The organism is Methylotenera mobilis 13 (assembly GCF_000384255.1).
Taxonomy (GTDB): Bacteria; Pseudomonadota; Gammaproteobacteria; order Burkholderiales; family Methylophilaceae; genus Methylotenera; species Methylotenera mobilis_B.
Genome location: NZ_KB913035.1, coordinates 589,563 through 647,233 on the forward strand (window position 1 = coordinate 589,563; position 57,671 = coordinate 647,233).

At 42.0% G+C, this 57,671-nt stretch carries 55 protein-coding genes, 1 tRNA gene and 1 other RNA gene (2 of these 57 cut by a window edge); 33 read left to right on the forward strand and 24 right to left on the reverse strand.

Annotated features, from left to right (window positions below; genetic code table 11):
• Positions 1-911: the 5' portion of a putative phage abortive infection protein gene (locus A391_RS14105; RefSeq protein ID WP_019897194.1), read on the reverse strand. 148 nt of this gene lie to the left of the window's left edge; 911 of the gene's 1,059 nt are visible here — the first part of the coding sequence; the start codon lies at positions 909-911; its stop codon lies beyond the left edge, outside the window.
• Entirely contained in the window at positions 908-1,261 is a 354-nt protein-coding gene (gene folB, locus A391_RS0102870; protein ID WP_019897196.1) for a dihydroneopterin aldolase, read from the reverse strand. Before folB ends, A391_RS14105 begins: the two co-directional genes overlap by 4 nt.
• Positions 1,262-1,400: 139 nt before the next feature.
• Between folB and plsY the strand changes: the two genes are divergently transcribed.
• Positions 1,401-2,042: a glycerol-3-phosphate 1-O-acyltransferase PlsY gene (gene plsY / locus A391_RS0102875; protein ID WP_019897197.1), complete on the forward strand. Its 642-nt coding sequence runs from the start codon at positions 1,401-1,403 to the stop codon at positions 2,040-2,042.
• Between the two features lie 74 nt (positions 2,043-2,116).
• Here the strand turns inward: plsY and tsaD are convergent, their stop codons facing one another.
• Positions 2,117-3,148, reverse strand: a complete 1,032-nt coding sequence (gene tsaD, locus A391_RS0102880) for a tRNA (adenosine(37)-N6)-threonylcarbamoyltransferase complex transferase subunit TsaD (RefSeq protein ID WP_019897199.1) — start codon at positions 3,146-3,148, stop codon at positions 2,117-2,119.
• A gap of 172 nt (positions 3,149-3,320) precedes the next feature.
• Between tsaD and rpsU the strand changes: the two genes are divergently transcribed.
• From rpsU to A391_RS0102935, 11 genes are all read left to right on the forward strand, one after another.
• Positions 3,321-3,533 (forward strand): 30S ribosomal protein S21, encoded by a 213-nt coding sequence (gene rpsU / locus A391_RS0102885; RefSeq protein ID WP_015833002.1) that lies wholly within the window; start codon positions 3,321-3,323, stop codon positions 3,531-3,533.
• Positions 3,534-3,542: 9 nt separating this feature from the next.
• Positions 3,543-3,986, forward strand: a complete 444-nt coding sequence (locus A391_RS0102890; RefSeq protein WP_019897203.1) for a GatB/YqeY domain-containing protein — start codon at positions 3,543-3,545, stop codon at positions 3,984-3,986.
• 124 nt (positions 3,987-4,110) lie between these two features.
• Positions 4,111-5,850 carry a DNA primase gene (dnaG, locus tag A391_RS0102895; RefSeq protein WP_019897205.1) on the forward strand — a complete coding sequence of 580 codons (1,740 nt, stop codon included), beginning with the start codon at positions 4,111-4,113 and terminating at the stop codon, positions 5,848-5,850.
• 93 nt (positions 5,851-5,943) lie between these two features.
• Positions 5,944-7,881, forward strand: coding sequence for an RNA polymerase sigma factor RpoD (gene rpoD / locus A391_RS0102900; RefSeq protein ID WP_019897207.1), 1,938 nt, complete (start codon positions 5,944-5,946; stop codon positions 7,879-7,881).
• A gap of 26 nt (positions 7,882-7,907) precedes the next feature.
• Positions 7,908-7,986 (forward strand) — tRNA-Ile (locus tag A391_RS0102905).
• Positions 7,987-8,156: 170 nt separating this feature from the next.
• Positions 8,157-9,740, forward strand: coding sequence for a cryptochrome/deoxyribodipyrimidine photo-lyase family protein (locus tag A391_RS0102910; protein ID WP_019897209.1), 1,584 nt, complete (start codon positions 8,157-8,159; stop codon positions 9,738-9,740).
• A 250-nt stretch (positions 9,741-9,990) separates the two neighbouring features.
• Positions 9,991-10,545 (forward strand): formaldehyde-activating enzyme, encoded by a 555-nt coding sequence (fae, locus tag A391_RS0102915; RefSeq protein WP_019897210.1) that lies wholly within the window; start codon positions 9,991-9,993, stop codon positions 10,543-10,545.
• A 454-nt stretch (positions 10,546-10,999) separates the two neighbouring features.
• Positions 11,000-11,245 (forward strand): hypothetical protein, encoded by a 246-nt coding sequence (locus tag A391_RS0102920; RefSeq protein WP_019897212.1) that lies wholly within the window; start codon positions 11,000-11,002, stop codon positions 11,243-11,245.
• A 22-nt stretch (positions 11,246-11,267) separates the two neighbouring features.
• Positions 11,268-11,477, forward strand: coding sequence for a hypothetical protein (locus tag A391_RS0102925; protein WP_019897213.1), 210 nt, complete (start codon positions 11,268-11,270; stop codon positions 11,475-11,477).
• A gap of 178 nt (positions 11,478-11,655) precedes the next feature.
• On the forward strand, positions 11,656-13,188 hold the full coding sequence (locus A391_RS0102930) for a sensor domain-containing diguanylate cyclase (protein ID WP_019897214.1): 1,533 nt from the start codon (positions 11,656-11,658) through the stop codon (positions 13,186-13,188).
• A 203-nt stretch (positions 13,189-13,391) separates the two neighbouring features.
• A complete protein-coding gene (locus tag A391_RS0102935) occupies positions 13,392-14,516 on the forward strand; it encodes a sugar phosphate nucleotidyltransferase (RefSeq protein WP_019897216.1) in 1,125 nt (374 codons plus the stop codon).
• A 97-nt stretch (positions 14,517-14,613) separates the two neighbouring features.
• Here A391_RS0102935 and A391_RS0102940 read toward each other — a convergent pair whose 3' ends face one another.
• The 3 genes from A391_RS0102940 to pip form a co-directional block, all read right to left on the reverse strand.
• A complete protein-coding gene (locus A391_RS0102940) occupies positions 14,614-16,143 on the reverse strand; it encodes a tetratricopeptide repeat protein (RefSeq protein WP_019897217.1) in 1,530 nt (509 codons plus the stop codon).
• A 47-nt stretch (positions 16,144-16,190) separates the two neighbouring features.
• Entirely contained in the window at positions 16,191-17,498 is a 1,308-nt protein-coding gene (locus A391_RS0102945) for a YhjD/YihY/BrkB family envelope integrity protein (protein ID WP_019897218.1), read from the reverse strand.
• A 168-nt stretch (positions 17,499-17,666) separates the two neighbouring features.
• Positions 17,667-18,623, reverse strand: a complete 957-nt coding sequence (gene pip, locus A391_RS0102950; RefSeq protein ID WP_019897219.1) for a prolyl aminopeptidase — start codon at positions 18,621-18,623, stop codon at positions 17,667-17,669.
• Positions 18,624-18,922: 299 nt separating this feature from the next.
• Between pip and A391_RS0102955 the strand changes: the two genes are divergently transcribed.
• From A391_RS0102955 to A391_RS0102975, 5 genes are all read left to right on the forward strand, one after another.
• Positions 18,923-20,794 carry a PQQ-binding-like beta-propeller repeat protein gene (locus tag A391_RS0102955; protein ID WP_019897221.1) on the forward strand — a complete coding sequence of 624 codons (1,872 nt, stop codon included), beginning with the start codon at positions 18,923-18,925 and terminating at the stop codon, positions 20,792-20,794.
• Positions 20,795-21,242: 448 nt separating this feature from the next.
• The gene (locus tag A391_RS0102960; protein WP_019897223.1) at positions 21,243-22,160 is read left to right on the forward strand and encodes a quinoprotein dehydrogenase-associated putative ABC transporter substrate-binding protein; all 918 of its coding nucleotides are present in this window, start codon (positions 21,243-21,245) and stop codon (positions 22,158-22,160) included.
• A 131-nt stretch (positions 22,161-22,291) separates the two neighbouring features.
• On the forward strand, positions 22,292-22,795 hold the full coding sequence (locus tag A391_RS0102965; protein ID WP_019897225.1) for a c-type cytochrome: 504 nt from the start codon (positions 22,292-22,294) through the stop codon (positions 22,793-22,795).
• 101 nt (positions 22,796-22,896) lie between these two features.
• Positions 22,897-23,421: a c-type cytochrome gene (locus tag A391_RS0102970; RefSeq protein ID WP_019897227.1), complete on the forward strand. Its 525-nt coding sequence runs from the start codon at positions 22,897-22,899 to the stop codon at positions 23,419-23,421.
• A 90-nt stretch (positions 23,422-23,511) separates the two neighbouring features.
• Positions 23,512-24,849 carry an NAD(P)/FAD-dependent oxidoreductase gene (locus tag A391_RS0102975; protein WP_019897230.1) on the forward strand — a complete coding sequence of 446 codons (1,338 nt, stop codon included), beginning with the start codon at positions 23,512-23,514 and terminating at the stop codon, positions 24,847-24,849.
• 94 nt (positions 24,850-24,943) lie between these two features.
• Here the strand turns inward: A391_RS0102975 and lplT are convergent, their stop codons facing one another.
• The 8 genes from lplT to moaA form a co-directional block, all read right to left on the reverse strand.
• On the reverse strand, positions 24,944-26,104 hold the full coding sequence (gene lplT / locus A391_RS0102980) for a lysophospholipid transporter LplT (RefSeq protein ID WP_029143952.1): 1,161 nt from the start codon (positions 26,102-26,104) through the stop codon (positions 24,944-24,946).
• 72 nt (positions 26,105-26,176) lie between these two features.
• Complete coding sequence (locus tag A391_RS0102985; RefSeq protein ID WP_019897232.1) at positions 26,177-27,574, reverse strand: PhoH family protein; 1,398 nt, start codon at positions 27,572-27,574, stop codon at positions 26,177-26,179.
• A gap of 174 nt (positions 27,575-27,748) precedes the next feature.
• Positions 27,749-28,204 carry a peroxiredoxin gene (locus tag A391_RS0102990; RefSeq protein ID WP_029143953.1) on the reverse strand — a complete coding sequence of 152 codons (456 nt, stop codon included), beginning with the start codon at positions 28,202-28,204 and terminating at the stop codon, positions 27,749-27,751.
• Positions 28,205-28,332: 128 nt separating this feature from the next.
• Positions 28,333-29,817, reverse strand: a complete 1,485-nt coding sequence (locus tag A391_RS0102995; RefSeq protein ID WP_019897233.1) for a sensor histidine kinase — start codon at positions 29,815-29,817, stop codon at positions 28,333-28,335.
• A 20-nt stretch (positions 29,818-29,837) separates the two neighbouring features.
• On the reverse strand, positions 29,838-30,578 hold the full coding sequence (locus tag A391_RS0103000) for an energy transducer TonB (RefSeq protein ID WP_019897234.1): 741 nt from the start codon (positions 30,576-30,578) through the stop codon (positions 29,838-29,840).
• Between the two features lie 160 nt (positions 30,579-30,738).
• On the reverse strand, positions 30,739-32,013 hold the full coding sequence (gene glp, locus A391_RS0103005; RefSeq protein WP_019897235.1) for a gephyrin-like molybdotransferase Glp: 1,275 nt from the start codon (positions 32,011-32,013) through the stop codon (positions 30,739-30,741).
• Between the two features lie 104 nt (positions 32,014-32,117).
• Positions 32,118-32,693, reverse strand: coding sequence for a molybdenum cofactor guanylyltransferase MobA (gene mobA / locus A391_RS0103010; protein WP_019897236.1), 576 nt, complete (start codon positions 32,691-32,693; stop codon positions 32,118-32,120).
• Positions 32,693-33,718: a GTP 3',8-cyclase MoaA gene (moaA, locus tag A391_RS0103015; RefSeq protein ID WP_019897237.1), complete on the reverse strand. Its 1,026-nt coding sequence runs from the start codon at positions 33,716-33,718 to the stop codon at positions 32,693-32,695. The genes mobA and moaA overlap by 1 nt, the downstream gene beginning before the upstream one ends.
• A gap of 114 nt (positions 33,719-33,832) precedes the next feature.
• Here moaA and A391_RS0103020 point away from each other — a divergent pair, with 114 nt between their 5' ends.
• The 5 genes from A391_RS0103020 (at position 33,833) to A391_RS0103040 (ending at position 39,780) form a co-directional block, all read left to right on the forward strand.
• Positions 33,833-34,285, forward strand: coding sequence for a formate dehydrogenase subunit gamma (locus tag A391_RS0103020; RefSeq protein ID WP_036316972.1), 453 nt, complete (start codon positions 33,833-33,835; stop codon positions 34,283-34,285).
• A complete protein-coding gene (locus A391_RS0103025; RefSeq protein ID WP_019897239.1) occupies positions 34,282-35,835 on the forward strand; it encodes a formate dehydrogenase beta subunit in 1,554 nt (517 codons plus the stop codon). The genes A391_RS0103020 and A391_RS0103025 overlap by 4 nt, the downstream gene beginning before the upstream one ends.
• 9 nt (positions 35,836-35,844) lie before the next feature.
• Positions 35,845-38,709 carry a formate dehydrogenase subunit alpha gene (fdhF, locus tag A391_RS0103030; protein WP_019897241.1) on the forward strand — a complete coding sequence of 955 codons (2,865 nt, stop codon included), beginning with the start codon at positions 35,845-35,847 and terminating at the stop codon, positions 38,707-38,709.
• 93 nt (positions 38,710-38,802) lie between these two features.
• Positions 38,803-39,540, forward strand: a complete 738-nt coding sequence (fdhD, locus tag A391_RS0103035) for a formate dehydrogenase accessory sulfurtransferase FdhD (protein WP_019897242.1) — start codon at positions 38,803-38,805, stop codon at positions 39,538-39,540.
• Positions 39,541-39,561: 21 nt separating this feature from the next.
• Positions 39,562-39,780, forward strand: coding sequence for a formate dehydrogenase subunit delta (locus A391_RS0103040; protein ID WP_019897244.1), 219 nt, complete (start codon positions 39,562-39,564; stop codon positions 39,778-39,780).
• Between the two features lie 90 nt (positions 39,781-39,870).
• On the opposite strand, the gene A391_RS0103045 is transcribed toward A391_RS0103040, so the two are convergent.
• The 5 genes from A391_RS0103045 to A391_RS0103065 all read right to left on the reverse strand — a co-directional run bounded on the left by A391_RS0103045 (position 39,871) and on the right by A391_RS0103065 (position 45,580).
• A complete protein-coding gene (locus A391_RS0103045; protein ID WP_019897246.1) occupies positions 39,871-41,547 on the reverse strand; it encodes an ArnT family glycosyltransferase in 1,677 nt (558 codons plus the stop codon).
• Between the two features lie 144 nt (positions 41,548-41,691).
• Entirely contained in the window at positions 41,692-41,934 is a 243-nt protein-coding gene (locus A391_RS0103050; protein ID WP_019897248.1) for a type B 50S ribosomal protein L31, read from the reverse strand.
• Between the two features lie 119 nt (positions 41,935-42,053).
• Positions 42,054-43,313 carry a transcription termination factor Rho gene (gene rho, locus A391_RS0103055; RefSeq protein WP_015832965.1) on the reverse strand — a complete coding sequence of 420 codons (1,260 nt, stop codon included), beginning with the start codon at positions 43,311-43,313 and terminating at the stop codon, positions 42,054-42,056.
• A 155-nt stretch (positions 43,314-43,468) separates the two neighbouring features.
• Positions 43,469-43,795, reverse strand: a complete 327-nt coding sequence (gene trxA, locus A391_RS0103060) for a thioredoxin TrxA (protein WP_015832964.1) — start codon at positions 43,793-43,795, stop codon at positions 43,469-43,471.
• A 213-nt stretch (positions 43,796-44,008) separates the two neighbouring features.
• Positions 44,009-45,580 (reverse strand): hypothetical protein, encoded by a 1,572-nt coding sequence (locus tag A391_RS0103065; protein WP_019897249.1) that lies wholly within the window; start codon positions 45,578-45,580, stop codon positions 44,009-44,011.
• A 167-nt stretch (positions 45,581-45,747) separates the two neighbouring features.
• On the opposite strand from A391_RS0103065, the gene A391_RS0103070 reads away from it, so the two are divergent.
• Positions 45,748-46,224, forward strand: a complete 477-nt coding sequence (locus A391_RS0103070) for a TlpA disulfide reductase family protein (RefSeq protein WP_019897250.1) — start codon at positions 45,748-45,750, stop codon at positions 46,222-46,224.
• 74 nt (positions 46,225-46,298) lie between these two features.
• On the opposite strand, the gene A391_RS0103075 is transcribed toward A391_RS0103070, so the two are convergent.
• From A391_RS0103075 to A391_RS0103090, 4 genes are all read right to left on the reverse strand, one after another.
• On the reverse strand, positions 46,299-46,616 hold the full coding sequence (locus A391_RS0103075; protein WP_019897251.1) for a DUF3579 domain-containing protein: 318 nt from the start codon (positions 46,614-46,616) through the stop codon (positions 46,299-46,301).
• 265 nt (positions 46,617-46,881) lie between these two features.
• Entirely contained in the window at positions 46,882-47,451 is a 570-nt protein-coding gene (locus A391_RS0103080) for a BON domain-containing protein (RefSeq protein ID WP_019897253.1), read from the reverse strand.
• A 51-nt stretch (positions 47,452-47,502) separates the two neighbouring features.
• Entirely contained in the window at positions 47,503-47,862 is a 360-nt protein-coding gene (locus A391_RS0103085) for a YraN family protein (protein WP_019897255.1), read from the reverse strand.
• A 14-nt stretch (positions 47,863-47,876) separates the two neighbouring features.
• Complete coding sequence (locus A391_RS0103090; protein ID WP_019897256.1) at positions 47,877-49,508, reverse strand: penicillin-binding protein activator; 1,632 nt, start codon at positions 49,506-49,508, stop codon at positions 47,877-47,879.
• A gap of 6 nt (positions 49,509-49,514) precedes the next feature.
• On the opposite strand from A391_RS0103090, the gene rsmI reads away from it, so the two are divergent.
• Together rsmI and pyrC are read left to right on the forward strand one after the other, a co-directional pair.
• The gene (gene rsmI, locus A391_RS0103095; RefSeq protein ID WP_019897258.1) at positions 49,515-50,366 is read left to right on the forward strand and encodes a 16S rRNA (cytidine(1402)-2'-O)-methyltransferase; all 852 of its coding nucleotides are present in this window, start codon (positions 49,515-49,517) and stop codon (positions 50,364-50,366) included.
• Positions 50,367-50,398: 32 nt separating this feature from the next.
• Complete coding sequence (pyrC, locus tag A391_RS0103100; RefSeq protein WP_019897260.1) at positions 50,399-51,442, forward strand: dihydroorotase; 1,044 nt, start codon at positions 50,399-50,401, stop codon at positions 51,440-51,442.
• A gap of 26 nt (positions 51,443-51,468) precedes the next feature.
• Here pyrC and A391_RS0103105 read toward each other — a convergent pair whose 3' ends face one another.
• The gene (locus A391_RS0103105; RefSeq protein ID WP_019897261.1) at positions 51,469-51,693 is read right to left on the reverse strand and encodes a VF530 family DNA-binding protein; all 225 of its coding nucleotides are present in this window, start codon (positions 51,691-51,693) and stop codon (positions 51,469-51,471) included.
• A gap of 107 nt (positions 51,694-51,800) precedes the next feature.
• Here A391_RS0103105 and A391_RS13665 point away from each other — a divergent pair, with 107 nt between their 5' ends.
• From A391_RS13665 to A391_RS0103150, 8 genes are all read left to right on the forward strand, one after another.
• Entirely contained in the window at positions 51,801-52,103 is a 303-nt protein-coding gene (locus A391_RS13665; protein WP_232416131.1) for a flagellar basal body protein, read from the forward strand.
• Between the two features lie 40 nt (positions 52,104-52,143).
• Positions 52,144-52,338: a YjfB family protein gene (locus A391_RS0103115; protein ID WP_019897264.1), complete on the forward strand. Its 195-nt coding sequence runs from the start codon at positions 52,144-52,146 to the stop codon at positions 52,336-52,338.
• Between the two features lie 231 nt (positions 52,339-52,569).
• Positions 52,570-52,916: RNase P RNA component class A (gene rnpB, locus A391_RS14220), an RNA gene on the forward strand.
• A gap of 877 nt (positions 52,917-53,793) precedes the next feature.
• Positions 53,794-54,240 carry a division/cell wall cluster transcriptional repressor MraZ gene (gene mraZ / locus A391_RS0103130; protein ID WP_019897269.1) on the forward strand — a complete coding sequence of 149 codons (447 nt, stop codon included), beginning with the start codon at positions 53,794-53,796 and terminating at the stop codon, positions 54,238-54,240.
• Complete coding sequence (rsmH, locus tag A391_RS0103135) at positions 54,237-55,319, forward strand: 16S rRNA (cytosine(1402)-N(4))-methyltransferase RsmH (RefSeq protein WP_019897270.1); 1,083 nt, start codon at positions 54,237-54,239, stop codon at positions 55,317-55,319. The genes mraZ and rsmH overlap by 4 nt, the downstream gene beginning before the upstream one ends.
• Entirely contained in the window at positions 55,316-55,630 is a 315-nt protein-coding gene (gene ftsL / locus A391_RS0103140; RefSeq protein ID WP_019897272.1) for a cell division protein FtsL, read from the forward strand. The genes rsmH and ftsL overlap by 4 nt, the downstream gene beginning before the upstream one ends.
• Positions 55,630-57,354: a peptidoglycan D,D-transpeptidase FtsI family protein gene (locus tag A391_RS0103145; RefSeq protein WP_019897273.1), complete on the forward strand. Its 1,725-nt coding sequence runs from the start codon at positions 55,630-55,632 to the stop codon at positions 57,352-57,354. The genes ftsL and A391_RS0103145 overlap by 1 nt, the downstream gene beginning before the upstream one ends.
• A protein-coding gene (locus A391_RS0103150) for a UDP-N-acetylmuramoyl-L-alanyl-D-glutamate--2,6-diaminopimelate ligase (protein WP_019897274.1) crosses the window boundary here: on the forward strand, positions 57,351-57,671 show its beginning. 1,143 nt of this gene lie beyond the right edge of the window; 321 of the gene's 1,464 nt are visible here — the first part of the coding sequence; it begins with the start codon at positions 57,351-57,353; the stop codon falls past the right edge of the window. Before A391_RS0103145 ends, A391_RS0103150 begins: the two co-directional genes overlap by 4 nt.

Here is a 57,671-nt window from a genome sequence, read left to right on the forward strand (position 1 = left end):
GAGTCAAATGAAAGATTGTCAAAAAGAGCATACTTCTCAATTAAAATTTTAAATTTGCTACCCAAGCCTGTTAGGCCATTGTAGTAAAGATATACCATTTCTATCCATGATAATTGACTTCTTATTATGCTAACGTAAAGCCATTTTTGGGCGCTGTTTAGCCGTTGCGGTTGTTGAGAGTCTATCCAAATTAATAATCTGTAGACTGTTCTAAAAAGGCTATCAATTTGATATTCATTCTCATGGTAGAGTAATGACCATAATTTAAAGAGCTGATCAGTGACGGCTTCAGGTTTGTGTTGGCCAATAATTTCAATTTTTTTGTAATTGGATAGGCTTTCGAAATTTAGCCCGTAATCACCAGAAAATTCATTTTTAAATATCATTGAGCCTGTATTGGGATCGTAATCAGAAATCGAGCTATAAATGGCATGAGATGCTAAGCTGGAATTCCATAAGTTATATAATTGAGTGCGACCTGTAGTATCTTTAATACTTGAACCAGCGTTGCTAGAAATTGAGTTTAGTAAATCTCTATAAGTGTTTATCCAAGAGAAAAACGTCTGCTCAAAACTTTGCAGTTCAATCGCTTTATTTTGAGCCGTCAATGCTGTAGCAGAGTTCCTTAACTCTTTAGTTGAGGCATTTAATTCTTTTGACTGATAAAAAATAGTTGCAAGTAGAGCAATAAAAGAAGCAAAACCAAAAATTGGATTTAAAATCCCTCCAAAAAAGTCACCTAGAGTTCCCCAGTCGTCTCTAACATTGGAAGGGAAAATTTCGCCGCTAAAAGTTAGGAAAAATTTACAAACAAAAAAAGCTGCTGAAGTCAGCAATAAAAATAAGACAATTCCGAAAATTAGTTTCCAATGAAAGGGAATGTTGTTGTCATCTTCTTTGTAAGAATTCATTTGGCAATTCTTTCAATAATAACCCCCAACGCCTTTAATCCCGGCAGTATTGTTGGTTTAGCCACTTTAACTTTTACGCTCAACGCTTTAAATTCTTTCAAAATCAATTGGCATAGGTGTTCTGCAAGTTTTTCTACTAATTGGAAACTATTTTCTTGCAGGGTTTCACGTACACGGTTAACTACAGCGCCATAGTCGATGGTGTCGTTTACATCGTCGCTTTGGCAGGCTTTGCTGAGGTCGTAGCCGATTTCTATGTCTAGGATAATGGTTTGCGGGGTCATGCGCTCCCACTCTGGTACGCCTAATTTGGTTTGTACTTTAACTTCGCTTAAAAAAATGGTGTCCATAAAGCCTTATTTTCTTGTCGTCATTCCCGCGAAGGCGGGAATCCAGTAATATCTTGAATATTAAACCACAATTTATTAGTAATTGTGGGTATCACACATAGATTCGCGCCTAGCGTGGATGATAGTAAAGAGAGTTTAAATGAATGAATTAGGTTTTATTCCTGTCACGTTAGTGCCAGTTGTTTGGATTGTTGCGGCTTATTTGCTTGGCTCAATCGCTTTCGGGATTTTAGTCAGTAAGTTATTTGGTTTGCCAGATCCGCGTACAGTAGGCAGCGGTAATATTGGTGCGACAAATGTAGCGCGTAGCGGTAAGAAGTCAGCAGCCATATTAACTTTATTGGGTGATGTCTTTAAAGGTTGGTTTCCGGTGTGGCTGGCTTTGCAGTCTGGGATGACCATGTGGGTGGTGGGTGCGGTAGGTTTAGCCGTGTTTTTTGGCCACCTATATCCAATTTACCATGGTTTTAAAGGGGGTAAGGGTGTTGCGACGGCATTAGGGGTCATGCTGGCTATCTCCCCCATGCTTGCTTTGGCGGCATTGTTGACATGGGTGCTTGTGTTTGCAATCTCGCGCTACTCATCACTTGCGGCATTGGTTGCTGCTGCACTGGCACCTGTGTATGCGTGGTTTTTATTAGCAAACGCAGATAACGCGATTGGTATTTCCGATTATGTGCTGATGGTATTAGTGATGTCTATTTTCTTGATATGGCGGCACAGAAGCAATATCAAAAAGTTGTTGGATGGTACTGAGTCAGGGTTTGGTAAAAAGAAATAAAATAATCACGCAGAAAAGTCATTATCACTAGTCATTACACTTTTAGTCATCATTCTTGGCTAGTGCCGTGATGACTAAGGTGCTTGTAATTCACTCAAATTCCAACGTGGCTTTACACTAAAACTATAATTTTTATCTGCATTGTTTTGTGTGTCTTGCATTGCTTTTAGTCGCATTGCGCCAGCAAATGCAATCATCGCGCCGTTGTCGGTGCAAAACTCTAAGCGTGGGTAACTTACTTTACATAATTTTCGTTTAGTGGCTGCGTTTAGTTTTTCTCTTAGTTTTGCGTTTGCACCAACGCCCCCAGAAACAATTAAATTATCCAAGCCAGTTTCTCGTAATGCATTCATGCATTTAATTGTTAGCACTTCTGTCACCGCCTCTTGAAACTCGTAAGCGATATCTGCTTTAGTTTCTGCATCTAAGGGTTGATGTTGGTTCACTAGTGTTAATACTGATGTTTTTAAGCCACTAAAGCTAAAGTTTAAATCGCCACTGTTGAGCAGTGGGCGAGGCAACTTAAAGCGAGGTTTTCCCGTTTTTGCTAGATTCGATAGCGCTGGGCCGCCAGGGTAACCAAGCCCTAATAATTTTGCTGTTTTATCAAAGGCTTCACCTGCGGCATCATCCAATGTGTCGCCAAGTAGTTCATATTGGCCGATCCCATCAACACGCATCAGTTGGCTATGCCCACCAGAAACCAATAAGGCAACAAATGGAAACGCAGGCGGGTTGTCTTCTAATAAAGGTGCTAATAAATGGCCCTCTAGATGGTGTACGTTAATGGTAGGAATTTGCAGACTAAACGCAAGTGACTCAGCAAAGCTTGTGCCTACTAATAGTGCGCCAGATAACCCAGGGCCTTGTGTGTAGGCGATGGCGTCAATATCTTGTAATGTTTTCTTGGCCTCTTTAAGCGCAAGTTCACTTAATGGCAAGACGCGACGAATATGATCTCGTGATGCAAGTTCAGGAACTACGCCGCCATATTCAGCATGCATCTCTACTTGTGAGTGTAGTGCGTGCGATAATAAGCCATTGTCCGTGTCGTATAAGGCGATACCTGTTTCGTCACACGATGATTCAATGCCTAAAACTAACATTTATTTTGGTCCATTTTGATCTTAAAGTGCATTTTTATAACACAAAGCTATAAAAGTAATTGAATAAAAGTAATTATACGATTAAAATGGTGGACTTTTCTCAAGTTTATAAGCCTTTGTTTGGCGGACTTGAGCATCACCTAATTAAATTGTTGCAGATAAGAGAGAACGAATGTCTAGTGTACGCGTAAAAGAAAATGAGCCGTTTGACGTTGCTCTACGTCGCTTTAAGCGCCTAATTGAAAAAACTGGTTTATTGAATGATCTTCGCGCTCGCGAATTTTACGAGAAGCCAACTTGGGAACGTAAACGTAAAGCTGCTGCTGCTGTTAAGCGTCAATATCGCCGCTTGATGAAGCAAACTTTACCAGCAAAATTGTACTAAGAAGCTTTCATGTCGTTAAAGGCTCAGATATCTGAGGACATGAAAACCGCGATGCGCGCTAAAGATAGCGTGCGTTTGGGCGCAATACGTTTATTACAAGCGGCTATCAAGCAGCGTGAGGTGGATGAGCGTATTGAGTTAGATGACAGCAATGTAATTGCTGTGATTGAAAAAATGCTCAAACAGCGTCGGGATTCTATTGCAGCGTATGAGTCAGCTAATCGTCATGATTTAGCTGATGTGGAAAAGTTTGAAGTCACCGTGCTGCAAACATATTTACCACAGCAACTGACTGAAGATGAGATTAAAGCCATCTTAGAGAAGATTGTGGTTGATTCAGGCGCTGCTGGTATTAAAGACATGGGCAAGGTAATGGCGGAAATTAAGCCGTTAGTCGCTGGTCGTGCTGATGTGGGTAAAATTTCTGGTTTGATTAAAACTCGTCTAGGATGACCCGTAGCGATAGATGCAAGTAGACATTACAAGGAGCGATAAGCTCCTTTTTTGTTTTTAAAAGATTGCGCTAGAATGGCTAGCAAATTCTATTAACGTAGTTATTTTAGCTAAAGCAGACACTTTGATCCCTGAAAGTTTTATTCAAGAGTTGCTCAATCGCGTTGATATTGTCGACGTGATTGATAAAAGTGTGCCGCTAAAAAAAGCAGGTGCCAATTATTCTGCCTGCTGCCCGTTTCATAACGAAAAATCCCCTAGTTTTACGGTAAGTCCTACCAAGCAGTTTTATCACTGTTTTGGCTGTGGTGCACATGGTACTTCTATTGGGTTTGTGATGGAGTATCAAGGGCTTAGCTTTGTTGATGCGATTCATGATTTAGCTAAAATGGTGGGTATGACCGTGCCGCAAGAGGTGCGCGATAACGACAAGCCTGCGCCTAAAGTGGTCGTTGGCTTGCAAGACGCATTACAAGAAGCGGCCAATTTTTATAAAGCTGAATTAAAAAAATCACCGCGTGCTATTGAGTATTTAAAGGCGCGTGGACTGAGTGGTCAGGTCGCGGCTAAGTTTCAGGTAGGGTATGCGCCCGCTGGTTGGCAGAATCTACAAAGTGTCTTTCCGCATTATGACAATGAGGCATTAACGGTGGCAGGTTTGGTGGTAGAGAACGAGCAAGGCCGTCGTTATGACCGCTTCCGTGACCGCATCATGTTTCCGATTCATGACCAAAAAGGACAGGTCATCGGCTTTGGTGGCCGCGTTATTAATCCAGAAGATACCCCTAAATATTACAACTCACCAGAAACGCCATTGTTTCAAAAAGGGCATGAGTTATATGGCTTATTTTTGGCGCGCAGAGCGATTAGAGATGCGGGTCGTGCCCTAGTGGTAGAGGGTTATATGGATGTGGTGGCGTTGGCGCAATATGGAATCGAATATGCAGTGGCCGCACTTGGTACTGCCACAACCCCTTACCATATTACAAAGTTGATGCGCCAAGCGGATGAGATTGTATTTTGCTTCGATGGTGATAATGCTGGTCGTACTGCGGCATGGCGCGCAGCAATGAACGCGCTACCTGCACTCACTGATGGTTTGAAGCTATCATTTTTATTTCTACCTAAAGAGCATGATCCTGATTCTTACGTACGCGAATTTGGTAAAGAAAAGTTTGAAGCTGAAATTAAATCCGCAATGCCGTTGTCTCAGTATATTCTGCAGCATTTAAGTGAGAATAATGCACTGCAAAGCCAGGAAGATCGCGTGCGTTTCCTGAATGAGGCAGAGCCTATTATGCAGCAGATTAATGCGCCACGTAGTGCAATGTATTTGCGTAAAAAGGTTGCTGAGTTGGCACTGTTGTCGCCTGAGGAAATGCAGGCTTTGTTAAAACTGCCAAATTTAAATAAGGCACCAGTGCAGGCTAAGCCAAAGTTGACACGCACTACAGTATCGCTACAAAAGCGCTTTGGGCTAATGTTGTTGATGCATCCCAGTCTTGCGCTGCAAGAGGATTTGAGGTTATTGGATGAGCGAGATGATGCGGATGTTTTGTTACGGCAAGTGATTGAAATTTGCCTGATGTATCCCCATTCTAAACCTGCGGTGTTGTTACGTGAGTTGGAAAGAAAAATTGACACTAGCATTTTGCAAGAGTTGCAGCGTGAATTAACGTTATTGGACGATACGCTTGATCAAGCACAAGAGGTTGTGGGTGCCCGCCAGCAGTTGCAGGCAGTGCACACGCAGCGCCAAGGCGCGTCATTATTGGCGCGAATCAGTGAAAAACCTTTGAGTGCTTTAACTGCCGATGAAATTGCGCTATTGAAATCTGTTGGTAGTAAACCCCAGCCAAAATAAGGCTATATTCTGTTATAATGCACGGTTACGGTAATCTTATTCGCCATGTGTGATGCATGCATCATGGCAGAGCTAAAATTTTAGAGGTAAGACATGGCAAGACCAAAGAAAAGTGATCAACAAGCTGAAAAAAATGCTGAAGACTATGTTCGCCCAGAGCTACAAGAGGTCAGCGCTGAAGAGCGTCGCATTCGCCTTAAAAGCTTAATCGTATTAGGTAAGGAGCGCGGCTACCTGACTTATGCCGAGATTAACGATCACTTGCCTGATGACGTTCAAGGCTCAGAGCAGATTGACGGCATTATCGGCATGATTAATGACATGGGTATTCAGGTGTATGAAGAGACACCTGATGCCGAGGCGTTGTTAATGTCTGACGCACCTCCAGCAGTGACTGACGATGACGCGGTTGAAGAAGCTGAGCAAGCACTTGCCACAGTAGACTCAGAGTTTGGTCGTACTACTGACCCTGTGCGTATGTATATGCGCGAAATGGGTACAGTTGATTTACTTACACGCGAAAGCGAAATTGAGATTGCACGTCGTATTGAAGATGGCCTCAAACATATGGTGCAAGCGATTGCTGCTTGCCCTACCACGATTGCCGCTTTGTTGGAAATGGTGGATAAAGTTGAGCGTGATGAATTAAGCGTCGACGATTTAGTTGACGGTTTGATTGATGCCGATATTGGTTTAGATGATGCGATGACAGAAGAAACTCCAGAGGAAGAAGAGCCTGAGAGTGATGACGATGAAGATGACGGCGATGAAGATGGTGCGAAAGCTGCTGCTATCTCTGCAGAAGCATTAGCTAAACTTAAAGAAGAGCTACTTAAACGTTTTGAAGTCGTGCGTGCAGCACACCAAAAAATGACAGTGATTTTACCGGTTAAAGGCTCTCAAGATCCTGAGTATTTAGCATTGTTGTCTGAAATTCTTGTTGAGTTAACGGCATTCCGTTTTTCACCAAAACAAGTAGAAAGCCTATGTGATCAAGTACGTGGTTTAGTTGAAACGGTACGTGGTCACGAGCGTAAAGTGCTGGATTTCTGTGTGGAAAAAGCAGGTATGCCACGCCCATACTTTATCAAATCATTCCCAGGCAACGAAAGTAACCTAAGTTGGTTAGAAGAAGAGCTTAAAGCTGATAAGCCATACAATGAAAAGTTAGCGCGCTTTAACCATTCAATTTTAGATCAACAGCAACGTATTATTGATTTAGAAACCAAAGTGGGTATTTCAGCGAAAGAGCTGAAGGAAATCAATAAACAAATGACCACAGGCGAGGCGCGTGCACGTCGTGCTAAGCGTGAAATGATTGAGGCAAACTTACGTTTGGTGATTTCTATCGCTAAGAAATATACAAACCGTGGCTTACAGTTCTTAGACTTGATTCAAGAAGGTAATATTGGCTTGATGAAAGCCGTAGATAAGTTTGAGTACCGTCGTGGTTTTAAATTTTCAACCTATGCAACATGGTGGATCCGTCAGGCAATTACACGCTCTATCGCTGACCAAGCCCGCACTATCCGTATTCCTGTGCATATGATTGAAACGATTAATAAAATGAATCGTATCAGCCGCCAAATCTTGCAAGAGACTGGTATTGAGCCGGATCCTGCATTACTCGCCGAGAAAATGGAAATGCCTGAAGACAAGATTCGTAAGATCTTGAAAATCAGCAAAGAACCAATTTCAATGGAAACGCCAATTGGTGATGATGAAGATTCTCACTTAGGTGACTTTATTGAAGACAGTACGACATTGGCGCCAGTGGATGCCGCTGTTTATGCAAGTTTACGCGATGCGACAAGTGAAGTGCTGGAGTCACTAACACCGCGTGAGGCAAAAGTACTACGTATGCGCTTTGGTATTGAAATGAACACAGACCATACGCTTGAAGAGGTAGGCAAGCAATTTGATGTAACGCGTGAGCGTATTAGACAAATTGAAGCGAAGGCGCTGCGTAAGTTGCGTCATCCAACTCGTTCAGAAAGATTAAGAAGCTTCTTAGAAACTGGACAAGATTAGTTTAAAATAACGACTTCAAAAGTTTAGGCCCCCTAGCTCATGCTTGGTTAGAGCAGCGGACTCATAATCCGTTGGTGCTGTGTTCGACTCACAGGGGGGCCACCAAGAATAAAAGGACTCAGAGAAATCTGGGTCCTTTTTTATTGTTAGAATGCATGCCTAATGTTTTAAATATTTTGAACTCAAACTCTCATCACATGGTTAAGCACGAAATGATTGAACCAAGATTTATTTAAGTTGACTTATCAAAGTTAACTTATAAAACGTGGTGTTAGATGAAGCCTTTGGTTCATGTCGTATGGTTTAAGCGTGACTTGAGAGTACAAGATCATGCGGCTTTATTTGAAGCTTGTCAGCAAGGGTTGGTGATCCCCATTTTCACTTGGGATTCATGTGTTTGGAATAGCGGTGATTATGCAACTCAGCATCAAATGTTTGTTAAGGAGTGTTTGGTTTCACTCCATCATGATTTACAAGCAATTGGATTGTCACTTATACAAATCAATACGGGCATTATTGAGACTCTTAACCATCTCTCAAAGTTTTACTGTATAAATTTACATAGCCATGAGGAGACAGGAAACAATAATAGCTACCAGTTGGATAAAGCTGTTGCGTCCTGGTGCAAAGCTCAACATGTCAATTGGATTGAGCATCCACAAAACGGAGTAGTTAGACGCTTAAAAAATAGAGATACTTGGACTTCTATTTGGGAAAAGCGCATGACTGCCCCAATAATACCCATACCATCACAAGCAAATATGGCCGCTTTGCCATTAGATACCATTGCAAATAGTGATCTTTCCTACATTAGGCATATTCAATCAGATAAACACTCAAGACAAAAAGGTGGTAGAGAAGAAGCCGTTAAATTGTTGCATACCTTTTTAAATGGTCGGGCCAGTCGATATCGCGGTGGGATTTCTAGCCCGATATCTTCAGAAAGCGCTGGTTCTAGAATATCACCCTACTTAACTTGGGGCGTGCTGAGCATGCGCGAAGTGGTGCAGTCTGTGCGCCAACAGAAACTCAATATTGAAGAGAGTTCATCCACTTATCCCAAAGGGTTGTTAGCAGGATTAGTTGGTTTTGAAAGTCGTTTGCATTGGCATTGCCATTTTATGCAAAAGCTAGAGTCGGAGCCTGCGATAGAGTATCAAAACCTCCATGCTGCCTTTAATGACTTTCGAGATGAGAGCTATTCAAGTGTTGAATCACAAGCGAGATTAGTTGCTTGGAAAGCAGGAAAAACAGGATGGCCTTTGGTAGATGCTTGCATGGCAATGTTGAAAGAAACCGGATGGATTAATTTCAGAATGCGTGCGATGTTGATGAGCACTGCTAGTTATTTGTTATGGTTACATTGGCGAGAGACTGGTTTGCACCTAGCGCGTGAGTTTTTGGACTATGAACCAGGCATACACTGGCCTCAAGTGCAGATGCAATCAGGTACTACCGGCATCAATACTTTACGGATTTACAATCCCATCAAGCAAGCAATAGATCAAGACCCAGAGGGAGTGTTTGTTAGAAAGTGGCTGCCAGCGTTAAGGTGCGTGCCTAATAGTTGGATTGTTCAGCCATGGCTGATGCCAGAGTCTCTACAGCTTGAATATGGTTGTCGAATCGGTATTGATTATCCTGCGCCTCTGGTTAGTATTGATCAGGCATTTAAGTTAGCAAAAGCAAACTTTAGCCAGCTTAAATTGACTTCAAAGGACTATCAGCAAACAGCAGTAATTATTAAAAAACATGCGTCTAGAAAAAGATCTTCTCAAACACGCCCAATACAAAATAATAAATTCTCCCGTAAAAGACCAGCGAACAGTTTGGTCCCATTTCAGCAAGATTTGTTTTAATTTTATGATTGGTTGTTCGACCTGATGGCTTTGTATATGAATCCATCAGGCTACTATTGCAATGCATAGCTTTTAGAACTATCTAATTTTAAGACAGTCTTATTCAATAAGGAGATTGCTTAAGGTAAGTGATTGAATTTAATCGATAGCTACCTGAATGCTCCTGACTGTAATGTTAACTGTAGCTAACGATAATTGATGATGAATCTTTCAATGTGCTTGCTGATAGCAGATGAGAGAGAGGTTCATCATGAGCGGGATGAAAATAAACAAGGTATTTGTCGGCGAAGCCTTGTATGGAGAGGGTAACGAGGTTGCCCATGTCGACTTAATTATTGGTCCACGCGGCAGTCCAGCCGAAGTGGCTTTCTGTAATACACTCACTAATCAAAAACGCGGTGTGAATGGCTTATTGGCTGTACTTGCACCTAATATGATGGCGAAACCAGCCACTGTCATGTTTAATAAAGTGGATATCAAGAATGCTAAGCAGGCTGTGCAGATGTTTGGTCCGGCTCAATGTGGAGTCGCACAAGCAGTGGCTGATAGCGTTAAAGAAGGCCTGATTCCACTTGATGAGGCAAATGATGTATTCATCTGCGTTGGAGTTTTTATTCATTGGGATGCTATTGATGATAACAAAATTCAGGATTGGAATTACGAGGCGACTAAACTTGCATTAAAACGAGCCATCAACGAGTTGCCTTTACCTGAAGAGGTAATGATGCAAGATGGAATGGTACATCATCCATTAGCTGCCCACGACTATCAGAGGGTAGCTTATGAGCTCAGAAGACGTGCATGACCTTTACTATAAATGCAGTTCTTATAGGTACTGAAAGTGCCAATTTTGGCTAACTTTCTGGTCATTACTGGGTTGCTTTCTCGTTTGTGTTATATTGCGAGATACTAGCGATTGATGCATTTGGTAAGATGACAATGGTCAATAATCGTTGTTAAGTACGGTGATATTGGCGAGAATGTTCGCCAACTTTTGGCTACTGATAAGTAGCTATTTTTTTATATATAGAACCTATGATTAATGATTCAAACCAGCTAAATAGTAAGTTATGCCTACGTTGTATCCATTATTTCATTACGTATGAGCCAAACTTCCCTTACGGCTGTAGAGCTCTGAGTTTTAAAAGTAAGCGAATTCCATGTAATGAAGTGTTTGAAGCGTCCGGCAGCAATTGCTTGATGTTTATGAAGAGGCCGTTAACACAGTAGTGCTTTGTTGGTAAATAATACTAAAAGATATGATAAGAAATCAAATACTCGATGTAACAAAGCACGGTGATACGTTAAATGAGCGGTTAAGTCATTTGCACGAAAGAATGCTTGAGTCTGTGCCTATCGTGGATCGTATAGGATGTGCAATTTATGATGCAAAAGAAGACATGTTAAAAACTTTTGTGAATAGTACTAGGCAAGGAGTGCCAATTTCAGGTTATGAAATTAAGCTTGGTGACTGTTTTTCTCTGTCGGATATTGCATTAAGATGATGCATTTTATGAGCTAAAGCGTATGGCAGATGCTGGAAAATTAGATGCAGATTGTGTTGATGTTTTGCTTGAGCAACGCTCAGAAATACAAGCGATTGTGAATAACTATCAAGATACACACCACTACAAAGCATCATTTATTCCTAATCTATTAGTTACATATCATACTGATATCGACATAAATGCTTTTTTAATGTTTGTGAAAAGTAAGTCGATGTACACTTTAGGGTGATTGTAAAACTATATTCCCACGTGGATACTAGTTTCGAGGTGTTGTGATTCATTAGTATTAACCAGTTGTATAGCTTTAATATTTTTTTCGATTTGTTTGTAGCCCGCCGTCAATGGCGCCTATAGGTGATGTTTACGAATGAGTTAAACTTGCCTTAATGTTGATTTGTTAGCGGCATATGATAAATGCTAAATTAAACGCTATTAAGCCAATTTCAACCCTAGCTATTTATCTAGCGTTAGTGGTGTGGGTCTCACTTTGTTTGATAGCACTGTGGGCGGTAGTGAATCTCAATCTTCGCGATGCTGAAAGAAGCTTCACTGAGCACGGTGAAGAGTATGTCGATAAACTCAACAGAAGTATGGTGAGCAGCGAAACAGTCTTAAAAGGGTTTTCCGCTCTTTTTGCGGCGATTGGCAACACTAATCCTGAAAAAGTCTCGGTGTACGTTAAAAGTGTGATCGAGACGAATGATCAGATTTTTGCCTTAGAAATCATACAAAAAGTGGGAAAGAAGCAGCTACAAGATTTTATTGTCAGTAAACGACTTGGTGGAAATCCTAGTTTTACTGTTAAATCATTTTCTTTCGGCGACAACAGGGGCTGGGCACCGCCTCAAGATAAGTTGTTTTATTATCCCGTTATTTATATGGAGTCGCTATCATCAGGCTCTCAAGAAATTCTTGGTCTAGATGTATCAAGTTCACCTTTCCTTGAGAGTGCTGTGACTCAAGCGATAACACTCCGCCGCCCTGTCGCTAGCCATCCATTCAGATTAATTCAAGGAAATGTTGCTTATGTAGTGTTCTGTCCAATAAAGTCAGAAGAGAACATGATTGTCGATATGATTATTGACACAACTAAGCTACAGAGACCAAGTGACAATTTAATGCGAGATGGTTTTAGTGCGACTGTGTACCATCGAGATTTTAGTGCACAAGATACTAAAGGTCATTTGTTTTCGGTATCAGGCAGCACAAGAAGTGCGATAGAAACAACCATTTTTCCATTGTTTCAGCATCAAAAATCATTATCAACGATGGGAGAGCCTTTCTCGATTTTAATGACTAGGCAGGCTGGTTGGACTGATTTAAGTCTCAAATTGATAGGGTTGATTGCATTACTGTCGTTTGTATCTTCTGCCATTTTATACATTTATTTACGCTCACTTCAACGAGGGCGACTCGAGCATATTAATCATCAAAATCTTTTATGGAAGCTAGCAAATCAAGATGGCTTAACAGGTATTCCTAATCGGATGTTAATGATAGACCGTTTGGAGCAGGCTATAGCGGCTAGCGACAGAAATGGCCAGTATGGAGCTGTCATTTTCTTAGACATCGATAATTTTAAATCGCTTAATGATACTAAAGGACATGATGCTGGGGATTTACTGTTAATTGAATTTGCTAAGAGAATTAAGGATTGTATTCGAGATGTGGATACGGTGGCTCGTTTAGGCGGGGATGAGTTTATTGTCATTCTAAGTGAGTTAGGCAGTGAGTTAGCTGAATCAAATGCAGCTGCTACACAAGTTGCAGATAAAATTCGTTCGGTGGTAGAGCAGCCTTGTCGATTACAACTATTTGATTATCAAGTAGCAGTTAGCATAGGCATTACATTGTTCAAAGGTAGTGAAAAGACGATCAATCAATTACTGAAGGCTGCTGATGATGCCATGTACCAGCAAAAGGCAATGCACCACCATTGAGTGAAGTAAAGCCGATTTTAAGTTAGCAAGTAATTTCCATTTTTCCATTCCGTTTGTATTGATTCCGACATGCCAATCCGTAATCGTTGAGTGATGAGGTATTGCGTGACATGTGTTGATTGCCGACAGACAAAACATGTCACACTGTGGTATTTTAGGCATAATTACACTTGTTGAATAATCAAAGATAAATTAAGAATAATATGAAAGCAATGATACTAGGCGCTGGTAAGGGAACAAGAGTCCAGCCAATCACACATGAAATTCCTAAGCCAATGATTCCTTTGGTAAGAAAGCCTGTGATGGAATATCTGATTGAATTGCTTAAAAAGCATGGGGTTGATCAGATTATGGTGAACACTAGTCACTTAGCCCCGATTATTGAAAATTACTTTAGAGATGGTGAGCAGTTTGGTGTAAGCATGGCCTACTCTTATGAAGGTTATGTGGAGTCTGGTGTTGCTATAAGCTCGCCAGTAGGTTCTGCTGGGGGTATGAAGAAAATTCAGGACTTCTCAGGTTTCTTTGATGAAACATTTATTGTGCTCTGTGGTGATGCTTGGATTGATTTGGATATTAGTAAAGCACTGGAGATTCATCGCCAGAAAAAGGCGATTGCCAGCATTATTATTCGTGAAGTGCCAAATAATGAGGTGTTTAAATATGGCATCGTTGCGCTGGACGAAGACGATCGCATCTTACAGTTCCAAGAAAAGCCAGATCCAAAAGATGCAATTTCAAATCTAGCTAACACAGGTATTTATATCTTTGAACCAGAGATATTTGACTATATTCCTTCAGGTGTTGCTTACGATATTGGTGGCGAATTATTCCCTAAGCTTGCGCAAGAAAATTTACCTTTTATCGGAATAAACTTACCGTTTCAATGGTTAGATATCGGCAATGTGCAAGATGTTTGGACAGTGACCAGCCAGATATTAAACGGTGAAGTGAAGGGCTTTAAAATGCCTGGGCGAGAAGTGAGGCCGGGCGTGCATGTAGGTATTAATTTAAGTGTTGATTTTGATCAGGTCAACATTACCCCACCAGTTTATATCGGTGGTAGTACCAAAATTGAAGCTGGTGCGACGATTGTGGGCCCTGCAGTATTAGGTGCGAGCTGTGTGGTAGAGGCTGGCGCGGTGATTAAGAACTGTATCGTAGAAGATTACACACGGCTGACTAGTCAAGCTAATTTAGAAGGCAAAATTATCTTTGGTAGCAAGTGTATTGACCCTATTATGGATACACAGGTGGATATTGCAGAAGCGCGCTTAGAGTTTATGATTGAAGATGCTCGCAAGCTTGTTGAGGCTGACGAAGCATAGTTCTAATGGTAAGTGAGCGCATACTTTCGGCAATCATGCGGTATGAATTTACTGGTGATTTCAGTTGTCGAAAGTCTGCGGTCTTCATTAAAGCAAGTTAGTAGTTTGAACGTCTAAAAATCTCGCCTTGTGGTTTTAAATCGAAGGCAATGCAAATCCGTTCTTCATTCGAGTTAAATGGAATCGTGCGATGAAATAGCGACGATGGGAACAGCACAATATCGCCAACATTCGGCGATGCAACGCCCACTGGAAAATCATCGTGTTTTTGTGGGTAGTTATCACCATGCAAGCCATATTCAAAACAGCCTTCCAGCGGGTCTTTTTTGTCTTTAGGTAATACCAAATAAACGGCCCCGCTAATCCATCCGACTTCATGAATATGCCGATCTACATAACCAGCTCGACGTAATCTTACATACCATGAGCTAGTGAACTCAAGCTCTTCAGGAAAAGATTTAATCAGTTCACAGTCAGCCCCTGCGAAACGATTTTTATAATGAATAAACTCTTGTTTAACTAACTCACCCAGTTTTCTAAATGAAGCTTCTGGGCGCTTAAATAAATTGCCAGCAGATTGTTTGCCGTTAATGATCATCCCCTGTGCGCGTACTTCAATCGCAGTATTGTCTATATCGTTAAGTAGATCTTTTAGAAACTGGCTATTTGGCTCTGCAAGTTCCGTGATGCTATTTTGGTAAACAAAGTCAAAGCCGTTTTTACAAAAGTTATAGTGATCTTCTACGCCGAAGTTGCGTGCATAGTGCGAGGATAGCGTGGCCAAAAACGGAGCATCATGTTTTTTATGCGTGCGCACAATCTCGTCTAACTTTGTTTTAAAGGTGTCAAAGTGTTCCGCTTTGTAAGTGCAATATAAAGCACGCTCCTGCCAATCATCTAAGCGCGACCGTTCAAAATAATCAACAGCCTCATCAAACCGGTTAGCAAGGTATAAGAACTCGCCCATATTGTAATTAGCACCAGCATGGTCTGGATTGAGTGTTAGCGTGTCCAGATAGCTTTTAACAGCTTCTTCCATATTGCCTTGATCGCGCAAGCATTCGCCAAGGTAATTATGTGCGTCTGCATAGTTAGGAAATAGGCGAATCGCATGATTAAAATGTTGAATTGCATCATCCAGTTTTCCTTGATCACGTAATGCTGTTCCTATATTGAAGTGACCACGTGCATCTTCGTGAATATTTAATGCGGTCTGGTAGTTCTTGATGGCTTCTTCTAATAGCCCCTGCTTTTGTAGCAATGTTCCTAAGTTACCGTAAGCCTCGAAAAAGTTAGGCTGCAATGAAATGGCTTGCTGGTAGTGATGGCTTGCTTCCTCTAGGTTACCAAGATTGGAAAGTGCGATGCCTAAATTGAAATGTAAGTCTGGAGTGTTAGGTTGAATTAATAACGCTTTTTTATAACTTTCAATGGCAGCCTCTGGCTTAGATAAACCGTCTTGAGAGATACCTAGTATTTGATACAGAATAAAAGTATTAGGGTAGCGTGCCACCAGTTTTTTAGCTGCTTGTTCTGCTTCTGCTAGCTTACCTGAATTAAATAAGTGCAGGACAGGTTGCATTTCCATTTGGCTAGGTTGTGGGTGGAAGGGAGCTTGCTTTGCCATGATTTGTCCTAAAAATATATCAAAACCCGTCAGTTGTAATCGTCAAGTTATTCGTCTTGTTGTTGTAAGCGAGCAGCCATTTTACGTAGAAACCTCATCGCTACCTTAGGTTCGTCCAGTAAAAGTGTTTCAATGTTGTCAGTGTCCATCGTAATGACTTCTGCATTGATGGAACTTACTTTGGCCTCTGCGATTGTTGGTGTATTTGTTAGCATTGCCATTTCGCCAAAGTATTCGCCACCATGAACCATGCGTAATATTTTATTATTTTTAATGATTTCCACTTCACCTGTCACTAAGTAATAGAGATGACTGGTGGCTTCGCCATGTTTAAAGATAATGTCATCTTTTTCATATACCTTTCCGTAGCGCTGCATCAGTTTTTTTACATAGTGAGATTGTGTAGCAATGCTTTGTTCGGATGACTCATCAAACAGCCCTTTTAGTAATAGAACATCTTTTTTTCTTAATGTTGCAATGAGCTCGGTCCCAAGTAAAAACACTGCAAAATTTACATACAGCCAGGTAATAGAGATGAACAGGTTTTTCATGCTCCCGAATACAGAGCCATACGATTCATTCATCGATAAAAATAAGGTAAAGGCCGGTCGCATCAATAGCCAAAGGATTGCCGTGAATAAAGCGCCAATCAAAATATGCTTAATATATAAGCGTGCAGGGAAAAAGACAAAGTAGAAAACACTGATTAACAGAGTGGTGAGGCCGAGAGATGTTAATGTAGCTAACATTTCATATTGTAAAAATCGGCTACTTGCACCTAGGAAAACAATGACTTTCTCCAGCATTAGTCCTGCAAATGTAAATAAAAAGAACAGTAGTAGCATGCCGATAATGGCAAACATATCTTTTACTTTTCTTTTGATAAAGGAGGGCGCTTCGACTAAGCTGGCGATGCTATAGAATGCTGCACGCATTGCTCCTGCCAAAGGGGTGACTGTCCAAAGAAGTACAAAAAGACCTAGAGCCCCCCACGCTGCTTGATGTCTTGCTGTGCTGTAGACTTCCGTCATGATGGAGTTGCTGAGTTGCGGCACCAAATTGCTGGTGATGATCGCAAGTTTAACAATTGCATAGTCAGAGCTAAAAATGAGCTGACTAAACAAAAAAAACATAAGCAATACTAAAGGAATCAATGCAAACATCGCATAAAAAGATAATGAGGCTGACAAGCCTAACGCGTTATGTCGCTGAAAAGCTTTAAACATTTCATGAAATACAAACAATGGCGTGTTGTATCTTTGGTTCGCATAAACCTCGCTAGGCATGCTAATAGCTTTTCGCAGGTTATCTCGTAACGCTAAGTTATGCTTTGGGCTGAAAGTGATTTTTTTCATGCAAGGATGCGTAAAGTCAATACCGTATTAACGGGTGTGATATTTAGTATGTATATTCGTTAACATGTAAATGTAGCAATCTCTAAATCTATTTATATTGAGAAAGTATAAGTGAGCACAACTCACTCAGAATCTTAGCACTATACCTTCTCATCATGATGCTACACTCTAGCTTAAATTTTTGAACCTTTCTGTCGCGGCGACTAATGCTGAGGTTGTGCCTGGCTCCATCGCTGAATGTCCAGCATCATCAATTAAATATAATTCTGCATGAGGCATGGCACGTTTAAGTTCCCATGCAGTGATGGGCGGACACACCATGTCGTAACGGCCTTGAACGATAACAGTAGGCAGATGAGACAAATTATTATTTGCTTCATCAAGTAAATCACGATTGCCTACAAAACACTGATGTTGGATGTAGTGAATTTGCACCCTTGCTCTCGCCAACTCGACCGAGCCGTTTACGGCTTGATCGCTCGATGGTCTTGGTAGCAACGTCATGATGCTACTTTCAAATTGGTTCCATTGAATGGCCGCAGGAATGCTAACTGCAGTATCATCTGAGAAAATGAGTTTCTCATATGCTGAAATAGGATTAGTTCTTGATTCAGTTGGTAGAAAATCACACAAAACTTGCCAAGGCTCAGGATAAAAAGCTTTTACATCATTTAAAAACCAGTTGAGTTCAGTGGTGCGGCTTAAAAAGATGCCGCGCAAAATTAAGCCGGTTACATGTTTTGTGTACTTCGAGGCATAGGCAATGCCAAGAGTACTGCCCCAAGAGCCACCAAATACTAACCATTTGTCAATGCCAAGCGTAGTTCGAATTAAATCAATATCATGCACTAAGTCGTCAATTGTATTATTGACGATGGATCCTAGTGGTTTACTGCGGCCACAGCCTCGTTGATCAATGAGGATTATCTTATAGTGATTAGGATCGAAAAATCGTCGCTGAGATGGGTTGCATCCACTACCAGGACCTCCATGTAAAAACACAACAGGAACACCATCTGGATTCCCACAAACTTCATAATAAACTTCATGCAAAGCATCAACTTTAATCATACTTTCTTTAAATGTATCAATTTCTGGATACAAGTTGTAAATGTTGGTCTGCATGGATAAATTTTTCTTTCTAATTGATTTTAAATGATATTTTATTAATTTTACGATGTAGGTTAAGTCGATATATAACGATTAATTTTAATATGTGTATCTATGTTAAGTTAAATGTAAATAAATTGTAAATAATGTATTGCAATTCATGATTTACTGGTTTATAGTTTCGTCCATGCACATAAAGTGTGCTGCAAATAGATTCAAAAAACCTAGTGAAAATTTTGAGGAACATCAAAAGATTGCTAGTTATATTATGAATCTATTTATATAACCTTAGTAGTTTAACTTTGGAGATTAATATGCAAATCAATAAAATCAAGTTAGCACTTGGCTTGGTAGCAGGTATGGCGATGCCTTTAGTAGCATCAGCAGCTGCAGATCAAGAAGCAGCAATGAAAGACGCGAACAACTGGGTTCACCCACGTGGTCAACACAACAACCAAGGTTACAGTGCATTAGCACAAGTGAACAAAGGTAACGTTAAAAATCTTAAAGCAGCTTGGACATTCGCTACTGGTGTAAACCGTGGTCACGAAGGTTCACCAGTTGTTGTTGGTAACATGATGTATGTACATACAGCATTCCCAAACAACGTATATGCTTTAGATTTAGATAACAATCAAAAAATCGTATGGTCATACTTCCCTAAACAAGATCCATCAGTACAAGCTGTATTGTGCTGTGACAACGTTTCACGTGGTCTTGGTTTCGGCGATGGTAAAATCTACCTACAACAAAACGATGGTAACTTAGTAGCTTTAGACGCTAAAACTGGTGCTAAAGTATGGTCAACATTGATCAACGATCCAAAAGTTGGCGCTACAAACACTAACGCTCCACACGTAATCAAAGACAAAGTATTAACAGGTTGTTCTGGTGCTGAGTTCGGCGTACGTTGCTTTATCGCTGCATACAACATCAAAGACGGTTCTTTGGCTTGGAAAGCATACTCAACAGGTCCTGACGCTGAAGTGTTAATCGGTGCTGACTTCAACAAAGATACACCTGAGTATAGCGCATTGTCAGTTTACCAAGACGTAAACGGCGGCAACAAAGAAGGCGGTTCTTTCAAAAGAATGCCTGCTGACCAATTAAAAATTGGTGAAAAAGAACTTGGTACACGTACATGGTTGAAACCACAAGCAGTTAAAGATGGTTGGCAACATGGTGGTGGCTCTGTATGGGGCTGGTGGCCATATGATGCACGTACAAACTTAGTTTACTACGGTACAGGTAACCCATCAGTTTGGAACCCAGATGTACGTCCAGGCGACAACAAATGGTCAATGACTGTATTCGCACGTGACTTAGACACTGGCGTTGCAAAATGGGGTATGCAAATGACTCCACATGACGAGTGGGACTACGACGGTATTAACGAAGTAATCTTGTTCGACAAAGGTGGCAAAACATACGCTTGGCATCATGACCGTAACGGCTTTGCTTACACATGGCATGCAGGTACTGGTAAATTACAAGCTGCACAAAAAGTTCACCCATTCGTAAACTGGGCAACTGACATTGATATGAAAACTGGTGTACCAAACAAATTGGCATCAGCTTCTACTCACCAAGACTACAATGCTAAAGGCATCTGCCCAGCTGCATTGGGTACTAAAGACCAACAACCAGCTGCATACTCACCAAAAACTGGTTTAGTATATTCTCCATTGAACCACGTATGTATGACATACGAGCCAGTTGAGTCTAAATACGTTGCTGGTCAACCATGGGTTGGTGCAACATTAACAATGTTCCCAGGTCCTGACGGTGTTATGGGTGGTTTCGCTGCTTATGATCCAATGACCAACAAAAAAGTATGGTACAACAAAGAGAAATTCTCAGCTTGGGGTGGTGCTTTAACTACTGCTACTGACTTAGTGTTCTACGGTACTTTAGATCGTTGGTTCAAAGCTGTTGATGCTAAATCAGGTAAAGAACTTTGGAAATTCCAAGTTGGTTCTGGCGTGATTGGTAATGCATTCACATACGGTCACAAAGGTAAACAACACGTTGGCGTGCTATCAGGTATCGGTGGCTGGGCTGGTGTAGCGATGAACCTTGGTATGACTACTCCAACAGACGCTTTAGGTGCTGCTGGTGGTTATGCAGAACTAGTTAAATACAACGCTGCTCCTGGCGGCGGTGCATTGAATGTGTTCAGCCTATAATTAATTGTTGAAAAACGATAAAATTATTAGCTAAAACATAAGCTAGTACTAAACGTAGTAAATAAAAACACCCCGACGAGTCGGGGTGTTTTTTTATTGAACAACTGTTTAAAATAATTGTATGTATTGATATCCAATGACGGATAGTTAACTAAATCTCAATGTAAAAGCTTACTCGTTCTATTAAGACTAATGCGTGAATTAGAAATATTTGCTACTTAATATATAAGTGGTTGGAATTATATGTAAGTGACTACGTGCTAGCGTATGAAGAGTTAGCGTTGATTTGACTTAAATTCATGAAAATCTGCTGTTTCATGCAGGGGCTATGATGTATAGTCATGAGTGAGTTTTGTAGGTCTGAATAGTGTAGAACTTTTAATTAAGTTCGTACTCTATTACTAAGCGCGGTGAAGTAGAGGCCGCATTTTTATGATAAGGAATAAAAATGTTTAAAAGAATGAAATTGCTTGGTCTTTTCATAGGTTTTCTAGCAGTAGGTAATGTGCAAGCAGAAGATTATTACTCATCAGGTAGAGCTGGTGAAGTGCAGCGTGTAGATGATGGTACAGAGTTTAAAGTTTGTGCAGACCAAGACAACTTACCTTACTCAAATAGCAAATTAGAGGGATTTGAAAATAAAATCGCTGAGGTCCTCGCTCAAGATTTAAATAAAAAATTAGCCTACACATTCTGGTACGACAGAATGGGCTTTATCAGAAATACTTTAAGTGCAAAAAAATGTGATGTGATTATGGGTACAACCTCAGATTACGATGCATTAAGAACATCAAAACCTTATTACCGTGCAGGCCATGTGTTTGTATACAAAAAAAGCAGTGGTATGAAGATCACAGGCTGGGATAGTCCAGACCTTAAAAAATCAACAATTGGTATCGTAGGCCAAAGTCCTGCAACGATTGCACTCAATGATTATGGCTTAATGCCAAATGCAAGACCATATCGTATGCAGCGTGACCTTAACTTGCCGCCTAGTTACTTGATTGATGATTTAATAAAAGGTGATATTGATGTGGCGATTATGTGGGGCCCGATTGGTGGGTATTTTGCTAAACAATCAAAAGAGCCATTAGAAGTTGTGATGGTGCCTGACTATGAGTTAGTCAACGCTAAAGGTAAAACTAACTGGAATATCTCAATTGGTGTACGTAAAGCTGATAAAGAGCGCTTGGCGATGATTGAGGGTGCGCTAGAGCGAAACAAAGACAAAATTAACAAAATTTTAGATGATTATGGCATTCCACATATGGCTGTTGTTGAAGGTGATAGCATTATGAAGGTTTATCGTAAAGGAAAAGAAGTTAATAAAGAAACTCGCGGTGACGCAATCCCAAAAACAGAGTAAAATACGCGCTTATTTTGCGTTGTTGAGTCAACCGATATATAAATAACTACGTTAAATGATCATACGTTGACGAATGCGCTTAGCATGAATAAGACGTAACTCATTTCATGTGAATTAAATTAGGAGATAACATGTTAGGCAATAAAACTTTAGCGTCAACATTATTAGTTTCTATGTTGGCATTAACAGGCTTAGTATCTGTGAATGTGCAGGCTGCAGACATTAACCTAGTAGCAACGCAAGATGGTGCACCTTTAAATATTAAAAAAGAATTATTTGATACGCCAGAAGCTAAACAGTTCTTAGCGACAGGTAAAAATCCATACATCGGTAACGAAGCTGCTATTAAAGCTGGTAAAAAGAAATTTAACCTGTACTCATGTAATGCATGTCATGGTGGTCATGGTGAAGGTGCTATTGCCCCAGGTTTGACAGGCGCCACAATGAAATATGCTAAAAATCTTACAAACAAAGGTATGTTTGAAACAATTTGGCACGGTACTAACGGTGGTATGGGTGCTAAAGGTTTAGGTTTAATGGTGCCAGAAGATCCAACAGAAGGTTTGAAGCCTGATGATTTGTTAAAGGTGATTGCGTTTATTCGTAGCAATAGCAAAATTAATGGTAATGAGTAATTAGTAGTATTTACTTTAAAAAACGGTCGCAATCGCGACCGTTTTTTATTACGGCATAAATGCGTTATTATTAAACTTTTTTATAATAGATAGAGTGAATGATGAATAAACATTTATTTTTAGTTGCCCTCATCGCAATGCTAGCTTCATGCGGTCAAGACTCAGGCACAAAAGGGGAGGCTGCTAAAGCTGAATCTGGTGCTGACATTAAAATGATGGATTTGGTAACAACACAGGATGGTTCGCCATTAATAATAGACGCTAAATTATTTGATACTCCTGCGGCAAAAGAGTTTATTGCGACAGGTAAAAATCCGTATATTGGTGTTGAAGCTGAAATTCAAGCAGGTAAAAAGAAATTCAATTTATATTCTTGCGTAGCTTGTCATGGTGGCCACGGTGAAGGTGCTGTAGCCCCAGGTTTGCAAGGTCCAAACTTTAAGTATGCTAAAAATGCAACCAATAAGGGCATGTTTGAAACGATTTGGCACGGTACAAACGGTGGTATGGGCGCTAAAGGTTTTGGTCTGATGCAGGCTGACCCACCTGATGGTTTAACTGTAGACGAAACATTAAAAGTTATCGCATGGATTCGTAGTAATTCAACGATCACTGGGAACGAGTAAGTTATATCAAGATATAAAAACGCTTACTGAGATTCAGTAGGCGTTTTTTTATTTTCAGTGTTTAATAAAAGTGAGTGTAGGGAGTGCACAATGGGTAATGTGGGAACAGAACAGCTGCATCAAATCGTCATCGTGGGTGGTGGGGCTGGCGGTTTAGAGTTGGCAACCAAATTAGGTGATAGCCTGGGACGGAAAGGTAAAGCAGCGATTACTTTGGTTGATAAGTCAAAGACGCATGTTTGGAAACCATTGCTACATGAAATTGCGGCTGGCAGTATGAACCCAGAAAAGCATGAGCTAGTGTATTTAGCTCAGGCTCATTGGCATCATTTTAAATTCAGGCTCGGCAGCATGGATAGCTTAGATAGAGCTAAAAAAGAGATTTCAATTGCGCCTAACTATGACGAAGATGGCGTTGAAGTGATACCCCGTCGCACTATTAAATACGATACCTTAGTGATTGCAGTAGGAAGTACGACAAATGATTTTGGTGTAAAAGGTGCACGAGAACACTCAATCGCTTTAGATACGCAAGATCAGGCTGAAAAATTCCATAGGCGTTTACACAACGCATTATTGCGCGCACAAACGCAAGCTGAACCTGTGCAGGCTGGGCAATTGGAAGTTGTGATTGTAGGGGCTGGCGCAACCGGTGTTGAGTTGTCTGCAGAATTACATAATACAACCCGCGAGTTAGCTGCATATGGACTTGATAAGATTGACCCTGACCGCGACGTGAAAATTTCATTAATTGAAGCTAGCGACCGTGTATTGCCAGCGCTACCCGCTAAGCTTTCAAACTCTGTAGATCTAGAGCTTAGAAAATTACGTGTGCACTTATATATGGGTGAACGTGTGACTGAGGTCACTAGCAAAGGGGTGCAAACACACAGTGGCCGTTTTATTCCATCGGCACTCGTAGTTTGGGCTGCAGGTATCAAGGCGCCGGATTTCTTGCGCGAAATTGATGGTTTGGCAAGCAATCGAATTAACCAGCTTATTGTTAAGCCTAGTTTACAAACTACATTAGATGACAATATTTTTGCTTTTGGAGATTGTGCCGCATGTCCATGGGTTGGACATGGTCAAGATGCAACCGTGCCACCTCGTGCGCAGTCTGCTCATCAGCAAGCTAGTATGTTAGTTAAAACACTAAAATATCGTGTTGCTGGTAAAACAGACTTACCAGAATTCACTTATCGGGATTATGGATCGCTCGTTAATTTAGGTAGCTATACTACCGTTGGTAATTTGATGGGAGCGCTATCCGGTGGTAGCTTGTTTATTGAAGGCTTGATTGCACGAACGATGTATCAATCACTTTATAAGCTGCACTTGATGGCACTACACGGCTTCTGGAGCATGGCATTGCAGACATTAGCCAGAATGATTGCAAGACGTACAGAGGCGCACGTGAAGCTACATTAATTATGTAGCTTAGATAATGTAGCTTAAGTAAAAAACGGATGAGTGAATAATTTCCTCATCCGTTTTTATTTGTGTATTAAAAATGATTTTGTTACTAGTTTAGATATTTGTAGCGCTTATTAATTATCATCATGCAAAGGCTCACAAAAACACCAAAGGCAATCACGATAATATTAATTGGGATCTGAGCTTTTACCATTAATAGATAAGCGCCTAACATGAGTAATATGCCGATATGCTCGTTGAAGTTTTGTACGGCAATTGAATGACCTGCACCAATTAATTCGTGCCCGCGGTGCTGTAATAATGCATTTAGAGGGACAACAAAGAAGCCTGCAAGCGCGCCAATCACAAATAATAGTACTACTGCCAATTGCCAGTGTTGTACAAAAGCCATTGCCACTACTAGTAAACCCATGACGATGCCTGCGGGGAGTACCTTTGTGGATTCCTCTAACTTAATATAACGAGCAGCAACCACTGAGCCAGCGGCAATACCAACAGCAAGTATTGCCATTAGCTGTGTTGCTTGCTCTAAGCCAAAATTGAGTGAGCTTGCTGCCCATGCAATGACAACCAACCTTAATGTCGCACCAGCTCCCCAGAATAAGGTTGTTACTGCAAGCGATACTTGTCCGCGAGTATCTATCCATAAGGCTTTGAACGAGTGCCAAAAATCGTAAAGCATGAAAACTGGATTTTTCTTGGGTAGTTTGTGATCGATAGGAAGTTTGGGAATGTAAATGTTAAATATTGATGCAACCATATATAGCAGCGTGATGATGATCATTGCAAACGAAGGGTCATGACTTGCCATACTACCGCCGAGTAGGGCGCCTAAAATGATTGCAATTACAGTAGAGCCCTCCATCCATCCATTAGCGCTCACTAGTTTTTCTGGTGGAAGTAGCTCTGTCAGTATGCCATATTTGGCAGGGGAGTATGCAGCTGCGCCAATCCCCACAATACCATAAGCATACAGTGGAGGCATGCCAACCAACATGGCAAGGCTACCGATAAACTTAATGGCATTGGCAATAAACATCACGCGACCTTTTGGTAATGCATCAGCAAATGAACCTACAAATGGAGCAAGTACAATGTAGGAAATCACAAAGAATTGCTGTAGTAATGGTGTATGCCAATCAGGTGAGTTTATCTGGGCTAGTAGTGCTATAGCGGCAAACAGTAGTGCGTTGTCAGCCAAAGCAGATAAAAACTGTGCTGTGAGTAAGGTGTAAAAGCCTTTACACATGTGCATTAGAAGTTACCTTTAATGAAGCGAGCATACTGATTGCCGAGCATATTATTACAAATCATAGTAAACCTATAAAATTTCCGCCGCGAAGTCAGCCAGACGTGAGCGTTCTCCACGTTGTAGTGTGATATGTCCGTTGTGGCTCCAGCCTTTAAAGCGATCAACCACATACGTGAGCCCTGAACTGCCTTCTGTTAAATATGGCGTATCAATTTGTGCAATGTTACCCAAACAAACTACTTTAGTACCGGGTCCTGCTCTGGTAATCAGGGTTTTCATTTGTTTTGGTGTTAGATTTTGCGCTTCATCAATAATTAAAAACTTATTTAAGAAAGTACGCCCACGCATGAAGTTTAATGATTTGATCTTGATGCGGGTGCGAATTAAATCTTGCGTTGCAGCACGTCCCCAATCACCAGCCTCTTCATCACTTTTATTCAGTACATCCAAGTTATCTTCTAAAGCACCCATCCATGGTGTCATTTTCTCTTCTTCAGTACCAGGTAAGAAGCCAATATCTTCACCAACCGGAACGGTAACGCGAGTCATGATGATTTCAGAGTAGATTTTTTTATCCAGTACTTGGGTCAATGCAGCTGCTAAGGTTAATAGTGTTTTACCTGTACCTGCCTGTCCTAGTAAAGACACAAAGTCTACTTCAGGGTCCATGAGCAGGTTTAATGCAAAATTCTGTTCGCGGTTACGTGCGGTGATTCCCCATACATTATGTTTTGGTAGCAAGTGATCTTTAACAACTTCTAGTACTGCAGTATCTTTATCAATCGTGCGCACAATAGCATGGAATGGTTTTTCAAACTCGTAATAAACAAACTCATTGACTAAAAAGGTTTTGCACAGTGGGCCTGTTAGTCGGTAAAACATCCGGCCAGACTCCTGCCATGATTCCATTGCTTTGCTGTGATTGTCCCAAAAGTCCGCAGGCAACTCTTTCATACCGCTGTAAAGAATGTCAGTGTCTTCTAAGACTTTGTCATTAAAGTAGTCCTCGGCTAACACACCCATTGCCCGAGCTTTAATGCGGATATTGATATCTTTGCTGACGAGTATAACTTGTCGATTGCTATGTTGTTTTTGTAAACACAGTACCACGCTGATGATTTGATTGTCAGCTTTACTACCAGCGAGTCCTGGCAGATCTATATGCAGTTGGGTTGTTTGTAAGAATAAACGACCAGTGGCTTGTTTGTTTCCGTTAAGTGATAGAGGGCATCCTAGCTCTAGGTTTGTTAAGTCTGTACCAACGATTTCTTCTAAACTACGGCTTACTTGCCGAGCATTACGTGCAACTTCTGTAAGCCCTTTTTTGTTGTTGTCTAGCTCTTCCAATGTGACCATTGGCAAGTAAATGTCATGCTCTTCAAACCTAAATAATGACGAAGGGTCATGCATCAGTACATTCGTATCTAGAACAAATAGTTTGGATATGCCAGTATCTTTTTTAGCCATAAAAGACTTTCTAATAGTAATGAATGTAATGGAATTGAATTAAGTTTAAGCAAAATTTGGTTAAGAAAACTTACTTAATGCATATACGTGTATTACTTTGCTTTGAAATATTGATATTCGGTTATATCGGAGATACATATCTATTTACTTACATTAATCTAAATGTAATTGAAGCTATAGTGAACCTATGAAGCTTAGCACTTCTGCGGCATGGCCATCTACCTTAACACCACGCCATTCTTTAATTAAAACGCCATTTGGGTCGATGACAAAAGTACTACGTTCAATACCTCTTACTTGTTTGCCATACATGTTTTTCATTTTGATGACATTAAACAGTGAGCAAGCGACCTCTTCAGTGTCTGCCAATAACTCAAAAGGAAAGTTAAATTTTGCTTTAAAGTTTTCATGTGATTTTAAGCTGTCACGTGAAACGCCAAAAATTTCAGTATTTTTTATTTGGAAATCTGCATACATATCTCTGAACTGCATGCCTTGAGTTGTACAGCCTGGCGTAGAGTCTTTAGGGTAAAAGTAAATAACGAGATACTTGCCTATGAAATTAGAACGTTGGAATGTTTTCCCGCTAGTTGCGGGTAATTGGAAATCAGGTACAGGTAGATTGAGCATAAGAAAATTGTTCGCTGATGTGAAACTTACCTACATTGTTGATAAAAAGCCCCATTAAGGCAAGCCTATATGTCATGTAAATGCTAATAATATTAAAAATATTTATTTTGTATTAGATTGTTCTCGGTTTATACCGCGCGGTGAGCGGTATTAAGCGTTTTGGGGAGGGTGATGACAATGGTAGTGCCACCGCCGTGTCTTGATGTGAATTGTAATGAGCCACCTAGTACATCACAAACTTTAAATGCGAAAGGGATCCCGATGCCTGTACCAAATCGTTTGGTAGTGGGCGCACTCATGGCGCTAGGGTCAGGTGTGAATGGCATCCCGCTACCGCGATCCATTAAGTATAAATTGAATTCACTCTGCGTGATTTTGAGTGCGATTTCTATGGGTGCATTTTTACTGGATGCATCAATAGCGTTAAGCATCAAGTTGTAAATGACCTGTTCTAAAAGATGGTGGTCAGTAAAAATTTCATCGTTATAAATCGCGTTAGATTTAGGCCAGTTGGGTAACGAGAGTTGAATGGATTTCTCTGCGACTTTTTGCTGTAATGGAGTAAGTGCGCCACTGACAATTTCATGTATGTTGGTGTCGGTTGGCTGAGGCTGCAATGGGTGTAGATACGCTAATAATGCACCAGTCCAACGCTCCAGACGATCGACGGTGTTAATGATGCCGTTAATCGACTCTTGTGTTTCAGCATTATTATTGGGGTCATCCATCACTTGCGCTGTAGCGCGGATGCTAGCAAGGGGGTTGCGAATGTTATGCGCTAGCATTGGCACTAGAAGGCCTTGCGCTGCCTGTTTTTCGGTACGAATCAAGTTCTCTTGGCTAGTGAGTAATTTGTCAGCCATCTCGTTAACTGCTTTAGATAAAGAAGCTAGCTCTTCAATATTTTCATCTGGGGCTTTATGTGTCAGATTGCCTGCACTGATTTCAGTTGTGGCGTGAAGTAAGCCTTCAATAGGTCTGACGATAGAGCGTTTGAGAAACACGCGTGAAAATAACAAAAGCAAAATGGCCAATAACAGGGGGGTGAATAATAAATAGTTAGACTTCCGCTTACTATTTTTAAGTTGAGTATCTAATTCAGTTTGCTTTTGATTCAAGAGTCGTTCGGTACTAGCAAGCAAGGACTCATAACGGTTAAATAGCCCAGCTTCTAAATCTGTGTTGAGTATTTTTTTAAGATCGTCGCTGTTAAGGTGTGCATCTTGGTCAAAGAGTGCAGATGTCTCAGAAACAAAAGCTTGATAGCCAGCGTGCAAGTCATGAATGGCCGCTTTTTCTGCCTCGCCTACGGCCAGTAGCTGTAATTGTTTGAAATGGCTTTCCACAGAAACCGTAAATTGGTTGTATTCACTGCGTGCTTCTGGGTCATCTAAGAAGTAAGCATCAAATAGCTCTTTTAGTTGGCGGTATAAATCACCACGTGTTTGCTGCATTTCTTGAACAAGTGAGTTAATGCGATTGGACTCTTGGCTGGATTGGTCTTGAAGTTGAATCCCAATCGCACCAATTGAGGCTACCAAGAAAATGAGTAATATAAAAGCAAGCTCATGGATGAGTAAAAGGTCTTTAAGAGAGGTCTTTTTTTTAGCCACGGCAATATTAAGTTTGATGGTTATTCGAGTTTAAATGGCACTGGAACAGTAATGGTGAAGTTGCTACTTCTTAATGCTTCTGGCGGTGTCGGGAATGGTAAGGCTTTTTCTACCATTTCAAGTGCTTGTTTATCGAGTACCTCGTAACCACTAGATTGTATGACTTTTTTTGATTTAAGCTTGCCAGTACCATCCAATTCGAGCTCAATAATGGTCTCACCTTGCCATCCGCGCATTTGTGCAATTTTTGGATACTTCTTATGTTTGCTAATGGCATTCCATAGTGCGTTACCATATCGGCCTGTTGCATTGTCAATATCTGCTTGGCTCGGTGCTGGGGGTGGTTCTTTCACTGGTTCGGCTACTGGGACGGTATGTGTGGGTGCTGGGCGTTCTGGTGCTGGCTTTACTGCAAGAACTTCTTGTGGCGGTGTTATGACGGGCGTTTCGACGACCGGTTGCGATTCCTGAACTATCGGGCTGGGTTTATCTTTGATAACTGGTTTTGGTTCAGGTTTTAATTTAGGCTCAATCTTGGGTTGAATAACTTCAGGCTCTGGCGGAATTTGTTCTGGCTGTGTTTGCGTCTGCGGTTCTGCTTTTTTAGCTAAGCTAATTTCTAGTACCTCAGGTTCTTTTACATCATCGAGTTTGATATTCGGGATGATGAGCGCGAGTAAGCCATGCAAAAGTACTGAGCAGATAATAGCCCATACGATTGTGTATTCCTTGGATGAGGGTTGGATTACAGCTGAATTCAAAGAGAAAAAAGGCCTAGTGAATAGTGGTTGAGTTAAAAAAGACACGAAATTATACAACAAGCTATCTTGATTGCTAGTGTGCTATTTGACGGATTGTATGTTGTCGATAGTTTGGGCTATTCATATTTTTTGAACTCTGTAATTTAATAAATCATCAAAGTTAAACAATACCATCTAACACTTGTACTTGCACCATTGCTCCAGCTTCTAGGTTGCCAACAGATTCATCTAACACAATAAAGCAATTGGCTAACGACATTGAGCTTAATAGTGCAGAGCCTTGGGCGCCAGTCGGTTTTACTCGCCAACTCCCATCAGTATCCGCAAATAATATCCCTCGCTGAAACTCTGTGCGACCAGTCATTTTTTTTATTGCTTGAGTACACTGCACACTAAACATGGGTAATGGCACTGGACTGGATTGCCCCATAAGCCGTAGCAAAGCATCGCGAACAAACTGGTAAAAAGTCACCATGACGGCAACTGGATTGCCAGGTAAACCAAAGTAATGCGCACTGCCAACCTTACCATAAGCAAGTGGCCTGCCTGGTTTCATGGCAATCTTCCAAAACATGACCTGACCGTGTTTTGCGAGCAATAGCTTCATATAATCAGCCTCACCCACAGACACGCCACCACTTGTGATAACCACGTCAGCTTGAGTTACGGCGCTTAGTAAGGTGTTCTCAAGGAGGATTGGATCATCTGCAATGGCTCCCATATCCATTACCTCAACACCAAGTTTTGTTAGCATGCCAAATAATGTGTAGCGATTACTATCGTAAACTTGCCCAGTTTGTAGCGGTTGGCCCACGCTTACTAGTTCATCACCAGTAGAAAAGAACGCCACTTTTAACTTGCGATAGGCACGCACTTCCGCAATTCCTAAAGATGCGATTAATCCTAAATCAGCTGGGCGCATTAAGTGTCCGGTTGCAAGTACGGTTTGCCCTAGTTTTAAATCCTCTCCAGCATAACGAACATTCGCATGCGGCTTGGGTGCTTCGATAATATTGATGAACTTGCCATCAACGACGGTTTTCTCTTGTACAACAACCGTATCAGCTCCTTTTGGTATTGCCCCACCTGTCATAATTCTGACGCACTGGCCATCTGCAACTGTTCCTTCAAAAGCTTTTCCTGCAAACGCAGTACCTATCACCATTAAACGTGATGCAGAAACATCCGTTGCTTTAAGTGCGTAACCATCCATCGCTGAATTATTGTAATTGGGCACGTTGGATGGAGATGTAATGTCTTCTGCCAACACGCGGCCTAAGCTCTCAGCTAAGGCCAGTGTTTCAAACACTGAAACAGGGTTTAGGAACTGTTGAATAAATTCACGCGCCTTTGCGACAGGCATCGCATTAGGATCATAATCATCCATGCAGCTAGGATTGCTGACTAAATTTTTGAGTGAAGTTTCGTTAATCATTTGGAGTTAAATCTGCTGTTTATAGAGGTTGATGTGATGGTTGTCTAATATTGAGATGTGTAATTATGCGTATTCGGTGTGTATTTAATCTTTGAAAGGTTTGCTCATTTTGATTCTAGCTTGATAATGTCTTCTGGGCTGTTTAAGTTTTCAAAAGCTGGACTGTCTACACCGAAGTCTACCTCCGTATACCTTTGACCTTTTTGCCATGCACTTACTTTTCTATTACCCTCCGCTAAAAAAGTTTCTAAACTAGGGAGTAGTGTTTTTTTGCACAAACAAAATACTGGGTGAGTTTTGCCACCACAGGTTGCAACTGCGATATCAGCACTATCTTTAATCAGCGCTGTTTTCAGCGCTTGAACTAAGTTTTCTGGTAGCAGGGGAGAGTCGCAGGGTACGCAAAGCACTAAATCATTTGTCGCATATTTTAAGCCTAGCTGGATGCCTGCAAGTGGCCCAGGAAAGTTTGCAACTTCATCTTGTAGTACCCGATAACCTAGTGCACTGTATTCAGTCAACTCTCTATTGGCGTTAATGATCACCTCGTCCACTTGCGGTGATAATCTGGAAATGACGTGCTTAATCAGTGGTTTAGAGTTAAATTGAATTAATCCCTTATCGACGCCACCCATACGTGCAGCTCGCCCACCAGCAAGAATGATGGCTGAAACAGACATTAACCGCCGGTGTGAGACATGAATCTTACAACGGCTGGTTTTGCGCGCTGTAAGTCAAAGTCATGTCCTTTAGGTTTAATTGACATGCTGTCGATAATTGCCTGAATCAGGGGGCGGTCGTCATTGGGGTGGTTGCGTAAAAGTGGCATGAGGTCAACTTTATCTTCCTGACCTAGGCATAGATATAGCTCACCTTTGCAGGTGATACGCACTCGGTTACATGCTTCACAAAAATTGTGCGAATGTGGTGAAATGAAGCCAATTTTTGTTTTACTGTTAGCAACTTGCCAATAACGTGCTGGTCCGCCTGTGGATTCTGTACTTGCAACAAGTGAATACTTGCTTTGCAATGTTTTTAGAGTTTCTGCGTTGCTAACGAAAGTGGAGTCTCGTGCATGATTCACCTCACCAAGTGGCATCTCTTCAATAAATGAAATGTCAATTTCTTGATCAATTGCATAATCGACTAAGCTCTGAACTTCATCATCATTGGTACCGCGCATCAGTACAGTATTGAGCTTGATGTTATCAAAACCAGCTTGTTTGGCAGCTTGTATGCCACGCAACACTTTATCTAGCTCGCCTGTGCGCGTGATTTTTTTAAAGCGGTCGCTATTTAGGCTGTCTAGACTAACATTAACTCGTTTAACTCCAGCTTGCTTTAAGCTGAAGGCTTGTTTTTCTAATTGGCTACCATTTGTAGTAACTACTAACTCTTTTAGCTTTTTAAGTTTGCCCACTTCTTCGAATAGCCATAATGCATTTTTGCGGACTAGTGGCTCGCCACCAGTGATTCTTACCTTTGTTACACCTAGATTAACAAATACTTTTACCAGTCTTGCGCACTCTTCAAGGCTGAGTACGTCTTCGCGTGGCAAAAAGGTCATTTCCTCGGCCATACAGTAAGTGCATCTAAAATCGCAACGGTCTGTAATGGAAAGCCGAATGTAGTCAACCTGACGACCAAATTGGTCAATCAGCTTATCAGGGTAATTAGATGTTGAATAAGGCACTTTTTCAGTCACAACTTGTCATATTGAGTAACATTTTACATGTATATTATAGTAGCATTATACAATTGTAATGATAGTCGTTTTGGAGACATTAGCTTGCCTGATTCAAACACACCACAAGAAGATATGAATGCGGTAATTAATCGTTTAATTACTGAACACCAACATCGTCCTGGCGCATTGTTACCTTTGTTGCATGCGATTCAAGATAGTATTGGTTATGTGCCTGAGGCTGCTTATCCACAGATTTCTAAAGCGTTGGCTTTATCTGTGGCAGAAGTGCACGGTGTAGTCACGTTCTATCACCATTTTAGAACACACAAACCTGGCCGTAATGTGATGCAAATTTGTCGTGCTGAATCATGTCAGGCAATGGGTAGTGAGGTGCTGGAAGCGCATGCGAAAAAATGTATGAATATTGACTATCACCAAACCACAGAAGATAACGCGATTACGCTAGAAGCTGTGTATTGCTTAGGTAACTGCGCATTATCACCATCAGTGATGATGAATGATGAAATTTATGGACGAGTGTCTCCATCTGATTTAGATGCATTGATTGCGGAGGCAAGAGCATGACAACAAAGATTTATATTCCACGCGACTCTAGTGCTTTGTCAGTAGGTGCGGAAAAAGTGGCAACTGCTGTTGCCGCGGAAGCAAAAAAACGTGGTTTGGATGTAGAAATCATACGTAATGGTTCACGTGGGCTCTACTGGCTAGAAACTATGGTGGAGGTGTCAACTCCTGATGGTCGCGTTGCATATGGTCCAGTTAAGGTGAAAGACGTACCTTCACTGTTTGATGCTGATTTTGTCAACGCTAAGCCTCATGCTTTGCATTTGGGTCTAACAGAAGAGATCGATTGGATCAAAAAACAGCAGCGTCTAACGTTTGCACGAGTAGGTGTGACTGATCCAGTATCTTTAGATGATTACATCGCACATGATGGATACAACGGTTTGAAAAATGCACTAAAACTTACTGGTGCTGAAATCGTTAAAACAGTGACTGACTCAGGCCTTCGTGGTCGTGGCGGCGCTGCATTTCCTACTGGTATCAAATGGAATACGGTTTTAGGTTGTGAGTCAGAGCAGAAATACGTGGTTTGTAATGCTGATGAGGGTGACTCAGGCACATACTCTGACCGTATGATTATGGAAGGTGATCCTTTTGTGCTAATCGAAGGGATGACGATTGCTGGTGTCGCAGTGGGTGCAACTCAAGGCTATATCTATTTACGTTCAGAATATCCTCATGCATTAGTTACACTTAATCAAGCGATTGAAGCCGCAAATAAAGCAGGCTATTTGGGTGATAATGTGTTGGGTAGTGGTAAGGCTTTCCATCTGGAAGTGCGTCGCGCAGCAGGTGCTTATGTCTGTGGTGAAGAAACTTCATTGTTAGAAAGTTTGGAAGGTAAGCGCGGTTTGGTACGCTTTAAACCGCCACTACCAGCGATTGAGGGTTTGTTCGGTAAACCAACGGTTGTGAATAATGTAATTTCACTTGCATCAGTGCCTATTATTTTAGATAAAGGCGCACAATTTTATGCTGATTACGGCATGGGTCGCTCACGTGGCACCTTGCCAATTCAACTTGCTGGTAATCTTAAGCACAATGGTCTTGTAGAGTTAGCATTTGGCGCCACCTTGCGTGAACTGTTATATGACTTTGGTGGTGGCTCCGCCACTGGTAAGCCTATCCGCGCAGTGCAGGTTGGCGGACCTTTAGGTGCATTTTTACCTGAAAGCCAGTTTGACACGCCTTTAGACTACGAAGAATTTACCAAAATTTGGGCGGTACTTGGTCACGGCGGTATTGTCGCATTTGATGACACGGTCGATATGTCAAAAATGGCACGTTATGCATTTGAGTTTTGTGCGGTTGAGTCTTGTGGCAAATGTACCCCATGCCGCATTGGCTCAACACGTGGCGTTGAAGTGATTGATAAAATCAGATCAGGTAAAGACCACGCCAAAAATATTCAATTAGTACGAGATTTAAGTGACACCATGCTAAATGGCTCATTGTGCGCGCTAGGCGGCATGACCCCTTATCCTGTACTTAGCGCACTTAATCACTTCCCGCAAGACTTTGGACTACCTGCTGAAACGCAAGCAGGTTAGGAGAGAATAATGGACGAAATTAAATACAACCCGAACATCGATTACGGTACGCCTTCAAGTCAATCCGCTAAGCAAGTGACGCTGACGATTGATGATAGAGAAATTACGGTACCCGATGGCGTTTCTATTATGCACGCAGCTGCAGTGGCTGGCGTGATGGTGCCTAAGTTATGTGCAACCGATAGTCTTGAGCCTTTTGGTTCCTGTCGCTTATGTTTGGTAGAGGTGGAAGGTCGCCGTGGCTATCCAGCGTCATGTACCACACCAGTGGCAGAAGGCATTGTTGTACATACTCAGACGCCAAAGCTTGCGGATATTCGTCGCGGCACAATGGAGCTCTACATTTCAGATCACCCATTAGATTGTCTCACTTGTGCAACCAATGGTGATTGCGAGCTACAAGATATGGCTGGCGCGGTTGGTTTACGTGAAGTGCGTTATGGCTATGATGGTGAGAATCACTTAGCTTCAGTGAAAGATGAAAGTAACCCGTATTTCACATTTGACCCAAGTAAATGTATTGTCTGCTCACGCTGTGTACGCGCTTGTGAAGAAACACAAGGTACGTTTGCACTGACCATTTCTGGGCGCGGTTTTGAGTCTAAAGTTTCTGCTGGTAATAAGAGCTTCTTAGATTCAGAATGTGTTTCTTGTGGTGCTTGTGTACAAGCTTGCCCGACAGCTACGCTGATAGAAAAAACAGTCATAGAAGCAGGCACGCCAGAGCATAGCGTTACAACAACATGTGCGTATTGCGGTGTAGGTTGTAGCTTTGATGCTGAAATGAAAGGCGAAGAAGTCGTTCGCATGACACCAAGTAAAAATGGCGGTGCGAATCATGGTCACTCATGTGTGAAAGGTCGATTTGCATGGGGTTACGCAACCCATAAAGACCGCATCACAACACCTATGATCCGTAAGAGCATCAAAGACCCTTGGCAACAAGTGGGCTGGGATGAGGCAATTAACTACGCAGCAAGCGAGTTAACACGCATTCAGAAACAGTATGGTAGCGATGCCATTGGTGGTATTACCTCTTCACGTTGTACCAATGAAGAAGTTTACGTGACGCAGAAATTGATTCGTGCAGTATTTGGCGTGAACAACGTAGATACATGTGCTCGGGTTTGCCACAGCCCAACTGGCTATGGTTTGAAACAAACATTGGGTGAATCTGCTGGTACACAAACATTTGATTCAGTGATGCATTCTGATGTGATTTTCATTATTGGTGCTAACCCAACAGATGGTCACCCAGTGTTCGCTTCACAAATGAAACGTCGTTTACGTGAAGGTGCTAAGCTTATTATTGCTGACCCGCGTGAAATTGACTTGGTTGCTAATTCTCCACACATTCGTGCGGATTATCACCTCAAACTACGTCCAGGTACTAACGTTGCATTAATTTCAGCATTAGCACATGTGATTGTGACTGAGGGCTTGGTGCAAGAAGCATTTGTTAAAGAGCGTTGCGAGTGGGATTCATTTGTAGAGTGGCGTGATTTCGTTGCTAAACCTGAAAATTCACCTGAAGCATTAGCAGATGAGTTAGGCGTTGATCCTGAAGTTGTTCGCTCTGCTGCAAGATTATATGCAACTGGCGGTGATGCTGCGATTTACTATGGTCTTGGTGTGACAGAGCATAGCCAAGGCTCTACTACAGTGATGGGTATCGCTAACTTGGCAATGGCAACTGCTAACATCGGTCGTGAAGGTGTAGGCGTTAACCCGTTACGCGGTCAAAACAACGTACAAGGTTCATGCGATATGGGTTCAATGCCGCATGAGTTCCCAGGTTATCGTCACGTAGCAGACGATGCGACACGCGCATTGTTTGAAACGGCTTGGGGTAGACCACTAAGTAAAGAGCCTGGCCTGCGTATTCCAAATATGTTAGATGAAGCTGGAGAAGGTAACTTCAAAGGGCTATATTGTGTAGGTGAGGATATTGTTCAGTCAGACCCTAATACACAGCATGTGACTCACGCTCTAGAAAATATGGAGTGTGTGATTGTTCAAGATTTGTTCTTAAATGAAACAGCAATGTTTGCGCATGTGTTCTTCCCTGGTGCTTCATTCTTAGAGAAAAATGGCACATTCACCAATGCTGAGCGTCGTATTTCACCTGTGCGCAGAGTAATGCGTCCAAAAAATGGATATGAAGATTGGGAAGTTACCACTAAATTATCTGAAGCATTAGGCTACCCAATGCCTTATAACCATGCATCAGAAATTATGGATGAGATTGCTGCGTTAACACCTACGTTCCATGGCGTAAGCTTCAAAAAACTAGATGAAATGGGTAGTGTGCAGTGGCCATGTGATGATGAGCATCCAGATGGAACACCGATTATGCATATTGATGAGTTTGTACGTGGAAAAGGAAAGTTCTTTATCACACAATATGTACCAACGACTGAAAAAGTGAATGCGAAATTCCCGTTGATACTAACAACAGGTCGTATTTTGTCTCAATACAATGTTGGCGCGCAAACACGCAGAACTCAAAACACGGCATGGCATCCTGAAGATATTCTTGAAATTCATCCGCATGATGCAGAAGAGCGCGGAGTTAAAGAGGGCGATTGGGTAGGAATTGTGAGCCGTGCTGGTGAAACAGTGCTGCGCGCTAAAATTACTGAGCGTGTACAAGTTGGTGTTGTATATACGACATTCCATCACCCTGAATCTGGTGCAAACGTAATCACTACTGACAATTCAGATTGGGCGACTAATTGCCCTGAGTTCAAAGTAACCGCAGTTCAGGTATCAAGAGTGAGTCAGTTATCAGATTGGCAAAAACATTACAAAACATTTAGTGAAGCTCAAATTGCTTTTGCAGGTAAAAAAGCAGAAGCTGCAAAAGTTAGCTAGGAGTTTAGGCTGTCTCTAATATTAGATGCATCTACCAGTAGGTTCGAGGTTGAGCAGTGGCAGAATGGGAAGCTACAGCTAGCCTCGGATTGTTTGGCAGAAGAAACGCCAGTTGCATTAGTTTATAACGGCGTTTCTCATGCTGTCATGTTAGCAACAGCTCAAGACTTGGATGATTTTGCATTAGGTTTTTCCTTGTCTGAAGGCGTTGTAGAGAGTGCTAGCGAGTTATACGATATCGATGTTCAAGTGCGTGATAACGGTATCGAGTTGCATTGTGAAATTGCAACCGAACGTTTTGTACAGCTTAAAGAGCGTCGCCGCACATTAGCGGGCAAGACTGGTTGTGGTTTATGTGGCGCAGAAAGTTTGGCTCAGGCTGTACGTTATCCTGAGCGGCTAACTTCTCAATCTGTATTTGCTGCGGCAAACATTATGCGCGCTTTACAGTCAATGCAGGCAAGGCAGGTGTTGCAGCAACAAACAGGCGCAACGCATGCCAGCGCATATGCTTTAGCTGATGGTACGTTGAGTATTGTGCGTGAAGATGTAGGTCGACATAATGCCCTGGATAAGCTTGTTGGAGCGCTCGCGAAAAACAGTGCTGAATCTGAGCTTATTCGTCATGGATTTTTCATCACTACGAGTCGCGCCAGTTTTGAAATGGTTCAGAAGACAGCCAGTGCGGGTGTAAGTTTGTTGGTTGCTGTGTCAGCACCTACAGGCTTGGCTGTGCGTGTGGCGAAAGCGTGTGGTTTAACCTTGCTAGGTTTTGCTAGAGAGAATAGGTATGTGGCTTATAGCCATGGTGAAAGAATTTTGAAACAATAATAGATAGAAAAGCTAGCGTATATGGATATTAAACGTTTAATTTCAATGGCGAATCAGATCGGTGATTTTTATGAATCGTATCCGAACCAGAGTCATGCCCAAGAAGATATTGCTGGGCACCTCAATCGTTTTTGGGCTTTGCCTATGCGTAAACAAATAGCAGAATATGTGAATGTTCAGGGTGGTGAAGGTTTGCACCAAAAAGTTCAAACTGCAATAAAAGCACACCTGCAGATATAAATACTGCGTTATGACTAACTTAACAAGATTTATTTGAACTATCTAAAATATTAATCTAGCTAGGTTAGTTGTTGATGGAATTAATTGGTGCTATCCAGCAGTGTTCTGTATTGTCTTGGGTTGTCGCTGATAAAGCCTAAAGCTTTCTTTTCTGTCAGCAGCTCTCTTTCCTTGCCAAACTAACTTCCATTCATCACTAGGTTGCATTCTAGCTAAACCTCTTTCATCTTGAATCAGATAAAAGTCGCAGTTGGATGATTGGAGGCTACCAATAAACTCTAATTGAAAATTCGTGTAGTAGTGTAGTAGTAGGCTTTGTGACTGGCCAACATTTAGTGTGTTAATGCAGGTTGTGCTCATAGGTACAGATTTTTGTAAGCTATTAAATACAGGCAGATAGCTTTTAGCGTTATCAATCCATGGTAGCCACAGAGTCATCAATAGTCCCCATCCAAACGTCATACCTACAGCCCAGTTAGTGACTGCAGCACGGTTACTTTGCCTTGCTCTGACACATGTAAAAATCCAGATGCTCGTGATGATGATGGCAAGTGTTAGGCTGATGATATCAAGATTGGCATTATCGGCACCAGATAAGAACTGCATTCGCTCTTTGAGTTTAGCAGGGTAGCCTAGTACCATCGCAACCCAGCCTAGCCAAATAAGTGAGCCGGCTAATGCAAATAAAGAGATACCAAACCAGTTGAGCGCTGATGCCGCGCCTCGCTTAAGATGGTCAACACTACCAGCGCCTATTGCAACCAAAGGTAATAGTAAGGTCAGTGCGTTAATGTCTTTATTGTCGGCGCCAGCCCCTAATAAAACTAAGCTGCAACCAAAGAAAACAAGTATTAGTTGGAATCTTGGTTTAATAAGCAACTGGGCACGATAACGCCATAGACTCCATAACGCTAATGGTAGTGCAGGCCATGCGTACCAGATTAATATCTTAAAGAAGTAGAAGTAATGGTAGTGATTGAAACTGTTAAGTTCAGCATGAATCCATGCTTGGAATAAATCAGGGAAATAGACTACAAAAGGCACTAGCCACAAACCAATGAGTGGTATTGCAGCCAAAAATGCCGCGCTAAAAAAGATAGCAAAACTTTTTGTGCGCCAGTTGCTAAATGCTAGTCCTAAAACTAGCCCTGTAACAATTAAGATTAGGACGGGTAGTAATCCTTTAGATAAGAAGCCAATTGCAATCGCTGCCCCCATTAATAGGCTTGCCCTCCATGGTCTGCGTTTGCAGAGAGCTAAGGCGTAAAAGCCTGTTGCTGTGCTTGTGAGTGTGGCAACCTCTGCATTGAGGCTGTGTGCATTTAAAATAAGGCCGATAGTGCCTATCATGATGAATGTTGCATAACGACCTACACCACGAGTCCATAATTCTCGGCCAGCCATACCTACCATGAGTAACGTAATAGACATCCATAATGCATTAATCAAGCGTGCGCCATCATGTATCTTTAATAGAGGGCTCAGTAGTTTTGCGCTAGCTGCGGCAGATAGATGGTAAAGCGGAGGTAAGTCAATTAGTGTTTGATTTGCCGCTAAAGGCGCTATTAAATGACCATTATTTAGAATGTCTTGAACGATGCTAATGCTTGATGTCTCAAGTGGTTTCCATGGGGTGTGACCAATTAGACCAAGAAATATCCAAATAATAGATAAGAGGATAAGCAGTTGAGATTTTGCGTTCTCGCCAATGCGTGCTCGGGGCGTAGACATGTTGCCTTGCCAGTCGTGATCAAGTTGAAAGCGCATGTTGGTTAACTCAGTATCTGCATCATTGAAGTGTACTCATTTTATATGAGCAAGCGTGTTGGATAAACATCATAGTAAAACAAAAGGCAGCCTAAGCTGCCTTTTGATGAACGATAATCTGCAAGCAGAGTCGTAAACTTTGAATTACATACCGTATTTTTTACGGAATTTATCAACACGGCCAGCCGTATCAAGAATCATTTGTTTACCAGTGTAGAACGGGTGTGATTTTGAAGAAACTTCAATTTTAACTAATGGGTACTCTTTACCATCAGTCCACTTGATCGTGTCTCTTGCATGGATAGTAGAGCGAGTTAAAAAAGTAAAGTCAGCACCAATGTCTTGAAACACAACTTCACGGTATTCTGGATGAATTCCATCTTTCATAATAATAGCCTCTTATTGATTGCCGAATGATACGGCATATGTTGCAAATTTTTGCGTTAACTCAGCATTATATTTACATTGCTGAAGCTATGCAAGAAAAATTGTTTGGTGTAAAGGGGTTAGCCTCTACGCATACTGTCAAAAAAATCCGCATTGTTTTTAGTTGACTTGATTTTGTCTAGCAAGAACTCCATCGCCTCAAGGTCATCCATTGGGTAGAGAAGTTTACGCAATACCCAGATTTTCTGTAGCACGTCTTTCTCAATTAGCAACTCTTCACGACGTGTACCGGATTTATTCACATTGATCGCAGGGTATTGGCGTTTTTCAGCCATGCGGCGATCTAGATGGATCTCCATGTTGCCTGTGCCTTTAAACTCTTCGTAGATGACGTCATCCATACGTGAGCCGGTATCAACTAGCGCAGTCGCAATAATCGTGAGTGAGCCGCCTTCTTCAACATTTCTGGCTGCACCAAAGAATCTTTTAGGACGTTGCAATGCGTTAGCATCTACACCACCTGTTAGTACTTTGCCTGAAGATGGGATGACTGTGTTGTAGGCGCGTGCTAGGCGGGTAATGGAGTCTAGTAGGATGACAACATCTTTTTTGTGCTCCACTAAGCGTTTCGCTTTTTCTAGTACCATTTCTGCTACTTGTACGTGACGAGTGGCAGGCTCGTCAAACGTGGAGGCAACCACCTCACCTTTGACTGAGCGTGTCATTTCTGTCACTTCTTCAGGACGTTCGTCAATTAACAACACGATTAAAATCACATCAGGATGGTTGGCAGTAATGGCATGTGCAATATTTTGCATCATGACTGTTTTACCACTTTTTGGGCTAGCAACCAGTAGGCCGCGTTGCCCTTTGCCTATCGGTGCAATCATATCAATGACACGGCTAGTGATGTTTTCAGCACCTTTAATATCACGCTCTAATGTCAGCGGAATCGTTGGAAATAAAGGCGTTAAGTTTTCAAATAGAATTTTATGTTTGGTGTTTTCAGGCGCTTCACCATTGACCATGTCTACTTTAACTAAAGCAAAGTAGCGCTCGCCATCTTTAGGGATGCGAATCTCACCTTGAATGCTATCGCCAGTATGCAAATTAAAACGGCGAATCTGTGATGGTGATACATAAATGTCATCAGGACCAGCTAAATAAGAAGTGTCTGGTGATCTTAGAAAGCCAAAGCCATCTTGCAAAACCTCTAAAGTGCCATCTCCAAAAATGCTTTCGCCTTTTTTTGCCTTATTTTTGAGAATAGCAAAAATCAAATCTTGTTTTCGCATCCGGCTGGCATTGTCGATTTCGTTGGCAATGGCCATTTCTACTAATTCTGTAACGGGTAGATGTTTGAGGTCTGATAGATGCATGAGGTCTCGCTAGAACAAGATGAGTGTAGAGATAATGTAAGGCTTTAGATTTAAATGCCAGAGGCTTAGTTTTGTTGCCTGAAGGGTGTGGTGCTTGGTTTTAAAGTGATACTTGTTTAAAACCAAGCGCTTGATTTATGCTTAGCGTAATGTGTTTAGATGTTGCTGTCAATAAAAGCTGTCAGTTGTGATTTAGATAATGCACCAACTTTTGTTGCTTCTACATTGCCATTTTTAAATAACATGAGTGTTGGAATGCCACGAATACCATATTTAGGTGGAGTTTGTTGGTTATCATCAATGTTTAGTTTAGCAACTTTGATGCGGCCAGCATATTCTTTTGAAATTTCATCCAAAATTGGCGCGATCATTTTACATGGGCCACACCACTCTGCCCAGTAGTCGACAAGAACTGGAATTTGCGATTGTAGAACATCTTGTTCAAAACTTGCATCGCTTAGGTGTGTGATGTGTTCGCTCATAGAAAAAACCTTTAAATAGAATATAACTAATAATACTTGAAAATGTGTATCGTAACGAAAAAAAATGCTTTAGTGAAGTCTAAATTGTGCCGATTAAGATTTAAATTCTACAATATTTATGGTGCAGTTAACACGTGAATACTATTTGAATAGTCGCAACAAGTATTTTTTAAATTGATGGATTAAGTTGGCAGGTCTCTATTTAGTGAGTATTCAATGAATGATATTGAACTGAATGCGTTCAAAGTCATGTGTTCTTTCAATTAACTTATTAAGCATGACTTGCTCGCTTTTTTGATTGTAGGTATATGTCAGCTGGCGTCCGTTAATGTAAGTGCCTCTTGGTGCGATGATTGTTGCAACTTGTTTTACGGCTACAATTTCTGGCAGCACTAGTATGTTGCTGATCGCGCTGTGTTGAAATGTCTGCGCAACAGCACTCTCCGCACATGGTGCAATTAGTTGAACCCCGATGTCTAGGCGATCTCTAGTGCCACAGTTGGCCCATTTGACAACGCCAATAGACCATTGTTGTTCATTTTTTCCTCTGAGCGCAATTAGCCCGCCAACCTTGATATTTTTTTCGGCATTATGATAACGTCTAATTGATATGCCTGTTGCACTGATATTTAATATTTTCCAGCGTGATGGGGTTGCGTGAGACGCATTGAGTGCTAGGTGACTATCATCATTGGTTATGCTTGTCGCAGTGATGATGTTGTGAATTTTATCGATACCAGCAACAATCTCAATGTCGCCATTTTTGGCGGATCGACTAAAAATACGTTTGGGTGATATTCCCCAGTTGGTAATGAGGTACGCAAGTAGTGCGATATAGTCATTATGGTTTGCATCTGGGCTGATGCTTCCATTCACTGGGGATGTGCGATTTTGAAGTTTGTTAAGGTCTTCATGGATGTCACGAATGAGGTCTATGGTGTGTAGTAACAGTTCGGAGTCTGGGTTGGGGGCTGTCTTTTTTTTACTGTAGGGGACTGGAGGTGCGTCTGATGTTAAATTGATAATAAATGCACCTGAGCTATTTTCTAGAGGTTCAATCGCTGTGATTCTTGCAGTGCTGACATGATGAGCTAAATAATCTGCAATGGCGCTGATGTCTTGTTGAATGAGGTGATGTGGTTGCGCAAGGCTCATTAGTAACGTGTGCTTGTACGTATCTTCTATGGAAGTAAGTAGGTGCGCATAGGTTTTTATTGATAACTGAGCGGGCTCGTCAGCGATCACTGTATGCATGATGCCTAGCTTAGCTGCGCAAAAGTAAAGCTGGTGTAAGTCGCTCCAGATGAAGCTAGGTGGAGTCTGGTAAGTTTGGTATTGAACTAATGCGTGTTGTGCGATTGCATGCATTGCTCGCTGAATAGCGATGGCTGAGTTTTTATCTGTACGTAGTTTAATGAGTTGATTCTGTAAGTCGATTAAGACTAGCTTGTAGCCGTAGCCAAGTTCTATCCACAATGATTCGCAAGCGGTTGCTGCAGATTTTGCTTTATCTTCAAGGGGTAGCGTTGCGTTAATGTAGTCTGTAGCTAACACGTTTGTGGTTTTGATGACTAAGGTACGATAGCAGTCCAAGGCTTGCATTCTTTGGCTAGGAGAAACTTTCTGCCGATTTAGTGTTTCCAATTCATTATGTAGATGCGTAGCAATATCAACTGCGTCTTGTGTATTAAGTTCTTGTAGTAGCTGATGTATTTTCTGCGGACGTGTTTCGGCAATAAATACAGGATGCTCTAATAACGCTGGAATGTTGAGATTTAATGCCATATTATTTTTTTTGCAATCAATTTATATGTGTGGATGATTGTATGATATTGCTTATGTCAATATTGTTATAAACAGTACGTATGCTTAGCATACATCTAAAAAAGTGTTTTTGCTAGCATGGTTATCTTTGGTACTAAATAGTATGTTGTTGTTTTTATGGTGAATTTATGAATAAGTTCTTATTGGGTTTATTAATGCTGCTACACAGTTGTTTTTCGTATGCTGATGTCGCTGCGAAACCTAATTTCTTGCTTAAGGATATGTCTGGGGTTCAACATCAGCTTTCTCAGTACAAAGGGAAATGGGTATTAGTGAATTATTGGGCAACGTGGTGTCCGCCATGTCTGGAGGAAGTCCCAGATTTGGTCAATCTTTATGATCAGCATCAACAAAAAGATCTTGTCATTTTGGGAGTGGTGTTTGACTACAAAGATGTGCAAGAGGTGAATGAGTATGTCGACGACATGTTAATGTCTTATCCGATAGTGCTGGGTGACGATAGTGTTGTCGAGCAGATTGGTGCGGCGGATGTCATGCCAACCACCTTTATTTACAATCCTAAAGGAAAGTTAGTGAAAACAAAGCGCGGAATTGTGACAAAACAATATGTGGAAAATCTGATGAAGTCTGGTAATGCGCGTTAAGTCTTATCAACTTGCTTGGGTTTGCCTTATGCGCAGTTTGTTGAGGTACGCATAAGGTTCGGTAGTCTTTTTATCTAGTGAGGTACAGGGATACTGTTGCCATTGCTATCAAGTACGTTTAATTGATTTTCGTCAGCGAAGTGCATTAACTGAGCGTAACCTTCAGGGTTAACGGTTTTTAGTTTTAAATCTACGGCGAGGCAACGTACGCCATTGACCACACGTGGTTTTAAGTATGGTGAATATTTTAGTTTGCGATCTTCACCAAAGGTTGCGTAAGTGCTACACATGCGATCCACCCAGTCACTAGGACGGAATGGTTTGCCTGCACGTGTGTTGCCTTCAATGATAACCTCTAGTTGCTCTGGAGCGTTTGTGTGTTCTGTAGTCATTTAATATTTACCTGTGGTTGCGCTACTTCAGCAGCGTAGGAATTGGTTGCATTATATCATTCCCAGCCATGATGAAAATACGACTTGTTTTGAAAGCCTAAGAATCTATTGAGATACTTTTGGGGATGTTTGTAATGATGCTCGGTAATTTAGCTTATCTGTCAGCGTTTCACTCAAACACCTCGCTACGTAAATAAAGTAAGTAGCGAGGCCGATCTGATGTTGCGTAAGCTTAATGCACATGCCCACCAAACTTTGCCTTAGTCTATGGCATATATTCGAATACTTTTACTACGGTAGTCACACCACTAACATTGCGCGCAATTTCTACTGCAGCATCAGCTTCTTTCTGTGTGACATAGCCTAGTAGATAAACAATACTGTTTTCAGTAACGACTTTAACGTGATTGGCGCTAAAACGATTCTCAGTAACAAATTGTGTTTTAACTTTTGAGGTTAGGAAAGAGTCATTTGCGCGAGCGCTTAATGATGTTTTCGGCCCAATCACTAATTCATTTGTAAGGCTGCGCACACTTTCTGTGGCCAAAATGATATTGCCTGCTTGGGTTTTTGCATTGTCATTAGGGACTTCACCTGTTAATAGTACATTGCCTTTAAAGCTAGTGACGTTGACGTGCGCCTCTTCACCTAAGGTGTCGTGAATTTTCTTGACCGCTTTTAGTTCGATATTTTGATCTTCAACATAGATGCCTGAAGTCCTTCTATCTGCAGCCATAACGCCAGTTGCTGCTGCGCCACCTACTACAAGAGGTACACAAGCGCTGATTTGAGAAGCTAATGCTAATGCAGCGAATAGTTTAATGGGTAGTTTCATAGTGAACGTCCTTTTATGGATTGGTAATTGAATAGAGAGGCTAGCTGTCTTTTAGAAGGCATCTTTTATCCATTCTACTGCGGTTGCATCAAGCGCATGTAATAAAATTGCGTCAAAACGACACGCGTGATTGCCGTGTGTTTGTAAATAAACTTCTGCAGTACGAGAAAGTTTTTGTTGTTTGCTCGGTGTAATGCTCATTCCAGCGCCTCCGAATCTAGGATTGCTTCGTAAGCGAACCTCAACAAACACGAGAGTTTTTCTGTCACGCATGATAAGGTCAATTTCTCCATGCACGCAACGATAGTTCTTCTCTAACAGAATAAGTCCATTCTTTTGCAGAAAAGTTGCAGCAAGCTGTTCGGCCGCATGGCCTTCTATCATATGTTTAGCTTGTTGTTTTTCAGTCATGCACTTTAGTATAACTACTCTTTGGTAATGCCTTCGTAAGTATACCTGGCCATTGACGGCTGACGCGTAATGGCAGGAGGGTTTATGCTGATTTGGCCAGTTAGTCCATTAATGATCACTTCTTTTTCGCTAGGATGTTGCGTGGCAACGAGTATCGATAGCGCATCTACACCTAATGCATACCAGCGTAATAATTCGTTCGAATTTAGTTGAGTGATGCTGTTTTGGTGTTTGGTGAATTCTGCATTGGGTTGCAATAAAAATGGAATCTCTACAAAGCGCACTGCGTGTAATGCAATATCGGTAGATGTATCATGTAAGTTAGAAAATGCGACGGTAGGAGTGCCTACATTAAGGAATGGTTTGATAATCCGCGCGTCAGCCGCTGGTAGGGCTAAAAGTAGCATGTCGTGCGGTTTTGCGCTGATTTTTGTTTGAATGTCGAGTAAGCTTGGATCGTTGACCGCAAGGTGCTTTGGCAATGTGATGATGTTGAAGTTGTCGTGGTTTTCATTCAAATTAAATGCTTTTTGCCATGCAGCACTAAAGTGCTTGAGTAACGCAACCGAGTTTTCGTCTTCAGTTGTAAGAATTGCAACATGGCTAATCCCGTTGCTGGTAGCAAATTTTACAAGTTGTTCAGCCTCGTTATTTAAGTGCAGGCCTATTGTTAGGGTTTGCTGCTTGTTTGCATGATATTGAATAGAGTTTGCTTCATCTGCTTCGGAATCAAGTTGTAGTGCAATATGATAAGGGCTTGTTGTTGGTGCTCCAGTATTAATGTCAGTATTAACGGATGGTGAGTCTTCTTCGTTTATATTCGTTTCATCGTTTGTCAATCGACTGATGTGAATAGTGTTATTTGCCTCCTGATGTGAAAGCGCTGTTTGTAATCCAAGTTTAAAAGCCTCCGCTTTGGCGCTATCTATGTCGGAAGTTGTTTTAAATGTAATCACAATCTCATTATCTGATAATAGCTTGAGTATTTGTTTTGCCTTATGTATATGTAAACTACTAGAGAACGCGACTGCGGGATGATCTTGATAGCTGATTTTCCAAGCTTTTAAGCTACTGCTTAGGTCTTGATGTTTTGCGGCTAAGGCTAAATCAACCCAGCCTTGAAAGAGGTCATCAGTGTTGTTTCCGCGAATAGCCACTAGCTCGATTTGACTTAGTTTGCTAAGTAAATCCCATATTTGCTTGTGGTTGAGAGCTGTTGCATCTTTTTGCTGCGAGGATGCTGTTTTCGCTAGGGCTATGTCAACCTCTAATAAATGTATTAGGGCTTGTTCTGTGTCTTGTAGCTGTGCAAAAGCTTTTGCCAAATGCTGATGCAAGCTGATTTTTGCTCCTGAAGTGAAATGTGCCTCAGCTTGTAGTGGTAGTAATAACTGAAGTGTTTGATCTAATGCTTGGTTGTAATAGGCAATTTCACCTTGTAACAGCTTTGCGTAAGGTGAGTTGCTAGGTATTTTTGCCAGCGCAGTCATGGCGCAGGCGGTATTAGCCTCTTTGAGGCAGGTTTCGCCGACCAAAAGCTGCGCTTCAGCTTGGCGATTGGAGGTGCTGATTTGCGCTGCGGCTAAATTTAAACTGCTAAAAAGCAGGCATGTTGCTAAAATGATGTTTATTAAATTATTGGTCATTAAATTTTGTATCCTATAGGCATATTATATGTTGTCGCAACGCCAATTGGAAATCTGCAAGATATTACCTTGCGAGCGTTGGATACACTTAAAGCTGTTGATGCGATTGCAGCGGAAGACACGCGCCATACATCTGGCTTGTTAAGTTATTTTGGTATTAGCAAAAAACTAATTGCAGTGCATGAGCATAACGAGCATCAATCAGCAGAAAAGTTATTGTCACAACTCAATGCTGGCGAGAGTATCGCACTGGTGACCGATGCTGGTACGCCAGGCATTAGCGACCCAGGCGCGGTGGTGGTGGATTTAGTGCGTAAAGCTGGGGTGAAAGTGGTGCCAGTGCCAGGCGTGAGTGCCGTGATTGCAGCGCTGTCAGCCAGCGGCATTGTGCAAAATGGTTTTATGTTCCATGGTTTTTTGCCAGCAAGTGGCGCTGCGCGACGTAAAGTATTGGAAACACTAAAAACACAAACTGTGACATTGGTCATTTATGAAGCGCCACATCGCATTGTTGATAGTATTGCCGACATGTGTGCGGTGTTGGGTGGTGAGCGCCGTATCACTTTTGCACGTGAGCTGACCAAAACTTTTGAAACGATTTACAGTTGCAACCTCTCAGATGCCGTCGCTTGGCTGGAAGCTGATACTAATCAGCAGCGCGGAGAATTTGTGTTGTTGATAGAAGCTGCTGCCCTTAAAGACGCAGAAGAAATGCCTGAAGAGACTGTGCGCATATTAAAGTTGCTGTTGGCGGAGCTTCCGCTCAAGCAGGCAGTTAAGCTGGCCACGGAAATTACCCATGAAAAAAAGAATGTTTTATACGAATTTGCACTACAGTTAAAACAAGAATCTGAATAACCGTAAGTACTATTGAATTAGAGCTATTGAACATGAATAATCCTATGCACTCACTTACCATTACACGTCCAGATGATTGGCACTTACATTTAAGAGACGGCGGTGCGCTTAAAGCGGTGTTGCCTGATACGGCAAGGCAGTTTGCACGAGCGATTGTGATGCCGAACTTGCGTCCGCCAGTCACAACCACTGCGCTAGCAATTGAGTATCGGGAGCGCATTCTAAACGCGCTACCAGTAGGCGCAAACTTTGAGCCATTAATGACCTTGTACCTCACAGATAAAACTACTGCCGAGGAAATTGAACGCGCTAAAGCAAGTGGCATAGTCCATGGGGTAAAGCTTTACCCTGCGGGCGCTACCACTAACAGTGATTCTGGTGTGACGAACTTAGGGCACTGTGTTGCGGCGCTGGAAGCGATGGAAAAATTGGGTGTACCTTTGCTGACGCACGCTGAGGTGACCGATAGTGATGTTGATGTGTTTGATCGCGAGCGCGTGTTTATTGAGCGCAATATGATTCCATTGCTTAATCGATTCCCAAACTTAAAAGTCGTGTTTGAGCATATCACCACTCAAGATGCCGCTGATTTTGTATTGCAAGCACCAAGTAACGTAGCGGCAACGATTACTGCGCACCATTTGTTGATGAATCGTAATGACATGTTTAAAGGCGGGATTCAGCCGCATCATTATTGTTTACCAATTTTGAAGCGTGAAGAGCACCGTGTTGCTTTGGTAAAGGCGGCAACTTCTGGAAACCCTAAATTCTTCTTGGGTACGGATAGTGCGCCACATGCTAAGCATACAAAAGAGGCAGCCTGTGGGTGTGCAGGTATGTATACAGCCCATACCGCAATGGAGTTATATACAGAGGCGTTTGAAGCAGCTGGCGCTTTAGATAAGCTGGAAGGTTTTGCAAGTTTCTATGGCGCAGACTTTTACGGGCTAGCTCGCAATACTGAGCAAGTGACCTTGGTAAAGGAAAGTTGGAAAGTGCCCAGTAGCTTGCCGTATGAAGGTGATGTATTGGTGCCGTTGAAGGCCGATCAGATGCTGGGTTGGAAGATGATTTAACGCTTTATCTTTTACATCTTGTTATTTTAGGCCTTCTTAATTGAAGCTAAGTAAAGGCTCTCCACCTTGTCGCGAGCCCACTGGGTTTTACGTAAGAATTTCAAGCTTGATTTAATACTAGGATCATGACTAAAGCAATTGACGGGGATGCGTTCTGCGAGCGCTTCCCAGCCGTAGTAATCTACCAAATAGGTCACGATGGCTTCTAATGTAACGCCATGTAAAGGGTTGTTGTGTTGAGTGCTTGTCATAAGTGTATTTATAACATTAATTCGCTTAACTACATTCAAAAAGTATATTGATTGACAGTGTTAAAACTACTTGGTAATGTGAGCTTAATCTCTTGAGTTAAATTCGAATGATGAATGTAAATACTTCTTTATCTGGCATGTACACTGCGCAAGCTCGCTTAGACGTAGCTGCGAATAATATTGCCAACCTTGGTACGGATGGCTTTACAAGAAAAGAAGTCGTGCAGGCTGATTTGCCTGAGGGTGGTGCTAAAGTTGCAGATATTAGAAGTGCTGCGCAGTCTGGCAATAATTTAGAAGCTGATATGGTTGAGCAAATTAAAGCCAGAAATACTTACATGACTAATTTATCCGTATTTAAGTCCAATAATGATATGTTGATGGGTACTATCATTGATATTAGTGCTTAATTAGTATTCGGTTGTTGCATTTTTAAGTTTGGAGCTTGGTATGGATGTATCAGGAATAGCAGCGGCGGCATCTAATCTTGCACAGTACAAAACTGCCACTGATGTGCAATTGGCTGTGTTTAAAAAAGCTATCGACATCAGTGCTCAAAGCTCGTTGCAGCTCATTCAAGCAGCTACACAATCTTTACCTAATAATCCCCCAAATCTTGGTAATAGTATCGATACTTTCGCTTAGCTAAATATGATTAGCTTGATAGATAGTTTCTTTTTATTTATTTAACGATTGTGCTTATTTTGTCGGGCGCTTAAATAACTTGGCTTTAAGTTTTAAGTGCAAATGTTGCTTCAACACATTAATCCCCCTTTTATATTTCCTAGTGCTCAGGTCTTGCTCAGACTTTTTTGCCGCTGATTCGTCAGGCAATAAACTCGGATAGTTTGTCTTGCTGCATGCTAAAATACGCATGAAGCTGGCTAGACAGTCGCCGCTCACATTTAACTTGCCAGTTTACTGGCTTAGTTAATGAGGGGGGAGGAAAGTCCGGGCTGCATAGAGCGGGATGACGGTTAATGGCCGTCCGTTGAAAGCCGCAAGGTATAAGGCGAGGAATAGGGCCACAGAGACGAGCGTATTAAGTTACGGTGAAACGCGGTAACCTCCATTCGCAGCAAGACCAAATAGGCTGGTATTGGCGTGGCTCGCGCTGCCAGCGGGTAGGTTGCTTGAGCGTGCAAGTAATTGCACGCCTAGATGAATGACTGTCATGCGTTGCAAAACGCAAACAGAACCCGGCTTATCGGCCAGCTTCACTCTTTACTTGCCACTTCAGTGGCTTATCGCACCAATCTTGCAGCTTTAGTTGCTTAGGTTGGTGGTGATGCCCTTTTACACTTTGCTTGCCAGTTTGCTGGCTTGGCAAATTGGGAAAGCCAAATACTGGCTTACGGGTAGTCAATAGGAGAAGCTCTTCGCATTGAACTTACTGCTTCAGCGGTTAGTGAAATGGCGATGACCCTTGCGCTTATTACGGGCTTTGTATCAAGTTAATCAATTTTTAACTTCCACTTGGCAAATAAATTGGGCAAATACATAGCAACGAATGTATTTTACGCCATCAATTTATGAATATTTTCTATGTGCTGCACATTGTTTGTTAGGTGTTCTTGGCTGTGAATAATATTCTGAGAAATCGCCTCTATTTTTAATCTGCCCTCCTGAGCTCCGTGTTGGCTTGGTCTCTTGCTGTCACCGTACTAAATCTGCTTAATTAATCATCAAAACATTTAAATATTATCCCTTAATTACAATTCAAACGCTTTCATCACTATTCTAACAATCTACATTCACACAGTTTTGTATGTGCTTAATTTATAACGATTTTATTTTTATCATCAAAATGCGCTAAGTCCTTGACGTATAAAGAAAAAATAGCAAAAAAGCGCTTGCATTGCATAATTTTTTTATCTATAGTGCATATTAGTGGGGAAAAGTGGGTTTTTGTGGGGAATTGCTCATTGCTCTGTTGTTGTCAATGAAGTGTTGGATGGGGTTGTAAATATTAGCTCGTTAGATAACTACTAAGGGTTATTTGATTGGTAAGGCGTTTGAATGAGGTTAGGCAGTTCCCCATTTTTTATATTTGAAATTGTTTGTTTGGGCTCGATAGGGCTTTAAGGGAATAACAGGCGTATGTTTCGTGGTGCTACATCATTAAGTTTGGATGCTAAGAGCAGGCTGGCTGTGCCAACAAAGCACAGAGAAGCATTGCAGCTTGAGTGCGCCGGCAACTTGGTGTTAACTGCGCATCCTCATCGTTGCTTGTTGTTATATCCACAGCCTGCTTGGGAGCCGATTCAGGCAAAAATGATGGCATTATCATCGTTTGATAAGCAATCAAGTGCGCTACAAAGATTGCTGGTTGGCTTTGCTGAAGATATTAGTTTAGATGGCGCTGGTCGTTTGTTAGTGTCGCCAGTATTGCGTGATTTTGCTGGTTTAGATAAAGAAGTGATGTTGGTTGGCCAAGGTAGCCATTTTGAATTGTGGAGCATGTCTGCTTGGCGTGCTCAGTTAGAGCAAGTAATGCAAAGTGACAGTTTTGCAATGCCAGCAGAATTAGAGGGATTTTCGCTGTGATTAAGGGCGTGAACAGCGCGCCCACCAAAGCATCATTGTCTTCAAAAAAAGCGACTTCGAAAAGCGCTGATAAGTTAGAAAAGTACCCACAAGAAGTGTCAGCATCAAATTCAAATCAAAGTCAAAGCATTGGGGATGAAGCTTCTTCTGTAGGCGCACATATTACTGTGTTGCTGAATGAGGCTGTGCATGCTTTAGACATTAAGCCAAATGGTATCTATGTAGATGGTACGTTTGGGCGTGGTGGACATTCCAGAAAAATTTTAGCGCAGTTGGGTGATGGCGGGCGTTTGATTGCATTTGATCGTGACTTGAGTGCTATTGAGTCAGGCAAAGCAATAGAGGATCCTCGCTTTATGCTGGTGCATAGCCACTTTGCTGCTATGCAAGCGCGTCTGGCTGAGTTGGGTGTAAGTCATGTGGATGGGATTTTATTGGATCTTGGCATTTCGTCTCCGCAAATTGATGAGGCTAGCCGTGGATTTAGTTTTAGGTACGATGCGCCGCTTGATATGCGCATGGATCAAAGTAGTGGTGAAACAGCGGCAGAGTTTCTTGGCCGTACAACAGAGCAGCAATTAGCGGAGGTTATAAAAAATTATGGTGAAGAACGGTTTGCTAAGTCGATTGCAAGGGCGATTATTACGGAGCGCAATGACGGGCGTGCCATCACCACTACTGGGCAGCTTGCCCAGGTCGTGGCAGGTGCAGTCACGCGCTTCGAGCCAGGGCAGAACCCTGCAACGCGCACATTTCAAGCTTTACGGATTTTCGTCAATAAGGAGCTTGAGGAACTATCGCTAACGATGCCGCAATGTCTTCATTTGCTAGCACCACATGGTCGGCTAGCGGTAATTAGCTTTCACTCACTTGAAGATCGCATGGTGAAGCAGTTTATTCGAGACCAAGCGGATCGTGATGACTTGCCTGCTAACTTCCCTGTGCGTGCGGCTGATTTGCCTCAGCCCAGGTTGAGAGGTGTGGGGAAAGCAGTTAAGCCTAGTGATGCAGAAGTGAAGGCTAATCCGCGTTCGCGTAGTGCAGTGTTACGTGTGGCGGAAAGGACGTCGGTGGTATGACGCGCCTTAATCTAATTTTATTTTTTGCTTTGATGTTTTCGGCATTGGGGTTGGTCAATGCGCAGCATCAAGCGCGCAAATTATATATAGAGTTAGAGCATTTAAATCAAACTGAAAAACAGTACGATCAGGAATATGGCCAGTTGCAGTTGGAGCAGAGTACTTGGGCGATGCATTCGCGCATTGAGCAGATTGCTGCTCAGCAATTACAAATGCAGGTGCCTGATGCGAAAAGGATACAGGTGGTGAGCTTGGTGTCTCGTTTGCCTCTGATTCAATCGACTAATCTGCAAAATGGGGTGGCACCTTAATGGCAATGCACGCACCTTTAGTCGTTGTAAAGTTACCAGCATGGCGTCGTCGCTTGTTGCTGGTGCTTGTGCTGCTAGGGTTTGCTGCTTTGCTAGGTAGGGGTGTGTATTTGCAAAGCTTCCATAAACGCTTTTTGCAAGAAAAAGGTGATGCACGTTACAGTCGCACGTTGGTGCTACCTTCTCAGCGCGGAAAAATTACTGATCGTTATGGTGAGTTGTTGGCAATCAGTTCTCCGGTAGAGTCTGTGTGGGCTAATCCGTCAGATGTGCAAATTACTGCAAGCCAAACAAAGAAGCTGGCAGATTTGCTGGGTTTGAAGAAAGCTTCTGTTGATAAGAAGTTGGCTAACAATACGCGTGAGTTTGTATATTTGAAGCGCCGTGTATCTCCAGAGTTGGCTGCTGAGATTATGCAGCTTGGTATTTCTGGTGTGTATTTGCAACGTGAATATAAGCGGTATTACCCTGCGGGCGATGTGACGGCTCATTTGGTGGGCTTTACTGATATTGATGATAAAGGTCAGGAAGGTTTTGAGCTGGCGATGAATGATGCGTTGTCAGGTAAGAATGGCAGCCGCAAAGTGATTAAAGACCGTGCCGGTCGAATTATTGAGGATTTGGAAGCAGTGAAAGTGCCACAAGATGGCGCGGATATCACCTTGTCTATTGACCGTAGGATTCAGTATTTAGCGCATCGTGAGCTGACAAAAGCAGTTGATAAGTTTAAAGCAAACGCTGGTGCAGCGATTGTGTTGGATGCGAAGACGGGTGAGGTGTTGGCGATGGTGAATGTGCCTACATATAACCCAAACAACCCTGTCAATATTCAAGGTAAAACACGTAACCGTGCAATTACTGACATTTTTGAGCCGGGTTCAACCATGAAAACTGTCACGGCTGCGGCTGCATTAGAGGCTGGAAAATTTACCCCGGATACCGTGATTCAAACAGCGCCTGGTTATATGAGCATAGGTCCCGCAACCATACATGATGCACATCCTCATGGCGCGATGACGGTGTCAGAAGTGATTCAGAAGTCTTCAAACGTTGGTGCTGTGAAAATGGCGCTTTCGCTTGAGCCTCAATATTTATGGGGGGTCTTTAACTTAATCGGTTTTGGTTCTAAGACCCGCATCGGTTTTCCTGGAGAGGTTTCTGGAAAGTTACGTGATTACAAAACTTGGCGACCTATTGAGCAAGCGACGATGTCTTACGGACATGGCATCAGTGTGACGTTGTTGCAAATGGCAAGGGCGTACACAGTATTTGCAAATGATGGTGAGCTGAAACCGGTTTCTTTACTGAAGTTAAAGGATGTGCCAGTAGGGACTCAGGTATTTAGTGCCCAAACTGCAAATGCAGTCAAAGATATGTTGGAGCTAGTGGTCTTGCCAGGAGGCACTGCTTTAAGGGCGCAAGTGCTCGGTTATCGTGTTGCAGGCAAAACCGGTACTACGCATAAGCTTGGTGATCATGGCTATGAAAAGAATAAATATGTAGGTTCTTTTGTAGGCATGGCACCAGCTTCTAATCCACGTTTGATTATGGCTGTGATGATTGATGACCCAAGTAGTGGTGAGTATTTTGGCGGCACGGTTGCTGCGCCGGTATTTAGTGCCGTCATGGCAGACGCCTTACGTATGTTATCCGTACCACAAGATGCACCAAATAATAATGTTGTGATTCCTAGTGGTGTTGAAGATGTAAAGGAAAGTATATGACCTTTCTTACATCATTTAATCAATCATTTACCTTAGTGACGGCAGATAGCCGACAAGTTGTACCTGGCGCCTTATTTTTGGCGTATCCGGGTGTGCATAGTGATGGTCGCAAATATATTGCGCAGGCAGTTGCTGCGGGTGCTAGTGCTGTACTTTGGGAAAGCCAAGGCTTTACTTGGGATGCTGCTATCAAGGTGGCTAATCTTGGTGTGAGTCAATTGAAAAACCAAGTGGCAGAGATTGCTGCTGAGTTTTACCAATATCCATCGCGCAAGCTGGGTGTAATAGGTGTGACCGGTACTAACGGCAAAACCTCA

Coding starts and splice junctions, on each gene's coding strand:
- folB (WP_019897196.1), bottom strand. CDS start 1,261: ATGGACACCATTTTTTTAAGCGAAGTTAAAGTACAAACCAAATTAGGC.
- plsY (WP_019897197.1), top strand. CDS start 1,401: ATGAATGAATTAGGTTTTATTCCTGTCACGTTAGTGCCAGTTGTTTGG.
- tsaD (WP_019897199.1), bottom strand. CDS start 3,148: ATGTTAGTTTTAGGCATTGAATCATCGTGTGACGAAACAGGTATCGCC.
- rpsU (WP_015833002.1), top strand. CDS start 3,321: ATGTCTAGTGTACGCGTAAAAGAAAATGAGCCGTTTGACGTTGCTCTA.
- A391_RS0102890 (WP_019897203.1), top strand. CDS start 3,543: ATGTCGTTAAAGGCTCAGATATCTGAGGACATGAAAACCGCGATGCGC.
- rpoD (WP_019897207.1), top strand. CDS start 5,944: ATGGCAAGACCAAAGAAAAGTGATCAACAAGCTGAAAAAAATGCTGAA.
- A391_RS0102910 (WP_019897209.1), top strand. CDS start 8,157: ATGAAGCCTTTGGTTCATGTCGTATGGTTTAAGCGTGACTTGAGAGTA.
- fae (WP_019897210.1), top strand. CDS start 9,991: ATGAGCGGGATGAAAATAAACAAGGTATTTGTCGGCGAAGCCTTGTAT.
- A391_RS0102920 (WP_019897212.1), top strand. CDS start 11,000: ATGATAAGAAATCAAATACTCGATGTAACAAAGCACGGTGATACGTTA.
- A391_RS0102925 (WP_019897213.1), top strand. CDS start 11,268: ATGGCAGATGCTGGAAAATTAGATGCAGATTGTGTTGATGTTTTGCTT.
- A391_RS0102930 (WP_019897214.1), top strand. CDS start 11,656: ATGATAAATGCTAAATTAAACGCTATTAAGCCAATTTCAACCCTAGCT.
- A391_RS0102935 (WP_019897216.1), top strand. CDS start 13,392: ATGAAAGCAATGATACTAGGCGCTGGTAAGGGAACAAGAGTCCAGCCA.
- A391_RS0102940 (WP_019897217.1), bottom strand. CDS start 16,143: ATGGCAAAGCAAGCTCCCTTCCACCCACAACCTAGCCAAATGGAAATG.
- A391_RS0102945 (WP_019897218.1), bottom strand. CDS start 17,498: ATGAAAAAAATCACTTTCAGCCCAAAGCATAACTTAGCGTTACGAGAT.
- pip (WP_019897219.1), bottom strand. CDS start 18,623: ATGCAGACCAACATTTACAACTTGTATCCAGAAATTGATACATTTAAA.
- A391_RS0102955 (WP_019897221.1), top strand. CDS start 18,923: ATGCAAATCAATAAAATCAAGTTAGCACTTGGCTTGGTAGCAGGTATG.
- A391_RS0102960 (WP_019897223.1), top strand. CDS start 21,243: ATGTTTAAAAGAATGAAATTGCTTGGTCTTTTCATAGGTTTTCTAGCA.
- A391_RS0102965 (WP_019897225.1), top strand. CDS start 22,292: ATGTTAGGCAATAAAACTTTAGCGTCAACATTATTAGTTTCTATGTTG.
- A391_RS0102970 (WP_019897227.1), top strand. CDS start 22,897: ATGAATAAACATTTATTTTTAGTTGCCCTCATCGCAATGCTAGCTTCA.
- A391_RS0102975 (WP_019897230.1), top strand. CDS start 23,512: ATGGGTAATGTGGGAACAGAACAGCTGCATCAAATCGTCATCGTGGGT.
- lplT (WP_029143952.1), bottom strand. CDS start 26,104: ATGTGTAAAGGCTTTTACACCTTACTCACAGCACAGTTTTTATCTGCT.
- A391_RS0102985 (WP_019897232.1), bottom strand. CDS start 27,574: ATGGCTAAAAAAGATACTGGCATATCCAAACTATTTGTTCTAGATACG.
- A391_RS0102990 (WP_029143953.1), bottom strand. CDS start 28,204: ATGCTCAATCTACCTGTACCTGATTTCCAATTACCCGCAACTAGCGGG.
- glp (WP_019897235.1), bottom strand. CDS start 32,013: ATGATTAACGAAACTTCACTCAAAAATTTAGTCAGCAATCCTAGCTGC.
- mobA (WP_019897236.1), bottom strand. CDS start 32,693: ATGTCTGTTTCAGCCATCATTCTTGCTGGTGGGCGAGCTGCACGTATG.
- A391_RS0103020 (WP_036316972.1), top strand. CDS start 33,833: ATGAATGCGGTAATTAATCGTTTAATTACTGAACACCAACATCGTCCT.
- A391_RS0103025 (WP_019897239.1), top strand. CDS start 34,282: ATGACAACAAAGATTTATATTCCACGCGACTCTAGTGCTTTGTCAGTA.
- fdhF (WP_019897241.1), top strand. CDS start 35,845: ATGGACGAAATTAAATACAACCCGAACATCGATTACGGTACGCCTTCA.
- A391_RS0103040 (WP_019897244.1), top strand. CDS start 39,562: ATGGATATTAAACGTTTAATTTCAATGGCGAATCAGATCGGTGATTTT.
- A391_RS0103045 (WP_019897246.1), bottom strand. CDS start 41,547: ATGCGCTTTCAACTTGATCACGACTGGCAAGGCAACATGTCTACGCCC.
- A391_RS0103050 (WP_019897248.1), bottom strand. CDS start 41,934: ATGAAAGATGGAATTCATCCAGAATACCGTGAAGTTGTGTTTCAAGAC.
- rho (WP_015832965.1), bottom strand. CDS start 43,313: ATGCATCTATCAGACCTCAAACATCTACCCGTTACAGAATTAGTAGAA.
- trxA (WP_015832964.1), bottom strand. CDS start 43,795: ATGAGCGAACACATCACACACCTAAGCGATGCAAGTTTTGAACAAGAT.
- A391_RS0103065 (WP_019897249.1), bottom strand. CDS start 45,580: ATGGCATTAAATCTCAACATTCCAGCGTTATTAGAGCATCCTGTATTT.
- A391_RS0103070 (WP_019897250.1), top strand. CDS start 45,748: ATGAATAAGTTCTTATTGGGTTTATTAATGCTGCTACACAGTTGTTTT.
- A391_RS0103075 (WP_019897251.1), bottom strand. CDS start 46,616: ATGACTACAGAACACACAAACGCTCCAGAGCAACTAGAGGTTATCATT.
- A391_RS0103080 (WP_019897253.1), bottom strand. CDS start 47,451: ATGAAACTACCCATTAAACTATTCGCTGCATTAGCATTAGCTTCTCAA.
- A391_RS0103085 (WP_019897255.1), bottom strand. CDS start 47,862: ATGACTGAAAAACAACAAGCTAAACATATGATAGAAGGCCATGCGGCC.
- A391_RS0103090 (WP_019897256.1), bottom strand. CDS start 49,508: ATGACCAATAATTTAATAAACATCATTTTAGCAACATGCCTGCTTTTT.
- pyrC (WP_019897260.1), top strand. CDS start 50,399: ATGAATAATCCTATGCACTCACTTACCATTACACGTCCAGATGATTGG.
- A391_RS0103105 (WP_019897261.1), bottom strand. CDS start 51,693: ATGACAAGCACTCAACACAACAACCCTTTACATGGCGTTACATTAGAA.
- A391_RS13665 (WP_232416131.1), top strand. CDS start 51,801: ATGATGAATGTAAATACTTCTTTATCTGGCATGTACACTGCGCAAGCT.
- A391_RS0103115 (WP_019897264.1), top strand. CDS start 52,144: ATGGATGTATCAGGAATAGCAGCGGCGGCATCTAATCTTGCACAGTAC.
- mraZ (WP_019897269.1), top strand. CDS start 53,794: ATGTTTCGTGGTGCTACATCATTAAGTTTGGATGCTAAGAGCAGGCTG.
- ftsL (WP_019897272.1), top strand. CDS start 55,316: ATGACGCGCCTTAATCTAATTTTATTTTTTGCTTTGATGTTTTCGGCA.
- A391_RS0103145 (WP_019897273.1), top strand. CDS start 55,630: ATGGCAATGCACGCACCTTTAGTCGTTGTAAAGTTACCAGCATGGCGT.